Annotated in this window: 62 protein-coding genes and 4 tRNA genes (2 of these 66 running past the window's edge); 35 read left to right on the forward strand and 31 right to left on the reverse strand. The window is 65.1% G+C overall.

What is annotated here, in order from left to right; translation table 11 throughout:
- From AC1DMS_RS20110 to AC1DMS_RS20140, 7 genes are all read right to left on the reverse strand, one after another.
- A protein-coding gene (locus AC1DMS_RS20110) for a phage tail tape measure protein (RefSeq protein ID WP_478181672.1) crosses the window boundary here: on the reverse strand, window positions 1-533 show its 5' end (the start). It extends 2188 nt beyond the left edge of the window; the window shows 533 of its 2721 coding nt (coding positions 1-533); its start codon is at window positions 531-533; its stop codon lies beyond the left edge, outside the window.
- A 113-nt stretch (window positions 534-646) separates the two neighbouring features.
- The gene (locus AC1DMS_RS20115; protein ID WP_478181673.1) at window positions 647-1435 is read right to left on the reverse strand and encodes a phage tail tube protein; all 789 of its coding nucleotides are present in this window, start codon (window positions 1433-1435) and stop codon (window positions 647-649) included.
- A 16-nt stretch (window positions 1436-1451) separates the two neighbouring features.
- Window positions 1452-1859 carry a hypothetical protein gene (locus tag AC1DMS_RS20120; protein ID WP_478181674.1) on the reverse strand — a complete coding sequence of 136 codons (408 nt, stop codon included), beginning with the start codon at window positions 1857-1859 and terminating at the stop codon, window positions 1452-1454.
- Between the two features lie 2 nt (window positions 1860-1861).
- The gene (locus tag AC1DMS_RS20125; protein ID WP_478181675.1) at window positions 1862-2146 is read right to left on the reverse strand and encodes a head-tail joining protein; all 285 of its coding nucleotides are present in this window, start codon (window positions 2144-2146) and stop codon (window positions 1862-1864) included.
- 4 nt (window positions 2147-2150) lie between these two features.
- Entirely contained in the window at window positions 2151-3911 is a 1761-nt protein-coding gene (locus tag AC1DMS_RS20130; protein WP_478181676.1) for a phage major capsid protein, read from the reverse strand.
- A 155-nt stretch (window positions 3912-4066) separates the two neighbouring features.
- On the reverse strand, window positions 4067-5602 hold the full coding sequence (locus AC1DMS_RS20135; protein ID WP_478181677.1) for a phage portal protein: 1536 nt from the start codon (window positions 5600-5602) through the stop codon (window positions 4067-4069).
- The gene (locus AC1DMS_RS20140; RefSeq protein WP_478181678.1) at window positions 5599-6144 is read right to left on the reverse strand and encodes a hypothetical protein; all 546 of its coding nucleotides are present in this window, start codon (window positions 6142-6144) and stop codon (window positions 5599-5601) included. Before AC1DMS_RS20140 ends, AC1DMS_RS20135 begins: the two co-directional genes overlap by 4 nt.
- 220 nt (window positions 6145-6364) lie before the next feature.
- Between AC1DMS_RS20140 and AC1DMS_RS20145 the strand changes: the two genes are divergently transcribed.
- Complete coding sequence (locus AC1DMS_RS20145; RefSeq protein ID WP_478181679.1) at window positions 6365-7615, forward strand: hypothetical protein; 1251 nt, start codon at window positions 6365-6367, stop codon at window positions 7613-7615.
- A gap of 22 nt (window positions 7616-7637) precedes the next feature.
- Here the strand turns inward: AC1DMS_RS20145 and AC1DMS_RS20150 are convergent, their stop codons facing one another.
- The 6 genes from AC1DMS_RS20150 to AC1DMS_RS20175 form a co-directional block, all read right to left on the reverse strand.
- Window positions 7638-7940: a Mor transcription activator family protein gene (locus tag AC1DMS_RS20150; RefSeq protein ID WP_478181680.1), complete on the reverse strand. Its 303-nt coding sequence runs from the start codon at window positions 7938-7940 to the stop codon at window positions 7638-7640.
- Window positions 7934-10060: a phage terminase large subunit family protein gene (locus tag AC1DMS_RS20155; RefSeq protein ID WP_478181681.1), complete on the reverse strand. Its 2127-nt coding sequence runs from the start codon at window positions 10058-10060 to the stop codon at window positions 7934-7936. The genes AC1DMS_RS20150 and AC1DMS_RS20155 overlap by 7 nt, the downstream gene beginning before the upstream one ends.
- Window positions 10057-10404, reverse strand: coding sequence for a hypothetical protein (locus AC1DMS_RS20160; RefSeq protein ID WP_478181682.1), 348 nt, complete (start codon window positions 10402-10404; stop codon window positions 10057-10059). Before AC1DMS_RS20160 ends, AC1DMS_RS20155 begins: the two co-directional genes overlap by 4 nt.
- Before the next feature lie 178 nt (window positions 10405-10582).
- Window positions 10583-11368 (reverse strand): hypothetical protein, encoded by a 786-nt coding sequence (locus tag AC1DMS_RS20165; RefSeq protein WP_478181683.1) that lies wholly within the window; start codon window positions 11366-11368, stop codon window positions 10583-10585.
- Window positions 11359-12354: a helix-turn-helix domain-containing protein gene (locus AC1DMS_RS20170; protein ID WP_478181684.1), complete on the reverse strand. Its 996-nt coding sequence runs from the start codon at window positions 12352-12354 to the stop codon at window positions 11359-11361. The genes AC1DMS_RS20165 and AC1DMS_RS20170 overlap by 10 nt, the downstream gene beginning before the upstream one ends.
- Before the next feature lie 40 nt (window positions 12355-12394).
- On the reverse strand, window positions 12395-12925 hold the full coding sequence (locus AC1DMS_RS20175) for a phage regulatory CII family protein (protein ID WP_478181685.1): 531 nt from the start codon (window positions 12923-12925) through the stop codon (window positions 12395-12397).
- On the opposite strand from AC1DMS_RS20175, the gene AC1DMS_RS20180 reads away from it, so the two are divergent.
- The 13 genes from AC1DMS_RS20180 to AC1DMS_RS20240 all read left to right on the forward strand — a co-directional run bounded on the left by AC1DMS_RS20180 (window position 12924) and on the right by AC1DMS_RS20240 (window position 18183).
- Entirely contained in the window at window positions 12924-13217 is a 294-nt protein-coding gene (locus AC1DMS_RS20180; RefSeq protein WP_478181686.1) for a hypothetical protein, read from the forward strand. The two genes, AC1DMS_RS20175 and AC1DMS_RS20180, sit on opposite strands and share 2 nt — an antisense overlap.
- A 327-nt stretch (window positions 13218-13544) precedes the next feature.
- Window positions 13545-14213: a S24 family peptidase gene (locus AC1DMS_RS20185; RefSeq protein ID WP_478181687.1), complete on the forward strand. Its 669-nt coding sequence runs from the start codon at window positions 13545-13547 to the stop codon at window positions 14211-14213.
- Window positions 14214-14298: 85 nt separating this feature from the next.
- A complete protein-coding gene (locus tag AC1DMS_RS20190; protein WP_478181688.1) occupies window positions 14299-14628 on the forward strand; it encodes a hypothetical protein in 330 nt (109 codons plus the stop codon).
- A 646-nt stretch (window positions 14629-15274) separates the two neighbouring features.
- Window positions 15275-15484 carry a hypothetical protein gene (locus tag AC1DMS_RS20195; RefSeq protein ID WP_478181689.1) on the forward strand — a complete coding sequence of 70 codons (210 nt, stop codon included), beginning with the start codon at window positions 15275-15277 and terminating at the stop codon, window positions 15482-15484.
- A 4-nt stretch (window positions 15485-15488) separates the two neighbouring features.
- Window positions 15489-15839: a hypothetical protein gene (locus AC1DMS_RS20200; RefSeq protein ID WP_478181690.1), complete on the forward strand. Its 351-nt coding sequence runs from the start codon at window positions 15489-15491 to the stop codon at window positions 15837-15839.
- A complete protein-coding gene (locus AC1DMS_RS20205) occupies window positions 15836-16036 on the forward strand; it encodes a hypothetical protein (protein WP_478181691.1) in 201 nt (66 codons plus the stop codon). The genes AC1DMS_RS20200 and AC1DMS_RS20205 overlap by 4 nt, the downstream gene beginning before the upstream one ends.
- Window positions 16036-16308 carry a hypothetical protein gene (locus AC1DMS_RS20210; protein ID WP_478181692.1) on the forward strand — a complete coding sequence of 91 codons (273 nt, stop codon included), beginning with the start codon at window positions 16036-16038 and terminating at the stop codon, window positions 16306-16308. Before AC1DMS_RS20205 ends, AC1DMS_RS20210 begins: the two co-directional genes overlap by 1 nt.
- A gap of 49 nt (window positions 16309-16357) precedes the next feature.
- Window positions 16358-16480 carry a hypothetical protein gene (locus AC1DMS_RS20215; protein WP_478181693.1) on the forward strand — a complete coding sequence of 41 codons (123 nt, stop codon included), beginning with the start codon at window positions 16358-16360 and terminating at the stop codon, window positions 16478-16480.
- A complete protein-coding gene (locus tag AC1DMS_RS20220) occupies window positions 16477-16644 on the forward strand; it encodes a hypothetical protein (protein WP_478181694.1) in 168 nt (55 codons plus the stop codon). The genes AC1DMS_RS20215 and AC1DMS_RS20220 overlap by 4 nt, the downstream gene beginning before the upstream one ends.
- Window positions 16641-16982 (forward strand): hypothetical protein, encoded by a 342-nt coding sequence (locus AC1DMS_RS20225; RefSeq protein WP_478181695.1) that lies wholly within the window; start codon window positions 16641-16643, stop codon window positions 16980-16982. Before AC1DMS_RS20220 ends, AC1DMS_RS20225 begins: the two co-directional genes overlap by 4 nt.
- A 30-nt stretch (window positions 16983-17012) precedes the next feature.
- Window positions 17013-17210: a hypothetical protein gene (locus AC1DMS_RS20230; protein WP_021008999.1), complete on the forward strand. Its 198-nt coding sequence runs from the start codon at window positions 17013-17015 to the stop codon at window positions 17208-17210.
- Window positions 17207-17923 carry a hypothetical protein gene (locus AC1DMS_RS20235; protein WP_478181696.1) on the forward strand — a complete coding sequence of 239 codons (717 nt, stop codon included), beginning with the start codon at window positions 17207-17209 and terminating at the stop codon, window positions 17921-17923. The genes AC1DMS_RS20230 and AC1DMS_RS20235 overlap by 4 nt, the downstream gene beginning before the upstream one ends.
- Window positions 17920-18183, forward strand: a complete 264-nt coding sequence (locus AC1DMS_RS20240; protein WP_478181697.1) for a helix-turn-helix transcriptional regulator — start codon at window positions 17920-17922, stop codon at window positions 18181-18183. The genes AC1DMS_RS20235 and AC1DMS_RS20240 overlap by 4 nt, the downstream gene beginning before the upstream one ends.
- Here AC1DMS_RS20240 and AC1DMS_RS20245 read toward each other — a convergent pair.
- The 8 genes from AC1DMS_RS20245 to AC1DMS_RS20280 all read right to left on the reverse strand — a co-directional run bounded on the left by AC1DMS_RS20245 (window position 18176) and on the right by AC1DMS_RS20280 (window position 25495).
- Entirely contained in the window at window positions 18176-19351 is a 1176-nt protein-coding gene (locus AC1DMS_RS20245; protein ID WP_478181698.1) for a hypothetical protein, read from the reverse strand. The genes AC1DMS_RS20240 and AC1DMS_RS20245 overlap by 8 nt on opposite strands.
- Window positions 19352-19472: 121 nt before the next feature.
- Window positions 19473-20621, reverse strand: a complete 1149-nt coding sequence (locus AC1DMS_RS20250) for a tyrosine-type recombinase/integrase (protein WP_478181699.1) — start codon at window positions 20619-20621, stop codon at window positions 19473-19475.
- A 159-nt stretch (window positions 20622-20780) separates the two neighbouring features.
- Window positions 20781-20868 (reverse strand) — tRNA-Ser (locus tag AC1DMS_RS20255).
- Between the two features lie 32 nt (window positions 20869-20900).
- Complete coding sequence (gene hemW / locus AC1DMS_RS20260; protein WP_062365556.1) at window positions 20901-22160, reverse strand: radical SAM family heme chaperone HemW; 1260 nt, start codon at window positions 22158-22160, stop codon at window positions 20901-20903.
- Window positions 22161-22163: 3 nt separating this feature from the next.
- Window positions 22164-22763, reverse strand: a complete 600-nt coding sequence (locus AC1DMS_RS20265) for a non-canonical purine NTP pyrophosphatase (protein ID WP_055802758.1) — start codon at window positions 22761-22763, stop codon at window positions 22164-22166.
- 17 nt (window positions 22764-22780) lie between these two features.
- The gene (rph, locus tag AC1DMS_RS20270) at window positions 22781-23512 is read right to left on the reverse strand and encodes a ribonuclease PH (RefSeq protein ID WP_018907218.1); all 732 of its coding nucleotides are present in this window, start codon (window positions 23510-23512) and stop codon (window positions 22781-22783) included.
- A gap of 64 nt (window positions 23513-23576) precedes the next feature.
- Window positions 23577-24491, reverse strand: coding sequence for a PP2C family protein-serine/threonine phosphatase (locus AC1DMS_RS20275; protein ID WP_062365555.1), 915 nt, complete (start codon window positions 24489-24491; stop codon window positions 23577-23579).
- On the reverse strand, window positions 24488-25495 hold the full coding sequence (locus AC1DMS_RS20280) for a serine/threonine protein kinase (protein WP_015867097.1): 1008 nt from the start codon (window positions 25493-25495) through the stop codon (window positions 24488-24490). Before AC1DMS_RS20280 ends, AC1DMS_RS20275 begins: the two co-directional genes overlap by 4 nt.
- Window positions 25496-25586: 91 nt before the next feature.
- Between AC1DMS_RS20280 and AC1DMS_RS20285 the strand changes: the two genes are divergently transcribed.
- From AC1DMS_RS20285 to AC1DMS_RS20300, 4 genes are all read left to right on the forward strand, one after another.
- The gene (locus tag AC1DMS_RS20285; protein ID WP_027730611.1) at window positions 25587-26501 is read left to right on the forward strand and encodes a YicC/YloC family endoribonuclease; all 915 of its coding nucleotides are present in this window, start codon (window positions 25587-25589) and stop codon (window positions 26499-26501) included.
- A gap of 8 nt (window positions 26502-26509) precedes the next feature.
- Window positions 26510-27130 carry a guanylate kinase gene (gmk, locus tag AC1DMS_RS20290; protein ID WP_015867099.1) on the forward strand — a complete coding sequence of 207 codons (621 nt, stop codon included), beginning with the start codon at window positions 26510-26512 and terminating at the stop codon, window positions 27128-27130.
- Between the two features lie 30 nt (window positions 27131-27160).
- Complete coding sequence (gene rpoZ / locus AC1DMS_RS20295; protein ID WP_015867100.1) at window positions 27161-27364, forward strand: DNA-directed RNA polymerase subunit omega; 204 nt, start codon at window positions 27161-27163, stop codon at window positions 27362-27364.
- A gap of 101 nt (window positions 27365-27465) precedes the next feature.
- On the forward strand, window positions 27466-29724 hold the full coding sequence (locus tag AC1DMS_RS20300; protein WP_018907216.1) for a RelA/SpoT family protein: 2259 nt from the start codon (window positions 27466-27468) through the stop codon (window positions 29722-29724).
- 16 nt (window positions 29725-29740) lie between these two features.
- Here the strand turns inward: AC1DMS_RS20300 and greB are convergent, their stop codons facing one another.
- The 6 genes from greB to hrcA all read right to left on the reverse strand — a co-directional run bounded on the left by greB (window position 29741) and on the right by hrcA (window position 33555).
- Window positions 29741-30313 carry a transcription elongation factor GreB gene (greB, locus tag AC1DMS_RS20305; protein WP_062365554.1) on the reverse strand — a complete coding sequence of 191 codons (573 nt, stop codon included), beginning with the start codon at window positions 30311-30313 and terminating at the stop codon, window positions 29741-29743.
- Between the two features lie 40 nt (window positions 30314-30353).
- Window positions 30354-31415 carry a hypothetical protein gene (locus tag AC1DMS_RS20310; protein ID WP_062365553.1) on the reverse strand — a complete coding sequence of 354 codons (1062 nt, stop codon included), beginning with the start codon at window positions 31413-31415 and terminating at the stop codon, window positions 30354-30356.
- Window positions 31412-32005, reverse strand: coding sequence for an adenylyl-sulfate kinase (cysC, locus tag AC1DMS_RS20315; protein ID WP_062365552.1), 594 nt, complete (start codon window positions 32003-32005; stop codon window positions 31412-31414). The genes AC1DMS_RS20310 and cysC overlap by 4 nt, the downstream gene beginning before the upstream one ends.
- A gap of 289 nt (window positions 32006-32294) precedes the next feature.
- Window positions 32295-32371: transfer RNA gene (locus tag AC1DMS_RS20320), tRNA-Arg, on the reverse strand.
- A gap of 64 nt (window positions 32372-32435) precedes the next feature.
- Window positions 32436-32512 (reverse strand) — tRNA-Ile (locus tag AC1DMS_RS20325).
- Window positions 32513-32544: 32 nt separating this feature from the next.
- The gene (hrcA, locus tag AC1DMS_RS20330; protein WP_015867105.1) at window positions 32545-33555 is read right to left on the reverse strand and encodes a heat-inducible transcriptional repressor HrcA; all 1011 of its coding nucleotides are present in this window, start codon (window positions 33553-33555) and stop codon (window positions 32545-32547) included.
- Window positions 33556-33583: 28 nt separating this feature from the next.
- Here hrcA and AC1DMS_RS20335 point away from each other — a divergent pair, with 28 nt between their 5' ends.
- Genes AC1DMS_RS20335 through rapZ form a run of 3 tightly spaced genes read left to right on the forward strand, consistent with a single transcriptional unit; the run spans window position 33584 to window position 37054 of the window.
- Window positions 33584-34495 (forward strand): NAD kinase, encoded by a 912-nt coding sequence (locus tag AC1DMS_RS20335; protein ID WP_018906749.1) that lies wholly within the window; start codon window positions 33584-33586, stop codon window positions 34493-34495.
- Between the two features lies 1 nt (window position 34496).
- Window positions 34497-36176, forward strand: a complete 1680-nt coding sequence (gene recN / locus AC1DMS_RS20340) for a DNA repair protein RecN (protein WP_027730950.1) — start codon at window positions 34497-34499, stop codon at window positions 36174-36176.
- On the forward strand, window positions 36176-37054 hold the full coding sequence (rapZ, locus tag AC1DMS_RS20345) for an RNase adapter RapZ (RefSeq protein WP_015867108.1): 879 nt from the start codon (window positions 36176-36178) through the stop codon (window positions 37052-37054). The genes recN and rapZ overlap by 1 nt, the downstream gene beginning before the upstream one ends.
- Window positions 37055-37069: 15 nt before the next feature.
- Here the strand turns inward: rapZ and mutY are convergent, their stop codons facing one another.
- From mutY to mutM, 3 genes are all read right to left on the reverse strand, one after another.
- Complete coding sequence (mutY, locus tag AC1DMS_RS20350) at window positions 37070-38134, reverse strand: A/G-specific adenine glycosylase (RefSeq protein WP_062365551.1); 1065 nt, start codon at window positions 38132-38134, stop codon at window positions 37070-37072.
- Between the two features lie 7 nt (window positions 38135-38141).
- Window positions 38142-40109: a dynamin family protein gene (locus AC1DMS_RS20355; protein ID WP_062365550.1), complete on the reverse strand. Its 1968-nt coding sequence runs from the start codon at window positions 40107-40109 to the stop codon at window positions 38142-38144.
- 89 nt (window positions 40110-40198) lie between these two features.
- Window positions 40199-41011 (reverse strand): bifunctional DNA-formamidopyrimidine glycosylase/DNA-(apurinic or apyrimidinic site) lyase, encoded by an 813-nt coding sequence (gene mutM / locus AC1DMS_RS20360; RefSeq protein WP_062365549.1) that lies wholly within the window; start codon window positions 41009-41011, stop codon window positions 40199-40201.
- A 71-nt stretch (window positions 41012-41082) separates the two neighbouring features.
- Between mutM and AC1DMS_RS20365 the strand changes: the two genes are divergently transcribed.
- The 8 genes from AC1DMS_RS20365 (at window position 41083) to AC1DMS_RS20400 (ending at window position 47618) form a co-directional block, all read left to right on the forward strand.
- Window positions 41083-42933: a tetratricopeptide repeat protein gene (locus tag AC1DMS_RS20365; protein WP_478181700.1), complete on the forward strand. Its 1851-nt coding sequence runs from the start codon at window positions 41083-41085 to the stop codon at window positions 42931-42933.
- Window positions 42930-43454 (forward strand): lipoprotein insertase outer membrane protein LolB, encoded by a 525-nt coding sequence (locus AC1DMS_RS20370; protein ID WP_062365547.1) that lies wholly within the window; start codon window positions 42930-42932, stop codon window positions 43452-43454. Before AC1DMS_RS20365 ends, AC1DMS_RS20370 begins: the two co-directional genes overlap by 4 nt.
- Complete coding sequence (gene ispE / locus AC1DMS_RS20375) at window positions 43451-44341, forward strand: 4-(cytidine 5'-diphospho)-2-C-methyl-D-erythritol kinase (protein ID WP_436311576.1); 891 nt, start codon at window positions 43451-43453, stop codon at window positions 44339-44341. Before AC1DMS_RS20370 ends, ispE begins: the two co-directional genes overlap by 4 nt.
- A gap of 66 nt (window positions 44342-44407) precedes the next feature.
- Window positions 44408-44484: transfer RNA gene (locus tag AC1DMS_RS20380), tRNA-Gln, on the forward strand.
- A 139-nt stretch (window positions 44485-44623) separates the two neighbouring features.
- Window positions 44624-45595 (forward strand): ribose-phosphate pyrophosphokinase, encoded by a 972-nt coding sequence (locus AC1DMS_RS20385; RefSeq protein ID WP_015867115.1) that lies wholly within the window; start codon window positions 44624-44626, stop codon window positions 45593-45595.
- Window positions 45596-45691: 96 nt separating this feature from the next.
- Window positions 45692-46366: a 50S ribosomal protein L25/general stress protein Ctc gene (locus AC1DMS_RS20390; protein ID WP_015867116.1), complete on the forward strand. Its 675-nt coding sequence runs from the start codon at window positions 45692-45694 to the stop codon at window positions 46364-46366.
- 73 nt (window positions 46367-46439) lie between these two features.
- On the forward strand, window positions 46440-47072 hold the full coding sequence (gene pth, locus AC1DMS_RS20395) for an aminoacyl-tRNA hydrolase (protein WP_015867117.1): 633 nt from the start codon (window positions 46440-46442) through the stop codon (window positions 47070-47072).
- A gap of 51 nt (window positions 47073-47123) precedes the next feature.
- Entirely contained in the window at window positions 47124-47618 is a 495-nt protein-coding gene (locus tag AC1DMS_RS20400) for a hypothetical protein (protein WP_026284248.1), read from the forward strand.
- Here AC1DMS_RS20400 and AC1DMS_RS20405 read toward each other — a convergent pair.
- The gene (locus AC1DMS_RS20405; protein ID WP_028256292.1) at window positions 47604-47900 is read right to left on the reverse strand and encodes a YfhL family 4Fe-4S dicluster ferredoxin; all 297 of its coding nucleotides are present in this window, start codon (window positions 47898-47900) and stop codon (window positions 47604-47606) included. The two genes, AC1DMS_RS20400 and AC1DMS_RS20405, sit on opposite strands and share 15 nt — an antisense overlap.
- Window positions 47901-47963: 63 nt before the next feature.
- On the opposite strand from AC1DMS_RS20405, the gene AC1DMS_RS20410 reads away from it, so the two are divergent.
- From AC1DMS_RS20410 to AC1DMS_RS20435, 6 genes are all read left to right on the forward strand, one after another.
- A complete protein-coding gene (locus AC1DMS_RS20410; RefSeq protein WP_015867120.1) occupies window positions 47964-48914 on the forward strand; it encodes an ABC transporter permease in 951 nt (316 codons plus the stop codon).
- The gene (locus AC1DMS_RS20415; RefSeq protein WP_062365545.1) at window positions 48911-49786 is read left to right on the forward strand and encodes an ABC transporter permease; all 876 of its coding nucleotides are present in this window, start codon (window positions 48911-48913) and stop codon (window positions 49784-49786) included. Before AC1DMS_RS20410 ends, AC1DMS_RS20415 begins: the two co-directional genes overlap by 4 nt.
- A 5-nt stretch (window positions 49787-49791) precedes the next feature.
- Window positions 49792-50781 (forward strand): ABC transporter ATP-binding protein, encoded by a 990-nt coding sequence (locus AC1DMS_RS20420; protein WP_062365544.1) that lies wholly within the window; start codon window positions 49792-49794, stop codon window positions 50779-50781.
- Window positions 50778-51608, forward strand: a complete 831-nt coding sequence (locus AC1DMS_RS20425) for an ATP-binding cassette domain-containing protein (RefSeq protein WP_062365543.1) — start codon at window positions 50778-50780, stop codon at window positions 51606-51608. Before AC1DMS_RS20420 ends, AC1DMS_RS20425 begins: the two co-directional genes overlap by 4 nt.
- A 109-nt stretch (window positions 51609-51717) precedes the next feature.
- Window positions 51718-53211 (forward strand): ABC transporter substrate-binding protein, encoded by a 1494-nt coding sequence (locus AC1DMS_RS20430; protein WP_062365542.1) that lies wholly within the window; start codon window positions 51718-51720, stop codon window positions 53209-53211.
- Between the two features lie 204 nt (window positions 53212-53415).
- Window positions 53416-53812, forward strand: partial view of an ABC transporter substrate-binding protein gene (locus AC1DMS_RS20435; protein WP_062365541.1) — the start only. It continues 1091 nt past the right edge of the window; the window shows 397 of its 1488 coding nt (coding positions 1-397); it begins with the start codon at window positions 53416-53418; its stop codon lies off the right edge, out of view.

Here is a 53812-nt window from a genome sequence, read left to right on the forward strand (position 1 = left end):
GCATAACTCAGCGCCTGCGCCAACCCCGCCACACGGGTGTTGGTGGCGTTCGCGCCGAGCGCGAGCACGTCGGCCACGCGGCCGGCGTCCGCAAAGGACAGGCCCAGGCCGTTGACGATCTTTGTCAGGTACTCGGCCGAGGTCGCCAGCTCGACATCGCCGGCGCGTGCGAGCTGCATGGCCGAGGGCAAGGTGGCAATGGCGTCGCGCACACTGAGGCCGGCCTTCGCGAGGTTCTCCAGCGCGCCGGCGGCTTCCAGTTCGGTGAAGCCATAGCGGGCATCAGCCGCGGCGTCTTGCGCCGCCTTGCGCAGCGCGCGCATCTCGGCTGCGGTCGCGCCGGTGGCCGCCTGCACGCGGCTCAGCGCCTGCTCGAAGTCCGCGCCGCCCTTCACCCACCCGGCGAACGCCTGAATGCCGAAGTAGCCGAGCACGACGGCCGCAAACGCGGCAAGGCGCGCCTGCAGCTTGTCGAAGACCTTGGACGCATCGTCCTTGGCATTGATAACGATCTGGATCGGCTTGAAGGCCAATGGGGAACCTTTGAGAGTGTGGTGAGGTGGAACTGCTACGGCGACGTGTGGCGCCTCCAGCGAAGCGCCAGGCGTCGCCGCCGCTCGGCGAGAGCGGCAGCGAGGCGAAGGGGTTAGATCTCGATGGGGCGGCCGTCCTCGAAGATCGCCACGCCGTTGGGCGGAGTCAGGACCTCGATGTCGAACTCCATCTGCACATAGGCGTCATCGCTGGTGATGAGCGACATGTCGCCGGTGGGCGCCAGCGTCACGAGCGGGCAATAGGTGTCGATCTGCTCGCCTTCGGCCACGTTGGACAGCACACGCAGCGCGCCGCGCAGCTCGGCCTTGTCGCCGGACTTGATGCGCAGCCAGGTGGTGGCTGGCTTCGAATAAGCGACCTTGATCTTTCCGGCGGGAATGCTCCCGGTCGCCAGGATCTGTAGGCGACCGAGGGCGGCATCGACCGTGTAGTCAGTGCCCAGCTCATAGGGCTCGCCGCCGGCATCGGGCGTCACCACCACCGCCGAAACCTTGCGCGCGCCGGACGGATTCGCGTCGGTGCGGCCGAGCTGGTAGAAGCGGCCCGGCGTGACGATGATCTCTTCGGCGGCAACATCGCCGGTCGCTTGCGTGACCGTGGACTTCTCGCCCGAGATGAACATGGCGCGGTTGTCCGCGCTCATGTTGTCGCAGGTGATCTTGCCGGTGCGGTCGATGCGCACGACGCGATTCGCGTCCTTGACGCCCGGTCCAGCTTCTGCGCTGTAGTGCGGCGCCTTTTCCGTCGCGATGTTGAGCGTGACGGTGGGGCAGTTGCCGAGGTGGCGCTCGCCCGTGAGCTGGTCGGCGGCATCGAGCACGTCAAAGAAGACGCGACCGCGCGGGATGATGTATTGAGACTTTTCGTAGATGTTTGCCATGCTGGCTCCGTTGGTTTCACGCTTGGCCGTGATAGCGGCCGGTGGTGGAGAAGAGAAGATCGATGCCGATGAGCCCGCTGTCCGGGAAGTCCGGCGCCGTGAAGCGCGCGAGCTTCAGCGCGCCCCAGTTCCGGCCACCGGCCGCGCCAGGCGCCCAGTTGTGAAGCCGCTCGATCACCGTGCCAATCGCCGTGTCGAGCAGCGCCGCAGCCGCGGGGCCGCGCTTGACCGAGAGCAGGACGCTCCAGCCGGGCGACAGGCCGACAGCGCCCTCCTTCACATCGGTCAAGGCGCCGGCGGCGAACATGACCGACACCAGCGCGCCGGCATCGCGGTTGCCCTTGCCGGTCGAGAAGCCCATGACTTCCCAGGCCGGCAGCACCTCGCGCAGCCGTTCGACGATGTTGGGTTCGAGCAGGAACATGGTCAGGCGCTCCGCAGGATGAGGTTGGTCACGCCGGTGCCGTCCGCCTCCGCGCGCACCACTTCGAATGGCTTGCCATCGACGGTGATCGCGTCATCGCGCTGCAGGCCGGCGAGGGCATCCGTCGTGCCTTGGCACGACGGTGCGTCCGCGTCCACCTGCACGCCGAAGGGCGCTGCATAGGGGCGGTCGAAGATGACGCGCGCGGTCTTCTTCACGCCTTCGACGGTGAACGAGGCGTTCACCGCGAAGTCGCTGAAGAAAGCGGACAGGTCTTCGGCGAACATGGGCTTACGCGGTTTCCGCGTCTTCCATCGTGGCGAAGCTCTCTTCGTTGCGCACGCCGACATCCACGTCCTGCAGCGCGGTCACGCGCACGGTGCCCGTGGTGCTGTGCGTGTACGGATCGACCATCAGATCGAGGCCGCCCCACATGCCGATCACGAGGTCTGCAAAGTTGCCGAAGATGAGCGCCGACAGGTTGGTGCCAGTGCCCTTGGTGATGTTGCTCGGCACCGCGTTCGTGACGGCGGCGCGGTAGCCATTCAACGGCTCGCTGCCCTTCTGCCACACGCGCTCGCCAGTGCCGGGACCATCGACAAAGGTCTTCTTCAGCTTGCCGCGCACCTTGGCGTTGGTCAGGTAGGCCAGCGTGCCCACGTCGGCATTGGCGACCGACACGGCCGTCTCCAGATCCACGACGTGATCCCAGGTCGGGGCACCGCCGTTGGCGCCACCAATCACGCTTGCGGCAATCTTGGCGAGGATGCCAGCCGGTTCGTTGGCGACGCTGCCGCCCGCAATGGCCGCGCGTTGGATCGCCAGGCCGAGCACCATCGCGAGGTCGGCCGAGACGAAGCTCTCCACATCGATGCTCGACTGCAGCAGCAGCTTGCGGCTGATGTCGGTGAAGGCACCGACCGTCTTCGGCGACATCGCCACCTGACCGATGGCTGCGGCGCTCTCGGCCGGCGCCTGGCCTTCGGCCACCCAGTAGGCGCTGCCGGACCCGGTTTGCTTCGGGATGGCGATGTTGCCGACCAGACCCGAGAGGAAGCGCACGCCCAGCGTGTTGAGCACCATCGCATCGCGCAGGATGGTGATGAAATCGCCCGACATCAGATCGGTCGCCACGAGATTGCCGCCGGCCGCAGGCGTCCCGATGTTCATGTCGCGCTTCTGCACTTCGAACGGAATCAGGATGCCTCGCGAAGCCTTGCCCAGCTTGGTTGCCACCGCGTTGGAGCATTCGAATTCGAAGGCTGCAGCACTGCGGGCCGCAGTGTCGCCAGGATTCGCCAGCGCATTGAGAGCGCGCACCATGCTGAAGCGACGCGTCTCCTTCGTGGTCAGGCCGATGTCGGCCGTGGGAACGGGCCGCGACGACAGCGAGCGGATCGCTTCGGCTTGGAACTGCTCAACCGTGTGACCGGCTTGAATCGAGCGCATCGCCAGGTCGGCACCGCCGGGCATGGCGGCGGCGATCTTGCTGATCTCAGCGGCGTGGTTGCGCTGCACGGGCGTTTCGATGGTGGGGGCCGGGGTGCCGGCAGGCTTGGTTTCGGGCGTCGTCATGGCGCGGTTCTCCGTAGAAGATGGGGAAATGGAAGGAAGGGAAGGAAGGGCCGGCGGCGCGGCGGCGAGACTGCGGCCGACACCGACAGTCGCGTCCGCTGGCACGCTGACCAGAGACAACTCGAAGGGCTCCCAGTCGGTCACGCGGTAGGTGTCGTAACCGTCCTTCGTGCCTTCCAGAATGGCTTCGTGGATGATGTAGCCCACCGAAACGTTGACGCGGATGCCGTCGATCACATCTCGGAAGACTTCCTCTGCGCGCACGCTTCGACCGAAGCGCACCACGGCACGGGCTACCTTGTCCGAACCGATTTCCACAGACTCGACGACCGCGACAACATCTCGTGTGTCGTGGTCGCAAAGGAGGTTGGCGCCGGCGGTGAGACGGCCGATGCGCATTGACTTGCGACTGAGGTCCAGCACCTCGATGAACCAGCCGCGATCCACCGGCGTCTCGCTCGCGAAGGCGAGCTTCACGGTGCGCGCTTCTTCGTCGATGGAAGAGCGGTCTACAACGAATGCGCGCTGCAGCTGGCCGGTGGGCAGATGTGCGCGAAGTGCTTGAGGAAGACTTGAAGTCATGCCGCTATTGCAACTTCGCGGCACTGACATTCATAAGGCGCGCGATGTCACTAGGCCGCGGTTTCTTCTTCCTCTTCGTCTTCCTCTTGGGCCTCGGCAGGCCGGCCCTTCGGCGCCGGTGCAGCGACCTTCGTCGCGTAGGCCGGCAGCACGATGCCGAGCTGCTTCGCGAGGTCTTGCGCTTCCTTGATCTTCACCATCGTGTCGTAGAAGTCGCGGCCCATCTGCGCGCTCAGATCCTGCGGCGCCACCAACCCCGCACCCACACCGGCAATGCGCGCGTTCATGTCCTTGAGCGGGTCCACCCATTCCCAGCGGCGACCGAGCCAGTCGTGCGCGGCGAACTTCGCGACCTTCGCCGCGGGCAGCGGACTGCCGTTCGGCATGGTGATGGCGTTGGACAGCAAGGACATCACCATCCACTCGGCACGCACGCGCCTGAGAAAGGAATCGATGAACCATTGCTGATCCGAGGCCCAGCGGTCGCGCTCGTCGAGCGTGCCGCTGCGGATGCTGGAGAAGTTGACGCCTTCGAGGTCATTGGCGAGCGCGTGATACGACACGCGCCAGCCGCTCGCCACGCGCTGCAGGGCGGTCTTTACGAACGGGCCAAAGACTTCGTTCGGGTACTTGCTCTCGTGCGGCTTGAAGTCGTAGCCAGGCGGCAGCGTGTCGTACACGCCAGGCTGGCTCGTGGTGATGGCGTCGCCGCCGTCGTCGCGCTCGCCGATGGGCAAGGTGCCCGGCGCGGCGTCCTGGTTCTGCGTAAAGAAGCCGAAGTGATTCGCGCCATGCTCGGCGGCCAGCACCGCGGCCAGCATGAAGCCGCCCAGGTGGTGCAGGCTCAGCATGCCGGGTGCCATCCATGGAATGCCGCGCACCTGCTCGGCACGCTCCACCTTGAAACTGTGAATGATGTCTTCCGCGGGCAGGCGCACGCGGCGCCGGGAGGTGCGCGGCCCATCGTTCGGATGCGCCTCAAAGATGTGGACCGCGACCGTCCGGCGGTACGCATCCACTTCCACGCCCATGATGACGGTGTTGCCTGTTGAGGGCTCAACGCCGTTGAAGGTGGTATCGATGCGGTCCACGTCGATGAGCTGCAGCGCAAAGTTGAATTCGTTGCGTGCATCGGCGCCGCGCACCAGCCGCACCAAAAACTCGCCATCGCTCGGCAGGCCGCCGACCAGCGTCTCGCACATGTCGCGCAAGGACTGCCGGCCCGTGACATCGCATACGGCCTGCCAGCGCACGAATGCCGCTTCGATGGCATTGTTCGCGAGCTTGTCGGCCTTGCCCGGCGCGTTCTCGACGCGCGCCTGCATGACGAAGCCGGCCGGCCCCACCATGTTGGTTTCGACCATGCCGCAGAACTTGCGCGCATAGTCGTTGTTGTTGCGCAGCTCGCGCCCACGCGCGCGCAGCCGGTCGAGGTCGCCGCGCAGCTCTTCGTTGATGCTCGAATAGGTCGCGATCCAGTCGGCCGAGAGGCGGTCGATGCGCGCGGCCTGGAAGCGGCGAACTTGGGTTTTCTTCGGCGCAGGGCCGCCGCGGAAGAGGCGTCGAAGGAATGCGGGCGCCTTCATTGGCCGAACCTCACCATGATGCGACCCGACACGCCCCGCGGACCGCTCTTGCCCTCTTCTGCCGCAACCTCGCGCTGGTACTTCGAGCGCATCGCGTGCAGCTCGTTGAGGGGGATGTACTTCAGGCGCCGGCCATTGATTTCGTACTCGGCTGTCGCACTGGTGGCCCGGCCTTCGAGCACCGCCTCGATGGCGTCGAGCGTTCGCCTTGCGTGGGAGCGAACATCGCCAGCCGCAGCGAACGAGGGCGCGACAGTCAGGCGGCCCGTGCCGACCGTGTAGACCTCATTGGCATTAGTGACGCGGGCCCGCCAGTCGTAGGAGCCAGGCGCGTAGCCGTCCGTGGTCTGCGCGGAGATGACGACGCGATGCGCGTCGCCGTCAGCAACTGCCGCGATCAGGTAGCGATGCTGTGCGTTGAGAAGTTCGTAACTCAGCGCCCAGCCGGCAGAGGCCGGAAAGTCCGAAAGCGACCGCGACCATTTGACGGTGTCGCCGGGAATGATGGAGATGGGTTCGGTGTTGGAAGTGTCGATAGCCACGGTCGGACCTTTGGTAAGCGTCTGACCGGACTATCAAAGGGAGGCACTGACATCTACAAGGCGGGCCATGTCACGTGAGCAAGGAGCTCTTCGACCCTGACTATGTGATATTCGCCGAGCACCTTCGCCTCTAAATTTCTTCCATCAGGTGCTAGCGGCGCATCATGCTTCGAGACTGCCGCATCTACAGACCCGTCGAACTCCGCCAATCAATTCGCTCATGACCACCACAAAACCCATTTTTGCGTCCGAGAATGAAATGCAAGTTTGGTTATCCGAGGAGCTTGAAAAATGCGATGGAATAGGTGACCTAATTTGCAATATAGAAATATTAGACAACATAAAGCCAAAAAATCTTGCGGAGCAAAAACTGTGGGAATCTTACCGAACATGTAGAAGTTCGCTATACCTAACGGAAAAATTCTCAGAAAACGAAAACATATCACTTTCTGCTGGCGAAGGCCTTAAGCCGGACTTCGTTTTGTACGCGCCGGAAACTGAAAGCATCGTTATTGTCGAGTTAAAAAACATAAGCGGACCAACGCGACAAGCCGGCACTGAGTTAGGGGCTTACGCGGGTGAGTTAAGAACGTGGCTGCCGTTTTGCGCCACAGGCGATATAGTATTCGTCGTCATTTCGGTTGAATGGCCGACACTATTAAAACATTTCGTGAGGCATGAGGTGTTTTGGCATAGCCGTAACATTATTTGCCTCCAGCCCAAAGAAATTGGTGGCTGCATTAAATTAGAGATACTGTCGTTTGCCGAAATTTGCGAAGATATTTTTTCATTCAAGATGTCGGAACGACATATCGGCGGCTATCAACTTTGTCTGTATGACCATTCATTGTATGGCGAAAATCCCGATCGAACGAGATTGGACAATCACTTAGAGCAAATGAACGCTGCTTTGCAGTCAATGGCAGTTCAGGGGAATTCGCTAAACAGCCATGGATTTGCATTCCTATGGAGGGACAACTGGGAGCAAAGTCTTGCGCCCTACTCCATCACAATGGTTAACGCGGCCCCTTTTCAATCGATAGAGAGATTTTTTCATTTAGAGGAATTGCCTTCTTCCGAGATGCTCAATCGATTTCTTAAGATCATCGGGGAATACGACCCTCAGGGTCATAGCGATTCTTTAAGCAAAATCACCAAGGCCGGCCGCAGATTGCTAGACAGTTTTTGCGCGCCTCGCATGGAAGGTTTCACGGACTGGGGCACGTTGCGAGATATCATGCTTCCGCGAGGAGAATTGGTAGCGTTTATTGGCTGGGGCATATTCGGTGAAGTTTTCTATCGTGAACTCGCGAAGGAGTATCAATCCGGAAATATTAACTGCCCTCATAACTCTCCTCAACTTGGTCTAAAGGTGCTCTCGGAAATATTAGACCCGCACTATGAATTCATCGATCTAACCCATATGAATCTAAGCGGGGACGAAAACGGGGACGAAGATGAAGAGTTTTGATGATTGCAGGAAAATTGCTCGATCACCTTGATGGGCCTTTAACGATCCTCAAAACTTGTCTTTCGGACAATTCATAGCGGCGGGACAGCAGCTTCACGCGCTCCCCCGCCAAGTAATCGCGGAAGATGCGGCTGTTCCGGCTGCTATGACCATCACCACGGCGCTTCGCAATGAATACCCGGTCACCCCCCCAATCCGCCCGTATGTCAGCCTCTATGCCCTTCATGAGCTCGGGGGTCAGCTCGCCCTTGGCGGCGGCGAGTGCTTCCTGCAGTCGCCCAAGGATGTCGAGGACGATGTCGTTTCTGTTCGTGTTGTTCACCATGATCTAGCGGAATGGGATTGACGGGACGGGCGTTGGATGGCTCGGCGCGGCGGCGCCGGCTTCGGAGGCATGGCCGCTGGCGGTGTTGCTGCGGCAGGTGGAATCGGCGCGCTCGTCGGCGCATCGGTGGGCGTGACGCTCGCCTGCGCGGACGGTTCGTCCAATTGCGTTTCGCGTGGAACATCTGCCGGTGAATCCTCTTGCGGCTGCTCCACGCGAAACAGATCACCGTTCGGCGGCTGCACGATGGACTCCAGCCGCTCCCACATCTTTCCGGTGTAAAGGTGCAGACCGAGCATGTGCGTGCAGAAGATCGCGTAGACGGTGCAGTCCAACGCCTCGTTGCGCACGCCGGGCGACTTCATCCACTTGTAGGCTTCGCCGCCGGCCACGCGCTGCGGCACACGCGCTTCCGAGGTCAGTTGCGTATAGAACTCGCGCGGCAGATCTGCGCAGAAGTGGACGAACCCGGCGCCCCGCTTCTCCACGCACAGGCGTCCGTACAGCAAGTCCTTGGCGGTGTCGGTGCCGACATACCAGAGGCGAACGCCGCGCTTGATGATCTTGCCCCCCCAGTTCACGTCCTGCACGGTGGCCTTGCTCTTGACCATCTTGCTCGGCTGCGGGTCGCCGCGCACGGCGAACACCCGTTCGCGCTCGCGTTGGCGGCAGTAGTTGTAGGCCTGGTGCGTGAAGTGGCCGCCCGTGTCCACGGCCATGGCTTCGATCTTCATCGCCTGGCCGCTCTCGTGCTGGAAGATGGTCTTGCGGTAGGCATCGAGGTGCGACCAGTCGCGCTCGTCGGCCGGGTTCGCATAGATCACGCTGTAATCCACGCACCACATTTCCTCGCCGCGGCCGATGGCCCAGGTCACGACCTCAAAGCGGTTGTCCTGCACGTCCACGCCCGTGACCAGCACGAGGCCGCCATAGGGGACCGTGAAGCGGCGGTATTTCTCGGCGCGGCGCGACAGCGCGTGCTCGTCGGCGCGCTCGACCACAGCCTCCCAATACTGCGCCAGCGTTTCGTTCACGAAACCTTCGAGCGGCGCCGTGTCCCCGGCCTTCGCCTTGATCGTGGCTTCGAGGAATTCGCGCACGATGTCGGACCACGCACGCTGCGGGCTGTAGGCGCTCCACATCTCCACGAAAGCCACATGCCGCGGTGCGCGGATGACCACGCCTTGCGCATCGGTCCAGACGTGCAGATGGTGGTCATAGCGATACCGGCCGCATTCGCTGACCCACATCGCCCGGTCATCCCAGATCTTCAGGTAGTCGGCCTGGGTGATCGACTCGTGGCAGTGCGGACAGACATGCCGCACGGTGTTGTAGTCGTGGCCATCCCACTTGAAGCCATGCCGTACCTTTTTGCTGCCCCAGATGAGCGGATGCTCGGCATCGCAGTGCGGGCACACGATGTTGTAGCGCATGCGCGCGTCGGCGTTCTTCTCGCGCGTCTCGATGTGGTCGAAGTCCTTGATCCGCACGGTGCTGCCGGCGACCAGCTTCGGGAACGGCGCGCCTTCGAGCCGGCCGCGCGCCAGCGTGATCGGATCGGAGGACTTCTCGATCTTCTGGTCGAAGGCCGAGGCTTCGTCGAGCACCGCGACCGCCACCGTGATGCGGCGGTAGGCGCGTGCGGCCTTGCCGCCGAGCAGATGCAACACGGAGCCGAAGAAGCTCTTCAGCTTCATGGTGTCTTCCTTGCCCGGCACCATGACCGCCTTCAAGGCGTCCACGTCGCGCAGCATGGGCTCGATTTCCGACTTCACGAAGCTGTCACGGTCGTCGTCGGTCGGCATCCACAGTGCCTGCTTGCGCCGGCGATGCGCCGCGTTGTAGGCGATGAAGGCGAGCAGCGTCTTCGTGTAGCCGACGCGCTTCGCCTTGCGCACCGTCACTTCTTCGATGTCGTCATTGCTGAAGGCATCCATCCAGCCGCGCTGGAACGGGTAGGCTTTCCATTCGCCCTGCGTGTGGCTGGCCTCGGGCGACAGGTAAAAGTTGTCTTCGGCCCAGGTGCTCAGCGGCTGCGGGCGCTCCATCTTGAGCGGCACGAGGCCCTTCACCACGGCGCTGATGACCGCGCGCTGCGTTTCGTTCGGTGCCAGGCTCACAACGGCTCGCCCTCTTCTTCTTCGCCTTCCTCGGGCTGCACGATGGCCTCGGTCACCAGCCGAGCCGTCGCGCGCACCCACTGGTTGCGGGCATCGGCGATGGCCGACATCAGCTTGTCGCGCGCGGTGTCGGGCAGCTCCGGGCACACCTTGCGCAGCAGGCCAGGCAATTGCTCGAAGCGCTCGGACACGGATTGACTTGCGGTTGCGAGCACTTCGGCCAGGAGCGTGATGGGCGCGTACTCGCCGCGCGTCAGCACGCCCTCAGCCATGAGCTGGCTCACGCGCGCCTCGCTGATGCCGACCCACGCGCCGAACTCGGCCTGCGAAATGGCCTGCCTCATCGCTTCGACTGCCTTCACTTAACCCCCTTAGCAGCACCGCCGAACAGTCCGAAGTCGGGGTTCGAATTACCCGTAACGCACGCCTCTGCGGAAGGACCCGTGACGTTGTGGCCGGGCAACGCTCCGCCGCAGTGGTGGGCGGCGCCTGCGTGGATGCGCGACATGGCGACTGCTCGCGTCATTCGCCGACCATCTTTCGGATGCGGTAACGGATGCGACGCTCGATGTACTGCTCAAGGTCGGCACGCTCTGCCACCCGCTCGCGGCTGATCCGTGAGTCGTAGATGCCATCGCTCACGAACATCAGCACTGGCCGCACGATGAAACCGTCTTGGCCAGTCGCTGCCCATATGCCAGGCGCGAGGTGCCGCGTGGGGCCACTGCGGAGATGGCCGTATGCAATGAAGAAGCGAACGCCCTCGCGGTCCTTGGTCCCCCTGTGCAGGCGGGCCTTGCGCTTGTCGGTCATATTGGCCTTGTAGCCCTGCTCTCCCATCGCTTGGAAGTAGGACAGCAGGCGCACGAGGAAGCCACCGCGCACGTTGCCGCGCCCGTCATCGCTGCCGGGGAATGGCGTGGCAGGGATAGCGGTCTGGTAGCCAGCAGGCAGGATGCCGATGCGGCGCAATGCCGCCTCGCTGCGCTTGTCTCGACGTGTGCCCCCGAACTCTTGCGCCTGCAGGATCTTTTGCGGGTCCACGCCCTTGCCGCCGAAGTAGGTCGGCTCAATGTCCACGCTCAAGCGCTCGGGCGTGGCCTTGCGCACGTACACACTTTGGAGGATGTAGGACGTTGGACGGTCGAACTGCTCGCGCATCTCGCGCTGCCACTCACGCCGGGCACGAAAGCCACCGTCGCTCAACCCATCCGCATACGCCTGCTTGGCCTGCTTGCTCGACAGTTTGGAGAGCTGCGACTGCACGCTCGCAAGGCCAGCGCCATTGAAGCCCACGCTCACGCGCATGTGACCTCCCGTGCGTTGTCTTTGACGATGCGCTTCAGCTGCTCGTTGAATGCGGCATGCACCCGAGCGCTAAAGACCGGATACGGCTCGCCCCGTCCTAGCGAGAATGCCGCCTCATCCCACGGTTGGAGGCCCAGCTCGCGCGCCTTGGCATCGATGCCCGAGCGCGTCTCGTGCCACGCCATGCCCCCAGGAACAAGCGCACGAGGCACATCTCGCCAGCGCTCGTTACGAAGCCAGGTCGCGAACTCGGGCACGAACTCGCCATCGTCCTTTGTCCACCTCTTGCTAAGCCTTTGTGCCTCGATGGCCGCGCGCATCGCCTGCTGCAGCGCGGCGTTCGGCGCAAGCCGGAGGTATCGGCGTTCTGCCTTCGACCGGTTGTCGTGGTTCGGGTAGATCGCAAAAAGTTCGTCGAACCCGCTCGCCCCCCCGCCGGGGGGTAGGGGGGTATGGTTATTGATGGTTCCTGAAGATTCGGGTGTCATAGCTGTGTCACCCCTCGCGTCACCGGTGACACCCCTCGCGTCACGGGTGACACCCCTCGCGTCACGGGTGACACCCCTCGACCCCCTTTCATCGGGTGCCAATCTGTCACCCGTGTGGATAACTTCGGGTGTCTGGTGGGGTGTCAATCTGTCACCCGTGGAGTTTTCGGCCGCGTCCTCGACGGGTGTCAGATTGACACCCGTCGCAGGCAGCTCGTCGCCAGCAACCCACGCCGCGCACACGCGGTATTCATTTGTGAGGCCGCGCCGACCGGTGGCCGTGCGCACCTGCTCAAGCCAACCCGAGGCCACCATCTTGGCAATCTGCCGCTGCACCGTGCGGCGGCTCTGCCGCGTCTTGCGCGCCAGTTCATCGACGGAGGGCCAAATGCTCGTGCCGTCATCGCGCGCGTGATCGACCATCGCCAAGGCGAGCAGCATCTCGCTGCCGCCTTCGGGATAGCGGTCGAAGACCATCGTCATTAACCGGATGCTCATGGCGTCTCGCGCCCTCCCCGGCCAGGTCGAACCGCTGCCCTCATACCTTCGGCTCCTCCCGCATCAGGCCGCGCAGCATCGCGAGGGCATGCCCCACGCTGGCGACCATCTCGGCGGCGTGGTGCTCGGCCTTCCGCATCTGATTGCGGGACACGCCGCCGGCACGGTGCGTCAGCGCCTCGCCGAGCGACTGCACGTAGTCGGCGAAGTCCATCTGCAGCCGCATCAAGGTGTCGATCGGATCGCCCTCGGAATGTGCCGGTGTCGCGCGGATGCAGACGTGCTGCAGCTCGTCGGCCATCGCATGCAAGATCCGATAGTCCCGGCTCTGCCACTGCATTTCGATGGCGTCGCGCAGCGTGAGGTGATGGGTCGTGTTCCGCAGGTTGACCTTGTGCGTCAGCGTGTTGACGTTGTGGCCCATGCGCTTGGCAAGGGCATCAATGCCGCCTTCGTAGCCGTGCGCGGTGTCATACGCCGCTACGGCCGCATCGTGGCCACGCTGAATGGCGGGCACGGGCTCATCGGCGCCATAGCCGTGCGCCTCGTCAATTGAGATATTCGTTCTCATGCAGACCTCAGAGAAAAACAGCCAATGCCTCGCGAAAGCGAGTCCTGCTCCAACGTTGGCGGAGCGCATCGACGCCATCGAGCAATTCCTGCAGCAGCTCGTGCTACTGCTGGAAGTCGAACCAGACTTGAATCGCGAGAGCATCGCGGCGTGGATTGAGATAACGACGGCAAGCGCAGGCGGCCTAGGGCTGCAGGGCTTGCGTCAACGCGCAGCGATGGCACAACTGTGCGACCGCGTGCTTTCGCCCGCCGTAGACGTGCTACGGCCGTCGAGCGGATGGCTTTCGTAGTGCGGGCACCCGCTCGCTGCAGCCTAGGCATGCAAGTCCCCTACTTCGTGCGCTTCACCATCAGGTGCGCTTGCATCCCCGATCATTTCGGGCGGGAGGTACTTGCGCGCGAGTGCCGCAAGAACCCGGTCCTCGATACGCGGCGGCAACTCTTCGGGCCATTGAGAGATAGCGGCCGATGAAATGCGACCTATGGATTTAGCCGCAGCACCAACGGACCCGCCCAACAACTCAAGAGCGCGAGATTTCTTCATGCGTGCAATGTTAGCACGCTTACCAATTTAGCAATAGTTTGCTAACGGCTTCTTAAGCTGTAATCACACTTACATGAGCACCCTTCAAGAACGCATGCAGGAGCTGGTCCGCGAGACCGGGTGGACCGTGGGCGAAATCAGCGGGAAAGCCGGTGTCTCTCACTCTGCCGTATCCCAATGGCTTAGTGGGGAAACTCAAAGCCTGAAGATCGAGCCAGCCGTACTCTTGGAGCGCTACACGGGGTTCAGCGCACTTTGGCTCGCGAAGGGCAAAGGGCAAAAGAAGGTTGATGCTCCGGGATCGCATGACGATGCCGAGTTCGCAGGCCGGGCAAAGCAGGCCAGGTTCGTTCCCGTAGTCGGCACTGCCAAGATGGGGAACGACGGCTATTACGAGGAAATAAGCTCAGTTGTGGGCGCAGGAGATGGGCACATCGAGATAGCGACAGAAGATCCGAACGCCTACGGCCTGCGCGTCCGAGGGCAAAGTATGTTTCCCGCCATCCGGGACGGCTGGTACGTCCTGGTCGAGCCGAATGGCTCGCCACAAACCGGCGAATACGTCCTGTTGAAGCTCCGGGATGGCAGGAAGATGGTTAAAGAACTCCTGGTGCGCCGAAGCTCTTCGATAGAGGTTTTGAGCGTCAACACTCAAGAGCGTCTGACGTTCGACCTCGCGGAGATAGAGGCAATTCACGCCGTTGCTGCCGTGGTCAGCTCCAGCAAGTGGCGACCGGACTGAGGAGCCTAGTAATCGCCCCGAGGGCAGATGAAAAGCCGAGCCGCATACTCAGCGCCATTCATCTCTCCACACTCGGAAGGCCCTTATGCCACTCGGATTTGTTGCGCACACCCATCTGCCGTATTGCCTCGAAAAGACAGGCGACGGTAGTTGGCTCGTCCTCAATCGGAACTACAAACCGCTCGGCACGATGAGCAAAGAATGGGTGGACTATGACACCCATCCTGCCCGGCTAAAGCTTCACGCTAGAACAGTGGCAGCAATTGCCAAAGCTGCGGTAAATGTCATCACCGACAAAGCCGGCGCCCCCGAAGTCATTTACTTCTATGACGACGGATGCATGCCCACCGAGTCAGCCGCGGACTGGAGCGCGTACAACAAACAGCTATCTCGCGTGATGCACGCGAAGATATAGCTGGCGTGTGCGCCGGTCCCGGCTAGGTCGCCTATAGGCGTCTCACGCAAATTTTGGGCGAGCTTGGGCCTTGACTGTCAAAACGCTCCTTGGCGATGACAGCCTGGCTTCTAGATCAGGAAGTCAGACAGGTCACGCGGGCTTAGTTCGTGAGCTTTGCAATCAGGTCGGCCACGTTCTTGAGCACGGTGCTAACACCGGCCAAGAGCGGGACCCACCTTTTTGCCAGCTTGAAAAGCTTGCGCATGGTGTTGTCCAAAAAAAAAGCCCGCACGAAGGCGGGCTGTCGAAACCCGCTGAGAGCGGGCACAAAAAAGCCCGCTATTAGCGGGCTATCAAAAAATCAGGGCGAGCAGGACTTACGCGACTACTACGGCAACCCACAACAGGCTGCACGGCGTTCCTAGGGCATCGCCCATTGTGTCCTGCGCTCATAACGCAACTGGAGGAGGGCGCAACTCGGCCCACCGCCTCCTTTATAGCCCGAATTTCATAGCTCTGCCAGAACTTTGGCCAACGAGGCGTAACGCGCGAGGAAGCTTCGGCCGCACCGCTCCCCCCAGCGCACTAAATTTTAGTTAGCGCACTTGCCGTCAATCGTTAGCTTGCTTACACTAGGTCGTCAGCAAACTTACGAAAGACCAACTTGGAGCATCAAGCACCGTCCTCAAGCCGCACCACTCGGCGCTATCGCTGCAGCTACACGCCGCGTGACGCCCTCGGCCACCTGAACCCCTCAGACACCGGCGCGGCTCCGTTCGTGCAGTTCCGCGCGGCCAATGCGACCGCGGCGCTCGACATCGCTCGCCACATCACCGGATGCCCGGTGATCGAAGCGACACGCATCGAGGGCTGACGCTGTGGCCCGCGCTCAAATCAACCATGCCACGGACAGCCGTGCTGCATCGCGCCACGCGGCCACCAGCTCGGCGCGCGTAGACATCTGGATTCGCACGACCGGCACCCGACGCCAGGCGTTCTACCGCTGCCGGGCCGCAGGCGTGACGAACTGGCAAGCCATGGGCGTGCCGCTCGCCAACAAGGCGCTGAAGCTCGGCAGCATCAGCTCGCCGGGCATCGCCGATGCGACCGTCTCGGCATACAGCGAAGATGCTCCCGCGCACCCGATGGCCGCGGAGTTCGCCGAGCGCGCTCGCGCCCTGAATAGCGACATCGATTCGCTCAATCTCTCCGCGCGAGGCGGTGCGTGAAGACCGCGCGCGTCCGGCGCACACCTGCCGTGCAAGCCCTCATTCGCGCGATGAAGTCGAGCAAAGAGTGCGGGCATGCGAACTGGCACTACGTGGCGGGCTTTCTCTCGTCCGAGCACCCGTCGCTGTCGGAGGAAATCGAAGCCTTCGAACGCTCTCGCATAGACGCCTTGAAGGCAGCAGCGAGCGCCGCCTGATGGCATTCCTTTTCCGTTGCCCCGAATGCCGCACGCGGCGCCGCAGCTACGGCCTGTTCACGCAGCACCTGCGCCAAACCGGCCATCGCTTGTGCCGGTGCGGCGGATACCACTACGAGCACCGCCCTGGTTCGCCCTTTTGCGAGCGCAACCCAATGAGCGCGGCGCTGCTCGCGAGCCGACACGGCGCCTCTGACGAAGAGGTGTTCGACATCTCGCTCGAAATCGCCCTCACCTCACCGGGCCGTGCCGTCGCGGCCTGCCCATTCTGAAAGGCCGGCAATGCGCTCGACCTCGTTCCAAGAAACCGGCGCTGGCCTCATGAGGACATCGCCCGTCAAGCCCATCCCGGGCTTCCTCGCGACCGCTGCCGCACTGGCGGTCTTCATCGTCCTGCCCGTCGCGCTTGCCGCGATGTGCGTCTACGGCTGGAGCACACCATGATCGTGATCGTTTCCCCTCGCCCGCGGCGGCCCAAGCAGCCGCAGCAAACCGGCCCCATCGGCGGCCTCGCCGACAGCCGCTTTCACTACACGCCGAGTTTTGCGACCGACATCCGCAAGACTCTCAAGCGCATCCGCGCCGAGCAGCGGGGTGCGCGGCCATGACGACCACGACGACCGGCGTTTTCTTTGTCGGCAAGGACCGGCCAGGGCGTCCCGCCGTCAGCGAACACAAGTCCGATGCCGGCGAGTTCGTTCTGAAGATGCGAGTCGTCGACAACCAAGGGCCGCGCGCCGTCGAGGTCTACGTCGTGCGGTGGATCGGTCCTCCTGCCGTCGCATGGCGCGCGCAGCACCGCGACCTCAAGGCCGGCGACGCGCTGCGCCTCGAACTCACGAACCCGCGTTCGATGCCGGGCGCGCAAGCGCCGGAAATCCACGCGGCCATCAAGACGTGTGAGCTGCTGCCCGCACGCGTCCCCTCAATCGCCCAGCCCGCATAGCGCTGCGGCACCACTCACTCAAAGATCACCATGCCCTTTTCTGTTACCCCGCTCGCGACCATCGAGCGCGAAGCCAAGGCAGCAGCCGAGCGCGGCGAAACGCCGAACGAAGCTTGCCGATATCCCTTCGATGACCCGGCCGGACAGGCGTTCGTCCGCATCTACAACGAGCACCGCGACGCTTTGCGCGTGCGCGCATCGCAGCACACGTCGGAGCGCAGCGTATGACTTGGATGCTCACCAGCACAGGCGCTGAATACCACCTCGCCGGACCCGGCGCGCTTGCCGCAGGCGGCCGTCCAGTGGACATCTGCGACGTGGCTCATCACCTCGCCATCGTGAACCAGTTCAACGGTGCCACCACGCGCCCGTACAGCGTGGCCGAGCACAGCCTGTTGTGCTGCGACATCGCGCGACGCGCCGGCGCATCGGTGTTCGTGCAAATGGCCGCGCTGATGCACGACGCACACGAGGCATACACCAATGACCTGATCAGCCCAGCAAAGCTGGCTGTGAACGGCTTCAGCATGGGCGCCGGCGGTATCGCCGCATGGGCCCTCTTCGAGGCCGAGCATGCGAAGACGGTCCGCGAGCACTTCAAGCTGCTTTCGGTGTTCGCAGGCCACAAGACATTGCTGCGCTCCATCGACTCTCAGGCGCTCGCCACAGCGCGGCGCGACCTGACTCCGTTTGACCCAGCACGGCACCTGCCGTGGGCCGTATTGGGCGACAACACCGCGCAGCCAATGGCACCCGCGGACTGGATTCGCCTCGACACGCCTGAGCGCGAAGCAGCGACGTGGAAAGACTGGCGCGAGCGGTTCCGCAATCGCTTTCTCGAGTTGCAGGTGCAGCGAACCCTTGCGGGATTGGCGGCGACCAACGCTGACACCACCATTCGTCATTCACCGAAATTGCCCACGAGCGGGGAAACCTCATGAGCCCACCCGAATTCATCGCAACGAAGCCCTTCCCCGCGGTGCGCGCGCCGTGCATGCCAACCTCAATCAAGAATCAGGAAACTCAAATGAACGAAAAACTTCTCGTCCCCGCAGTTGAGGCCGCAAAGATGCTGTCCATGGGCCGCTCCACATTCTGGAACAAGGTCAAGTTGAATGAGCTCCCCCCGCCGATCAAAATTGCTGGCATTACCCGCTGGCGGGTTTCAGACCTTCGGAGCTTCGTTGCTGATGTCAAGTAAGAGGATTAGCGGCGCCCTTTATCTGAGATAAAAGTAAATCAAGCTTCAGCCTCGCTGATTTGCTGCGCTCTTTATATTCTTCGTGGCGCAAGGCTAGATTTTGAAGAAGCGTGCCGACCTCCGATCTGCCTTGAGCTTCAGCTTTATTTTTAGCCTTTAGCTTTTCCAGATATCTGGAAAATTCACTGCTGTCCGAGTTAATTTTTTCAATTAAATTCCCAGGGATGCGCCCAGCCTCGATGGTTCGACTAGATCGTTCAGCAGCGTACTCATGAGGAATTTTCTTGGCCTCATCCACCAGATCGGAACAAGCCACCAGCGCCGCATCGAGCTCGACAAAGTCGCTGTCCAGCTCATCAAAGAATCCGTCCATAACATCTTGTAAGCGCCTTCCTAAAGCTCGATGCTCAATTCGCCTCAGCGCTACTTCAGGCGAAATCGAACCAATTACCAACTCCGTTTCGAGCTCGTAAGTCCAATCGATCCCTGAATTTGTGCGCTGTCGTTCAAGTGCAGCTAGCACTAGCAGGTATAGGGCTACGAGCAAGATGAGTGCCTTCGCAAACTCCAGACTTACGGCAGGAAGCTTGGCTCGGATCAAAAAAATCTGCTCCGAAAACGCTAGACATATTATGAACAACATGACCAGATTCGTCCGCAGCCAACTCTCAGACGAAGGGCCAATATGCGGCTCGGGAAATTTACCCAGGGAGGCGCCCGGTTTTCTAAGAATTCGGAAAAAAGTTTCTAACCCAACGGACAGGGACAACACGCCCAACACAGATAAAATAATTCCCCCATAACTCCAACCAGCCCAAAAGAAGGAAGCAACGGGCGGCATTGACAGCAATGCACCCAAAATCACCCGATTAAATGCCGCATCAGTCTCCAGCCCTCCGAATCGATGGAATCGCACTTCATCCCTGTTTCGGTCATTTCCAGAAATAGAATAATTAATAAAATACAGGCACTGCGCGCAAACTAAAATCCGCCACGCCACTTCTGCATCGAACTTCATCTCCGCGCCCAACGCGCTCAAAAATTGCCAACATATGAGGGCAATGGCACCGAGTAGCACCCACAAATTAACCCCATTGATCTTTGATTCAATTTCAGCCGCCTTCTGGCGGTTTCTCAAATATTCAAGCACCTCTTTTTTTTCAGCCATTTCAGCCTTTATTAACTTTTTGAATCATGCTTCCCATCGTAAGCAGCTGCGAAAAAGGGCGATTCTGAGGCACAAGCGCTCAGGGTGTCACTAGCTTAAACACGGCAACAAAGCTTCGAACTTAGCTAGGTTTAGCGGACGCGTGTGCAGCATCAAGCCAGTCAGACCACCACTGCATAAGCTCCCGGCGCTGCGTCAAGTATTCGGCGCGGTTGTATGCCGCACGTACCGCATCGGATTCCTTGTGCGCGAGCTGACGCTCGATCACGTCATGAGGGAAGCCCGAACGCTCATTTAGCACAGTTGACGCCAAGGCCCGGAAGCCGTGGGCGGTCATTCGACCACGGTAGCCCAGCCGATACAGCGCGAACAGAAAGGTGTTCTCAGATAGCGGATGTCCCGGACGGATCGGCGAATCAAGCACGAGCGAGCCGTCGCCACTCATCTTTCGAAGAGTCGCAAGGATCGCCTGCGCTTGCCTCGACAACGGGACAACGTGGGGAATGCGGATCTTCATGCGCATCTCAGGCACCACCCAAACCGCCCCCTTCTCCTTCAGCTCTCCCCACTGCATGCCGCGCAGCTCGCCCACCCTGACAAACGTATGCGCCAGTAACTGCAGGCCGAGCCGAGTCACAGAGTCTTCGTAGCCGTCTATCGCTCGCATCAGCTCGCCAGCTTCTTCGGCTGGAATGCTTGCCATCGGCTTTTTTGTTTTACGGGCAATCAACACGCGCGTCAGTCCCGCGGCACCATGCTGCTGGAGCAAACCCGTGTCCTGCGCGAAATCGAAGACTGCCGAGATGCGGCTCGCAACGCGATGCCCGGTTTCAATCTTTCCGCCGCCTTGCGCAGCCCGCACAGCCGCAACCAACTCCGACCGGGAGATGGCATCGATAGGCCGCGAGCCGAGCAGCGGGAACGCGTACCGCTCCAATGTGTTCTGCACCTGAATCTGGTGCTTGCCGTTAGAGAGGGTCGGCAGCTTCGCTTTGAGCCAGTCGCGAGCCACTGTCTCAAAGGTCGGCGCCGCCGCTGCGGTCGGCGAGCCCTCGCGAGCCGCTGCGTGCGCTTTACGCGCTTCAGCCAGGCTCACCCCAGGGTAGAGGCCATAGGTCTTGGTCTTCTGCTTTCCGCCGGCGGTGTAATTGGCTCGCCAACTCTTTGCGCCCCTGGGCGAAACGAACAGATAGAGCCCTTGCGCATCGGCCAGCTTGTAGGCCTTCTCGCGTGGTTTAGCGGCGTCAACAGCTTTAACGGTGAGGGTCATGGTATTGGCTAGAAAATACCATGATTGATGCCATGTTGGGAGCTTGGCTAGAGGCAGTCTTCGACAGTCCCCAACAGACCCCAAAGGACGCGCCCCGCAATGAAAAAGTCCCGTCGCATGAACTGCGCGGGACTTTTGGAAACTTGCTCAGATTGATTCTGGCGGAGAGTGTGAGATTCGAACTCACGGACGCTTTCACGTCGGCAGTTTTCAAGACTGCTGGTTTAAACCACTCACCCAACTCTCCGGAACCGTCGATTTTATGCTGACGCCGGCCCGTTACTCGTCGGGCAGGAAGAGCGACTGCAGGTCGCTCAGGAAATCCAGCCCGCGCTCGGTGGGCCACACGCGATGCAGGTCGCGCGCGATGAGGCCCTTGCGCTCGGCTTCCTCCAGGCCCTTTTGAATGCTGGTCATGGCCAGCCCGGTGCGTTCGCTGAATTGGGGCAGCGTGAAGCCCTCCTTCAGGCGCAGCGCGTTGAGCATGAACTCGAACGGCAGGTCGGCCAGCGCCACTTCGTCGCTTTGCGCCACGGCGGCGCCGGTGCGGGCGTTGTTCATGTACAGGCGCGGCTCGCGAAAGCGTACCTGGCGCACGATGCGGTGCGCGAAGCTCAGCTTGCTGTGTGCGCCGGCGCCAATGCCCAGGTAGTCGCCGAACTGCCAGTAGTTGAGGTTGTGCGCGCAGGCGTGGCCGCTGCGCGCATAGGCCGACACTTCGTAGCGCGACATGCCGCTGGCGGCGGTTCGCTCGGTGATCCGGTCGAGCATGGCGTAGGCCAGGTCGTCTTCGGGCAGGGCCGGCGGAAACTTGGCGAACCAGGTGTTGGGTTCGATGGTGAGGTGGTACACCGAGATGTGCGGCGGCGCGAGCGCCAGCGCCTGGGTCAGGTCGGCGTCCAGCCCCTCGAGCGTCTGGCCCGGCAGCGCATACATCAGGTCGAGGTTGAAGGTGTCGAACGCGCTCGCGGCTTCTTCCACGGCGGCAATGGCCTGGGCGCGGTCGTGCACGCGGCCCAGCGCCTTCAGGTGCTCGTCGTTGAAGCTCTGCACGCCCACCGAAAGCCGCGTGACGCCCGCGCTGCGGTAGGCGCGGAAGCGGTTGCGCTCGAAGGTGCCGGGGTTGGCTTCGAGCGTGATCTCGCACTCGGGCGCCAGCTTGAGGCGGGCGCGCACGTCGCCGAGCAGGCGGTCGATGGCCTGGGGCGAAAAAAGGCTCGGCGTTCCGCCGCCGATGAAGATGGTGTGGACGGTGCGGCCCCAGATGAGCGGCAGCGCGGCGTCCAGGTCGGCAATGAGCGCGTCGAGATACGCTGACTCGGGAATGCCCTCAGCCTCGGCCTCGCTGGTGGCGCGCCACTCGTGCGAGTTGAAGTCGCAGTAAGGGCACTTGCGCAGGCACCACGGCAGATGGATGTAGAGCGAGAGCGGCGGCAGCGCCGCGAGCTGCAGCGGGCCGGGCCGCATCCAGTGCAGCACGTCGTTGGCCTGCGGTGCGCCCGTGGGCTGCACGGGCTGGATGGGAACGACAGAGGCCATCGCTCAGAACCAGCGTTCGCGCATCAGGGCCAGCATGGCCTTGGCCGCCTGGCCCCTGTGGCTGTTGGCGTTCTTCACCTCGGGCGGCAGCTGGGCAAAGGTCTTGCCGAAGCCGGGCAGGTACATGACGGGATCGAAGCCGAAGCCGTTGTCACCGATCGGCGCCTTGGTGATTTCGCCGACCACGCGGCCCACCGCGATGAGCGGCTCGGGATCGTCGTGCCCGCGCAGCGCGACCAACGTGCTGACGAGCGCGGCGCGCCGATTGACCACGCCGTCGAGCTGCTCGAGCAGCGCCTTGACGTTGTTGGCGTCGCCCTTGGCATAGCCGAACTGCGTGGCATAGAACGCGGTGTCCACGCCCGGCAGGCCGCCGAAGGCGTCGACGCAAAGGCCTGCGTCGTCGGCAATGGCCGGCAGGCCGGTTGCGGCGCTGGCATGGCGCGCCTTGGCCAGCGCGTTTTCGACGAAAGTGCGAAATGGCTCCTCGGCCTCGCCCACGCCCAACGCCGACTGGGGCACGAGCGTCACGGCCAGCTCCGCAAACAATTGCTGGAGTTCGGCAAGCTTGCCGGCGTTGTTGGAGGCCAGGACCAGTTTCATCGCCATCGACCGATCGATCACTTCGAAACGAGGGACTGCTGCTGCAGCACGATCAGTTCGCCAATGCCCTTTTCGGCCAGGCCGAGCAGCAGGTTCATCTCCTCGCGCGAGAAGGCCGCACCCTCGGCGGTGCCCTGCACTTCGACAAAGTGGCCGGCGCCGGTCATCACGACGTTCATGTCGGTATCGCAGGCGGAGTCTTCGGTGTATTCGAGGTCGAGCAGCGGCGTACCGGCAACGATGCCGACCGAAATGGCCGCGACATGGCCCTTGATGGGCGACGCGGGGATCGTGCCAGCGGCCAGCAGCTTGTTGACGGCGTCCTGCGCGGCGACAAAGGCGCCGGTGATGGCCGCCGTGCGGGTGCCGCCATCGGCCTGCAGCACGTCGCAGTCGAGGTGGATGGTGCGCTCGCCCAGCGCAGCCAGGTCGAACACGGCGCGCATCGAGCGGCCGATGAGGCGCTGGATTTCCTGCGTACGGCCGCTCTGCTTGCCGCGGGCGGCTTCGCGGTCGCTGCGCGTGTGGGTGGCGCGCGGCAGCATGCCGTATTCGGCCGTGACCCAGCCTTCACCGCTGCCACGCTTGTGCGGCGGCACGCGCTCTTCGACCGAGGCGGTGCACAGCACGCGCGTCTGGCCGAATTCGATGAGCACCGAACCCTCGGCGTGGATGGTGAAACCGCGGGTGATGCGCACCGGGCGCAGCTGGTCGGCGGCACGGCCGCCGCTTCGTGTGAAAGCAGTCATTTTTTTGTGAGAGGTATGTGGAACAAAAAGCGCAGACGGCCCGCAAGCCGGAGCAGCCGGGCGATCAGGTCTTCTTGGCTGCCGAACGGCGAATGGCTTCGTTGATTTCGGCAATCGAGCGCTCGATGGCGTCTTCGTCGAGGTCGTCGAGCGCGTCGAGTTCGCCGTCAGCGGGCATGCCGGCCTGGATGGTGGAAGCAAAGACGCCGTCGTCGATGGTCTCGGTGGAAACGCCGCGGTCTTCGCCCGTCGAATCGGGCATTTCCCATTCGAGGGCGATGAGCGTGACGTTGTCGCTGTGCGCGCCGCCCTTGCGCAGTGCCATTTCGGCCAGGTCGGGCGCGGCGTCGGACACCGGCTTGTCGGAGGACAGCGTGTGCACGATGACGGCGTCGTCGAGCACGCCCCAGACGCCGTCGGAGCACAGCATGATGCGGTCGCCGCGCTGCAGCTGCAGCGGGGCCGAAATATCGAACAGCGGCGTGGTCGGCGAGCCCAGGCAGGTGAGCAGCAGGTTGCGGTTGACCGGCATGTCCGCGCCATGCGGACGCGGGCGCTCGGCATGCGAATGGTCGCGCGTGCGGGTCAGCAGGCGGCCGTCGCGCACCACGTAGAGGCGCGAGTCGCCGCAGTGCATCCAGGTGGCCGTGGTGCCCTGGAGCAGCGCCGCGACGACGGTGGTGCGCGGCGTGTCGAGCATGGCCTTGTGGCTCGCGTACCGCATGATCTGCTGGTGCGCCGCCATGGCCGATTCGGCCAGGAAGGCCTTGACGTCCTTGACGGTGGGGCGCGCTTCGCGCTGGTAGAGGGCCGCGATGGTCTGCAGCGCCAGCTGGGCCGCAATCTCGCCCTCGGGGTGGCCGCCCATGCCGTCGGCCAGCACGAAAAGGCCCGACTCCCGCGTGTAGCAGTAGCCCATGCGGTCTTCGTTCTTGAGACGGCCGCCCTTGCGGCTGACCTGGAATACCGAGAATTTCATGCCGGGCGCGTGGTAGGTGCCGCCGCCCTGGGCAGGGCCTTCTTGTCGAAGGAGCGGATGTTGTCGAATGAAAGCCGCACCTTTTCGCCGACGGTGAGCTTGGTGTAGCGGCGCTCGCCTTCGCGGCTGAGCTCCTTTTGCAGCGCAAAGACCGACTGCGGGCGCGAGAGCGGATCGAGCGACATGCACCATTCGACCACCTCGATGAGGTTGTCGGAGTACACGCCGCGCAGGCGCGACAGCGACAGGCTGAGCCGGTCTTTCTCGATGCGGCGCGGCGCGTCGTTGGGCGGATAGCCCTGCATGCAGGCGTAGATGCAGGCGCCGATGGCGTAGATGTCGGTCCAGGGACCCATCGACGAGTCGCGCCGGTACATCTCGGGCGCGGCAAAGCCGGGGGTGTACATCGGCCGGATGAAGATGCCCTCCTTGCTGAGCACCTCGCGCGCGGCGCCGAAGTCGATCAGCACCGCCCGGTCGTCGTCGGTGACGAAGATGTTGGCGGGCTTGATGTCCAGGTGCAGCATCTTGTACTGGTGCACGATGCGAAGGCCGCGCAGGATCTCGTCGAACAGCGACCGGATGGTCGATTCACGGAAGACCTTGGGCCTTTTCAGGTCGCGCGCCGTCACCACGAAGTCCTGCAGGGTGGCGCCCTCCAGGTAGTTCATGACCATGTAGACGGTTTCGTTCTCGCGAAAGAAGTTGAGAACGCTGACCACCGAGGCGTGCGAAATCTGCGCGAGCGAGCGCCCTTCCTCGAAAAAGCTCTTGAGGCCGAGCCGGTAGAGCGAGAGCTTTTCGGGCGCCACTTCGGGCGTCAGCTCGCCCGGCCCGCGCGTTGCGAGCGAAGATGGCAGGTATTCCTTGATGGCAACCTGCTGTCCGCTGGGGTCTATGGCGAGGTAGACAACGCCAAAACCGCCTGCGGAAAGCCGGCGAACGATGCGGTAACCGCCAATGACCGTATCGGGCAGCAGGGGCGAAGGCTTGACCTTTGACATAATCCGGGAGTTTCGCCCGAAGGCGATGGTGCGGCAAGCGAACGCCATGCCGACGCCTCGGTGCTTGCAAGCAAAACCATAGTGAGGCGCAATGCCAGTTTACAGCATGACCGGCTATGCCAGTGGCCAGAACGGCCCCGCCGGCAGCCACTCCGAAGCCGAGGCACGGCCTGCCGCCGCGGGCCGTCTCGGGGTCGAAATCCGCTCGGTCAACAGCCGCTTCCTCGACCTCACCTTCAAGTTGCCGGAGGAACTGCGCCAGCATGAAACCGCGCTGCGCGAGCTGCTCACGGGCAAGCTCAAGCGCGGCAAGGTGGAGGTGCGCGCCGCCATCGAGAACACCGCCCAGGCGGGCGTCGTCGAGCCCTCCGTCAAGCTGCTGCAGCGGCTCAACGGCGTGCAGGACGGCATCAAGGCCTGGCTGCCGGGCGCCCGCGAACTGAGCGTGGCCGACGTGCTGCGCCTGGCCGGCGGCGACAGTGCCGCCCGCGGCGACTGGGGCGGCGACCTGCTCGAGGTGGCCGGCAAGGCGCTGGATGCGCTGATGTCGGCCCGCCAGCGCGAAGGCGCGCGGCTCGCCAAGATGCTGGAGGCCCACCTCGCCCAGCTGCGCGCGCTGGTCGAACAGGCCGGTCCGCTGATTCCGCAGCTGGTCGAGCAGCAGCGCGCTCGTTTCCTGGAGCGCTGGCAGGAAGCCATGGGCCTGACCGGCGGCACCCTGCCCGAGGCCGCCCAGGACCGCGCGCTGACCGAGGCCACCGCCTTTGCCATCCGGATCGACGTGGCGGAAGAGCTCACGCGGCTGAATTCGCACCTCGATGAGATCGAGCGGCTGCTCAAGAAGGGCGGCGAAATCGGCAAGCGGCTGGACTTCCTGATCCAGGAGCTGCATCGCGAGGCCAATACACTGGGCTCCAAGTCGGCCGCGCTGGAGCTCACCCGCATCGGCGTGGACATGAAGGTGCTGATCGAGCAGATGCGCGAACAGGTACAGAACATCGAATGAGCGAGCGAATGGACTATCCAGGCAACATCTTTGTCGTGGCGGCACCCAGCGGTGCCGGCAAATCGAGCCTGGTCAAGGCGCTCATGGAGCTGGACACAGCCGTCCAGCCCTCGGTTTCCCACACCACCCGGCCACCGCGCGGGCAGGAAAAGCACGGCCGGGAGTATTTCTTTACCTCGCCCTCCGAATTCGACGCCATGATCGCGGCGGATGGGTTCGTGGAGTGGGCCCACGTGCACGGGCACCGCTACGGCACCTCCAAGAAAGCCATCGAGGAGCGCATCGCCCAGGGGGCCGACGTCATCCTGGAAATCGACTTCCAGGGCGCCATCCAGATCCGCAAGACCTTCGCCAACGCGGTCATGATCTTCATCCTGCCGCCCAGTTGGGAAGAACTGCGCTCCCGGCTGGAGCGGCGCGGCGAAGACAGCGCGGCCGTCATCGAGCTGCGCCTCAAGAATGCCGCCGAAGAGATGGCCCGGGCAGGGGAATTCGACTTCGTTATAATCAACGAGTTATTTGAGCGCGCGCTTTTCGATCTCAAGGCGATCGTCCACGCTCAGCGGCTTCGGTATTCTGCACAGCGCCGCGCACGTGCCGACACATTCGCCGCCCTGAACATCCCCTGATTTCCTGCTCACCGACCGAAAGACTCCATCATGGCCCGCATCACCGTCGAAGATTGCCTGCTTCAGATCCCCAACCGCTTCCAGCTGGTCCTGGCCGCCACCTACCGTGCGCGCATGCTGAGCCAGGGCCATGCACCCAAGATCGAGAGCAAGAACAAGCCCGCCGTCACGGCCCTGCGCGAAATCGCCGAAGGCAAGATCGGCCTTGAAATGCTCAAGAAGGTGCCGGGCTGATCGTTGTTTCTGACGCAGCCCTGCAACGAAAAGGCACCGCAAAGCGGTGCTTTTTTTACGTCTGGACGCGTCCATAGAGCGGTCACGCTAAAGTGGTAGCCATGAGCGCGGTTGCCAAACATCAGTCCCATGCCCCCACGGGGGGCACGCCCAAGCCGAGCCCGGCGGCGCTGAATGCGGCTGCCGCGAGCTTTGCCGCGCTGACCGCCAGGCTCGACTACCTGAGCCCCGAAGACACCGAGCTGGTCCGCCGCGCCTACCGCTTCGCCGACGAAGCCCACCTGGGCCAGCTGCGCAACAGCGGCGAGCCCTACATCACCCACCCCATTGCCGTGGCGGCGCAATGCGCCGAATGGAAGCTCGACGCACAGGCGCTGATGGCCGCCCTGCTGCACGATGCCATCGAAGACTGCGGGGTCACCAAGCCCGAACTGATCGAGCGCTTCGGCGCGCCGGTGGCCGAGCTGGTCGACGGGCTCACCAAGCTGGACAAGCTGCAGTTCAACACCCGCGAGGAAAACCAGGCCGAGTCGTTCCGCAAGATGCTGCTGGCCATGGCGCGCGACGTGCGCGTGATCCTGGTCAAGCTGGCCGACCGCACGCACAACATGCGCACGCTCGACGATGCGCCGCGCGAGAAATGGGCCCGGATCTCACGCGAAACGCTCGAAATCTACGCGCCCATCGCGCACCGGCTGGGCCTGAACCAAACGTACCGCGAACTGCAGGAACTGTCGTTCCGCCATCTGAAACCGTGGCGCTATGCCACCCTGTCCAAGGCCGTGGCCAAGGCGCGCGGGCGCCGCCGCGACCTGATCCAGAAGGTGCAGCGCGAGGTCGAGACCGCCTTTGCCAACGCCAACATGACGCTGCGCATCGCGGGACGCGAGAAAACGCTCTATTCGATCTACCGCAAGATGGAGGAAAAGCACCTGAGCTTCGCCCAGGTGACCGACATCTACGGCTTTCGCCTGATCGTGCCGAACGTGATCGCCTGCTACACGGGCCTGGGCATCCTGCACCAGATGTACAAGCCGCTGCCGGGCAAGTTCAAGGACCACATCGCGATCGCCAAGCTCAACGGCTACCAGTCGCTGCACACCACGCTGGTGGGCCCGGCCGGCGTGAACGTGGAGTTCCAGCTGCGCACCGAGGCCATGCACGTGGTGGCCGAATCCGGCGTGGCGGCGCACTGGCTCTACAAGGCAGCCGAGCCGAACGCGGCCAGCAACGACCGGCTCGGCACCAAGTGGCTGCAGTCGCTGCTCGACATCCAGGACGAAACCCGCGACGCCGCCGAGTTCTGGGACCACGTCAAGGTCGACCTGTTCCCCGACGCGGTCTACGTCTTCACGCCGAAGAGCCAGATCCTCGCGCTGCCGCGCGGCGCCACGGTGGTCGACTTTGCCTATGCCATCCACAGCAACATCGGCGACCACACCTCCGCGGCACGCATCAACGGCGACCAAGTGCCGCTACGCACGGAGCTCAAGAACGGGGACGTGGTCGAGGTCATCACCGCACCCGTGTCCACGCCCAATCCCGCATGGCTCGGCTTCGTGCGAACCGGCCGGGCGCGCTCCAAGATCCGCCACTACCTGAAAACCCTGGCCCATGCCGAATCCGAAGGCCTGGGCGAGAAGCTGCTGGCTCAGGCACTGCGCGCCGAAGGCCTCAGCAAGCTGCCGGCCGAGGACGCCGAGCACCAGGCGCTGTGGGAAAAGCTGCTGCGCTTCACCGGCAACCGAACGCGCGCCGAATTGCTGACCGACATCGGCCTGGGCAAGCGGATTGCCAGCATCGTGGCAAAGCGGCTGGTGGCCATGCTGTCCGAACTCGGCGAGCGGCCCGATGCGCTGCTGCTGAGCCGCGAGCGCTTCATCTCGCACGAGACCATTTCCCAGGGCGCCGTCACGCTGGATGGCAGCGAGAACTCGTCGGTCCGCTTTGCGCTGTGCTGCCGGCCGATTCCGGGCGACGAGATCGTCGGCTACCTCGGCCATGGCGAAGGGCTGGTCGTGCACACCGAGTCCTGCGGCGTGGGCCAGCGCCTGCGCCACAAGGACAGCGAGCGTTTCTTCGCGGTCGAGTGGGCGGACGAGCCGACCCGCACCTTCGAAACCGGCGTGGTCATCACGGTGCGCAACGACAAGGGCGTGCTGGCGCGCGTGGCCGCGACCCTGGCGGACGCCGAAGCCGACATCACGCACGTCGAAATGGCCGACGAGACGCCGCAGGATTCGACCGACCTGCGCTTCGTGATTGCGGTGCGCGACCGCACCCACCTGGACAGCGTGCTGCGCGCCGCGCGGCGCACGGCCTCGGTGCTGACCGCCGCAAGGACGGTTCCCGCGCCCTGACCGGCGGGCAGGAAAGCTAGCGCGCCGTGCCCGGTGCCGGATAGCTGACCGACAGCAGCTCGACCTCATGGGCGCCGCCCGGCGTCACGAGCTTCACCACGTCGCCTTCGCGCGACTTGAGCAGCGCGCGGGCGATCGGGGAAATCCAGCTGACCTGCGACTGGGCGCTGTCCGCCTCGTCGATGCCTAGGATCGTCACGCTGCGCTCGTCGCCCGTTTCGTCCATGTAGCGCACCGTTGCGCCAAAGAACACCTGGTCGCTGCCGTGATGCACCGAAGGATCGGTCACTTCGGCAATTTCGAGCCGCTTGGTGAGAAAACGGATGCGCCGGTCGATTTCCCGCAGCCGCTTCTTGCCGTAGAGATAGTCGCCATTTTCGGAGCGGTCGCCGTTCTTGGCGGCCCAGTGCACCGCCTCGACGACCTTCGGGCGCTCTTCGTCCATCAGCTGAAGCAGTTCGTCGCGCAGTCGGGCATAGCCGGCCGGCGTCATGTAGTTCTTGCTGCCGCTCGGGAGCGCGGGGGCGGCGCTTTCGCCGCCGTCGTCGTCACCGTCGCTCTCGGTTTCCTTGGTGAATGCTTTGCTCAACTTGGTAGAACCTCTGGTCTCAAGGAAGGGAATGGGCTTTTCACCGTATTTTCAACATTCGCGACAGGGTGCGCAGCGGCGCCGTCACGCGCCACGAATTTGAGGCCCGAAGTGCCGTGCATTGCGCTTCCAGGTGCGAGGTGCGCGATCTCGCGCGCTCCAGGTCCTGCGCGAGAACGGCCTGGCTGCGCTGGCATTCGGCGAGTTCATGTTGGCGCGCATCGCGTTCGGCGATTGCCTCGCTCAAATGCTGCTGGCAGGCCGTGCGGCCGGCAATGGCCTCGTCCAGTTCGCGCTGCTGCTCAGCGCGGCAAGCCATTGCCTCGTCGAGTTTCCGCTGGAGCACCGCGCGCTCGGACACGGCCTTGTCCAGCTCACGCTTGATCGCCACGCGGTCCAGGGTGGCCTGGGAAGGAAATTCGATGCTGGCCGGCGCCTGCGCGGTGTGGGCAGCAAGCTCCCTGCCCACGCGGACCTTCGACGGCACCGCCGTCTCCCGATGGGCCGACAGCGCCCGCTCCCTGTCGAGCTTCGCACCCAGGACCGGATGCAGCTTGTCGTAGAGATACGCCGGGTCCTCCACGAGACGCGGGAAGTCGAGCATCACCAGCGGCACGTCGTGCTTGACCAGCGTGTGCATCAACTCATGAAAGCCCAGCGCAAGAAGGCGTGCTTCGTCGATCGGATTGAGCGAATAGACGATGCCGCCCGGCGTGGTCCCCCACGACTCCCAGAGCCGGCAATCGTCCGGCAGGCCCTCCATAGCGTACCGTGCGCGCAACTCGTTGACCACGCGGCTGGTGGAGGCTTCCACGATGCTGCGCATCGGAAAGATCACCGCATCGAGCGCGATGGACGGGTCCGCGAGCAGGCGCGTGGCATAGGCATGCAGCCAGGGCGACTTGATGACGTAGGGCAGATCGGGGTTGTCGAAGGGCAGGTCCTCGAGGCCCGCGTTGGCGTCCTCGTTGTAGGTGCTCGCGGCCGGATGCCTTGCAAGATGCGTGTCCAGCCCGCAAGCCGCCAGGTACTGGACGAGGAAGGTCGTGCCGGCGCGCCCCGTGCCGGCAATCATCAGGTGGTTTTTTCTTGCGGGCGTCATTGATGCAGCGTCCGGGTTGGCGCCGTTCCCTCCAGCGAAGCCATGATCTGCTGCACCGCAGCCGAGACATCGCAGCTGGAAGTGTCGACTGTGAGCGCGGGGTTTGCCGGGGCTTCGAAGATGTCGGACACGCCGGTGAAGCGCGCGATCGCGCCCTGCCGCGCTCGCGCATACATCCCCTTGGGGTCGCGCCGCTCGCAGACTTCCAGGGGCGCGTGCACGAAGACCTCGTGGTACGAAGGCCCGACGATCGAGCGTGCGAGATCCCGGAGCGCCTGCAGCGGTGAAACGACGGCAACGATTGCCACCATGCCCTGCTCGTTCAACAGCCGCGCGATGTGGGCAATGCGGCGGATGTTCTCGTGGCGGTCTTCCGCGCTGAAGCCGAGCCCGCGGTTCAGTCCCTTGCGGACCTCGTCGCCATCCAGCCGCACGGCACCCACGCCCCTGGCGCGCAGCAAGGGCTGCAAGGCGGCGGCGATGGTGGACTTTCCCGCGCCGGACAGCCCCGTGAGCCAAATGACGGGCGGCGGCCGCAGTGTTGTTGTCGAAGCAGGACGATCGTCTGGTTTCTGCAACTGTTCTGGCATCGAAAAACAGGTCTGGCCGGGCGCGGCGCCTCGAGGCAGCGGCTCACCCGGCGTGAAGGAAGACGAAGGTTCTCAAGCGGCTCGTTTTCTTCCGGCTCCTCCGGTGAACAACAAGAATGCCTCAACAGCACCCGAAGGTCGAGGGCGATCCGGTGCAGGATCGATCGCATCGAATGGAGCCCCGGAGCGGGAACATTGCCCGTGATCTCGTTGAACGGAAAAATATTCCGCAGAGAGCCGCGCAAAAGAAAAAGGGTTAGGACACGTAATGTCCTAACCCTTCAAAGAGTGGTGCGGCTGGCAGGAATTGAACCCACGACCCCTTGGTTCGTAGCCAAGTACTCTATCCAACTGAGCTACAGCCGCACAGCTATCGATTATAGCATCCATTTTTGGCCCCTGGCGGACCAAGCTCAGAAATGAATGCAATTGGTAGGCCGTGATGGGCTTGAACCATCGACCAACGGATTATGAGTCCGCTGCTCTAACCAACTGAGCTAACGGCCCACGAGAGGCCACGATTCTATTCGCGGCGTCGCTCACTTGCGGTGGCTCAGCGCATTGCTGACCAGCCGCGAGGTGATGTCCACGATCTGGATCATGCGCTCGTACGGCATGCGGGTCGGGCCGATCACGCCCAGCGTGCCCACCACCTGCCCGTCGACTTCATAGTTGGCGCTGACGATGGAAAGCTCCTCGATCGGCACCACCTGGCTTTCGCCGCCGATGAAGATGCGCACGCCCTCTGCCTTGCTCGACACGTCGAGCAGCCGCATCAGCTGCGCCTTCTGCTCGAAGAGCTCGAAGGCACGGCGCAGCTGCCCCATGTCGCTCGAAAAATCGGTGACGGAAAGCAGGTTGCGCTCGCCGGAGATCACCACGTCGTCTTCCTGCGCCTCGGTGAGCACCTCGGAACTGACCTTGACCGCCGCCTGCATCAGCGCGGCAATTTCGCCGCGCAGTTTTTCGACCTCGGACTGCAGGCGGTCGCGCACCTGCTCGATGGTCAGGCCCGCGTAGTGGGCATTGATGTAGTTCGATGCTTCCACCAGCTGCGACTGCGTGTAATCGGCTTCCGGAAAGATCACGCGGTTCTGCACGTCGCCGTCGGGCGAGACGATGATCACCAGCAGCCGCCGGTCCGAGAGCCGCAGGAACTCGATCTGCTTGAAGACCGAGGCGCGCCGCGGCGTCATGACCACGCCGACGAACTGCGACAGGTTGGACAGCAGGTTGGCCGCGTTGGCAATCACCTTCTGCGGCTGGTCAGGGGGCAGGTGGCTCGGCGCGTTCATGTGCTCGCGCTGGGCGGTGAGCATGGTGTCGACGAACAGCCGGTAGCCGCGCGCGGTGGGAATGCGTCCGGCCGAGGTGTGCGGGCTGGTGATCAGCCCCAAACCCTCGAGGTCTGACATGACGTTTCGGATGGTCGCGGGAGACAGGTCAAGGCCCGGGGCGCGCGACAAAGTCCGCGACCCGACCGGTTGGCCTTCGGCGATATAACGCTCGACCAGCGTCTTGAGGAGCAACTTGGCACGGTCGTCCAGCATTGCAAGATTTTAGTGTTGTAATTTGTAGATGACTTCCCGCTTTCGTCACGTCGCGCTGATCGGCAAATACCAGGCTTCAGGCGCCCGGGCGCAGGCCGATGCCCGCGACGGCGTGATGGAAGATATCGGCGCCTTCCTGGAATCGCAAGGGTGCGAGGTCTTTGTCGAAAAATCGGCGGCCGAGGAGGCCGATGCGGACGCCAGCGTCGGCGGCCGCTACCAGCCACTGAGCGTCGAGGAAATCGGCCAGCGCTGCGATCTGGGCCTGGTGGTGGGAGGCGACGGAACCATGCTGGGCATCGGCCGGCAGCTCGCCTGCTACGGCATTCCGCTGATCGGCATCAACCGCGGCCGGCTCGGTTTCATCACCGACATTCCGCTGGACAACTACCAGGCCACGCTGATTCCCATGCTGGCCGGCGAATACGAGGAAGACCACCGCAGCCTCATGCATGCGCAGGTCATGCGCGACGGCGCCTCGGTCTTCGACGCGCTGGCAATGAACGACGTGGTGGTCAACCGCGGCGCCACCTCGGGCATGGTCGAGCTGCGCGTTTCGGTGGGCCGGCATTTCGTGGCCAACCAGCGCGCCGACGGCCTGATCATCGCTTCGCCCACGGGTTCGACGGCCTATGCGCTCTCGGCCGGCGGGCCGCTGCTGCATCCGGCGGTGCCGGGCTGGGTGCTGGTGCCCATTGCGCCGCACACGCTGTCGAACCGCCCCGTGCTGCTGCCCGACGCCGACGAGATCGTGATCGAACTGGTGGCGGGGCGCGACGCCAGCGCCAATTTCGACATGCAGTCGCTGGCCTCGCTCGCGATCGGCGATCGCGTGGTGGTGCGCCGCTCCGACTTCCGCGTGCGCTTCCTGCACCCGCGCGGCTGGAGCTATTTCGACACGCTGCGCAAGAAACTTCACTGGAACGAAGGGGGCTCCTGAAATGGCGCTGCGACGCATCGCATTGCGCGACTTCGTGATCGTGCGATCACTCGAACTCGACCTGTCGGCAGGCTTCACGGTATTGACCGGCGAGACCGGCGCGGGCAAATCGATACTGATCGATGCGCTGCAGCTGGCGCTCGGCAACCGGGCCGACGCGGGCGCGGTGCGCGAAGGCGCCGAACGGCTCGACGTCAGCGCCGAATTCGATGCCGACCCGGCACTCGCGGCCTGGCTCGACGAGGGCGGCTTCGAAAACGGCGACGCCCTGCTGCTGCGCCGCACCGTCGACCTGCAGGGCCGCAGCCGCGGCTGGATCAACGGCAGCCCGGCCACCGCCACCCAGCTGCGCGAACTCGGCGACCGCCTGCTCGACATCCACGGCCAGCACGCATGGCAGAGCCTGACGCGCCCCGAGGCCGTGCGCGGCCTGCTCGACGCCTATGCCGGCGTGCGCACCGATGCGCTGGACGCAGCCTGGCAGAGCTGGCGCCAGGCGCTTTCCGCGCTCGACCACGCGCGCTCGGCACAAGATTCGCTGCTGCGCGAACGCGAGCGGCTGCAATGGCAGATCGCCGAGGTCATGAAGCTGGCGCCGGCCGAAGGCGAGTGGGAAGAGCTTTCCACCCAGCACGCGCGAGTCTCCAATGCGCAGGCACTCATCGATGCGGCGCAGGGCGCGAGCCAGGCGCTCGAAGACGACGACAGCGGCGCGCTCGCCGCGCTGTCGCGCGCCGTCGCGCTGCTGCAGAACTGCGAGCACATCGAGCCTGAATTCCGCGCCCTCGGCGAAGTGCTGGCCTCCAGCGTCGCCCAGGCTTCCGATGCCGCCCACACGCTGCACAGCTACCTGCGCGACGCCGAGGCCGATCCGAAGCAACTGGCCGAACTCGACGAGCGCATGGGGCTGTGGATGTCGCTCGCGCGCCGCTACAAGCGCACGCCGGACGACCTGCCGGCGCTCCTGGCCAGCTGGCAGGCCGAGCTGCAGGCGCTCGATGCGCAGAGCGATCTCGCAGGCCTGGAGCGCGCCGAGCAAGGCGCGCAGCAGGCCTACCTGAAGGAAGCCAAGGCGCTCGCCAAGGCCCGCAAGCTGGCCGCCCCGCGGCTGGCGGAGGCGGTCACGCAGGCGATGCAGGGGCTCGGCATGCAGGGCGGGCGCTTCGAGGTCGAGCTGCTGCCGCTGGCGCAGCCGGGCCGCGCGGGTCTCGAAGACGTGGCCTTTCTCGTGAGCGGCCATCCCGGAAGCACGCCGCGCCCCATCGGCAAGGTGGCTTCGGGCGGCGAGCTCTCGCGCATCGCACTGGCCATTGCGGTCACCACCAGCCAGCTCGGCGCCGCGCAGACGCTGATCTTCGACGAGGTCGATGCCGGCGTCGGCGGGGCCGTGGCCGAGACCGTGGGCCGGCTCATGAAGCAGCTCGGGCGCGATCGCCAGGTGCTGGCGGTCACCCACCTGCCGCAGGTTGCCGCCTGCGCCGACCACCACCTGGTGGTGGCCAAGCGCCAGACGGCGGCAGCCGGCCAGGACGGCCCGCGCACCGAAAGCGGCGTCTCGCGGCTCGACGACGACACCCGCGCCCGCGAAATCGCGCGCATGCTCGGCGGCGAGAAGCTTTCGCAGACCTCGCTGGCGCATGCCCGCGAAATGCTGGGCCACAAGACTTCGGCGGCGCTGTGATGGACCTCGACCTGGTGCTCATCACCGGCATGTCGGGTTCGGGCAAGTCGGTGGCGCTGCATGCGCTGGAAGACGCCGGCTACTACTGCGTCGACAACCTGCCGCCCGAACTGCTGACGGCCTTCATCGCGCTGCAGCACGAGCAGCAGGCCACGCGCGTGGCCATTGCGATGGACGTGCGCAGCGGCGTGTCGCTGCCAATCGTTCCGCAGCAGCTCGAAGCCCTGCGGCAGGACGGCGTTTCGCTGCGCTCGCTTTTCCTCGACGCGACCACCGACGCGCTGCTGCGGCGCTATTCGGAAACCCGCCGGCGCCATCCGCTGTCGCGCCAGGAGGGCCGCAACGACGTGCCCGAACAGGAGCGCGTGCTGGTGCAGGCCATCGAGCTCGAGCGCGAGCTGCTGGCCGACCTGCGCGACGGCGCCGACGTGATCGACACCAGCCTCATCCGGCCGGCCCAGCTGCAGAGCTACATCAAGGCGCTGATCTCGGCGCCCCAGAGCAGCGCATTGACGCTGGTGTTCGAATCCTTCGCCTTCAAGCGCGGCGTGCCGCTGGATGCCGACTACGTGTTCGATGTGCGCATGCTGCCCAATCCGCACTACGTGCCCGCGCTGCGGCCGCTCACGGGCCGCGATGCGCCGGTGGTCGAATGGCTGCGCGAGCACGACGACGTTGCGCGCATGTACGACGACATCGAGCAGTTCCTCTCGCGCTGGCTCGACGCGCTGGCGCGGGACCATCGCAGCTACGTGACCGTGGCCATCGGCTGCACGGGCGGCCAGCACCGCTCGGTGTTCCTGGTCGAGCAGCTCGCGCGCGCGTTCGGAACGCGCTGGGTCGCGCTCAAGCGGCACCGCGAGCTCGACGCAGGCTGAGTTCGCTCCGTCCGGCTAGCCCGCGCTGCTGCTCTCGAGCAGCTTGCGCATCGGCGCCGGCAATCCCAGCCGGCCCCACTCCTGCGCATCCACCCAGCGCGCCGCATCGCCTTTGGGCTGGCTGCCCTGGAGCAGCACCGGGTGCAGGTGCAGGTCCTTGTGGGTCAGCACATGCACGAAAGGCGGCAGGTCCTGTGCGCCGGCCAGCGCCGCCGGCGGCAGCGCGGCCAGCAACTCTTCTCGGCTATCGAACACGGGCAGGCAGTAGAGCCCGGCCCAGATGCCCTTGGCCGGCCGCTTCTCGAGCCAGACGCGGCCTTGCGCATCGCGCGCGAGCAGCGCCCAGAGCGACTGGGCGCTGCGCTTGAGCTTGCGCGTCTTGACCGGATAGCGCTCCGGCTGGCCTTCGCGCAGCCCCACGCATGCCTTGTTCAGCGGACAGATCATGCAGCTCGGCTTGCGCGGCAGGCAGACCGTGGCGCCCAGGTCCATCACGCCTTGCGTGTAGCTCGCGATGGCCTCCTTCTGCTCGGCCGGCGGCAGCAGCTGCGTGGCCCGGTCCCACAGTGCGCGTTCCTGCGCCGACGAGGACATGTCGCCGCCAAAGCCGAGCACGCGCGTCAGCACGCGCTTGACGTTGCCGTCGAGAATCGCGACCCGCTCTCCGAAGCAGAAGGCCGCGATCGCCGCGGAGGTGGAGCGGCCGATGCCAGGCAGGGTCTCGAGCTCGGCAGCCGTGCGCGGAAACTCGCCGCCGAAGCGCGCCACCACCTCCTGCGCGCAGCGGTGCATGTTGCGGGCGCGGCTGTAGTAGCCCAGGCCGCTCCAGAGCCCGAAGACCTCGTCCTCGGTGCCGTCGGCCAGCGCCCGCACGGTCGGAAAGCGTTCGAGAAAGCGCGCGAAGTACCCGAGCACGGTCGAGACCTGCGTCTGCTGGAGCATGACCTCCGACAGCCACACGCGGTAGGGATCCCGCGTGTTCTGCCACGGCAGCGCGCTGCGCCCGTGGCTGCGCTGCCAGGCCACGACGCGCTCGGCAAAATCGGCCGGCGCCTGCGGCTCCACGGCCGCAGCCGGCACCGGACGATCAGGCCGCCGCACGCAGCTCGCCGACGGCGGCAGCGGCTGCTGCCGGCCTTCCCTGTTGCGCGATGGCCGAGGTGAATTCATGGAGCCGAAGCTGCAGCTCGGCCAGGCTGCTCTCTTGCTGGGCCAGCTCGAGCAGGCGTTCGTCGAGGTTGCCTGCCGCATTCTGGATGCGCTCGATCGCTTCGATGCGCTTGCTGAAATTGCGGCGGCGCTCCTTCAGCTGCGCATCGATCTGGGCGCTGGCGCCCTTGCTCCAGCGCTCGACCTCGGTCATGGCCGCTTCGTTGACCAGCCGCAGGCGGCTTGCGAGCGCGCGCACCAGCTTGTCGCAGAAGTCCGCCTGTGCGAGCTTCAGCAGGTTGCCCACGCCCAGGTAGTGGATGTGGCTGCGCTCGATCTGGCTGAGCTCCTGCTCGAAGCTCGTCAGGTCGGGCTCGGCGGGCGCCTGCAAGGTGAAGCCCTGCTCCGCGTTGAGCTGGCGGAAGGTGGCGTGCAGCATCGACTGGATCTCGGCCGTCGTGGCCTGCACTTCGCGCAGGTTGTTGCGCAGCGAGTCGAAGGTTTCGCCGTACACCTTGCGCACGTTGAACTTGACGCCCGGGCGCTTGAGCGCGGCCGAAAGCCGCACCATGTCTTCCTTGAGCGCGGTGCGGCCGAGCACGGCATACACCTCGCGCAGCAGCTTGCCCTGCACCGAACGCAGCGCGAGGATGCGCGTGTTGCTGCCCTCGAACTCGGTCTGTTCCTGGTCGATGCGCGCGCGCATGTGCCGAATGACCGACACGTTCTTGCCGCGCAATCCCTGCAGCTCGAGCGCCTGCTCCGACAGGTCGCGCTGGCGCACTTTCAGGATGCGCTCGGCCTCGGTGCGCAACGCGACCATGCCGGCGTCCACCGCGAGCCGCAGCATGGTTTCGCGCTTGCCGAGCACGCCTTCGGCGAGCAGTGCCTCGAAAGCCGGCAGCCGGCTGGCGTCGAGCAGCCGCGCATCGCGCTGGATCTTTGCCTGCAGGCCCTTCTGCGCCGACACCGGCAGCACCTGCACCAGCGGCACCTCGAGGAACTTGGCCGCAACCTCGCGCTGGCGTTCGATCTGGAGCTCGATCTGCGCGGGCGTGCTCAGCGAGTCCCACATGGTGTCGATCTTGTTGAGCACCACGAAGCGCGTGTCGCTGCCTTCGCTTTCGGTGACCAGGTGCTCGCGCCAGATCGACAGATCTGAACGCGTCACGCCCGTTTCTGCGCCCAGGATGAAGACCACGGCATGCGCCTGCGGGATCAGGCTCACCGTGAGCTCGGGCTCGGCGCCGATGGCGTTCAGGCCCGGGGTATCGAGGATCACCAGCCCCTGCTCCAGCAGCGGATGCGGCATGTTCAGGATGGCATGGCGCCAGCGCGGAATCTCGACCCGGCCTTCGGCGTCCTGCACGGGGTTGTCGTCGGGCGTCTCCTCGTTCCAGAAGCCCAGCGCGTGCGCCTCGTCCTTGCTGACCCAGCGCACTTCGGCCACCTTGCTCATGGCCTGCGCCAGCTGGTCGGCATCGGCCACGTCGATCGCAATTTCGGTCCAGCGCCCGGCCTTTTCGCGCCAGTGCGTGAGCGAATGGGGTTCCAGGCGGGTCTCGATCGGCAGCAGCCGCAGCTTGGGCGACAGCGCGGCGTCGTAGCCCAGCTCGGTCGGGCACATCGTGGTGCGCCCGGCGCTGGCCGGCATGATGCGGCGACCGTAGGCGGCAAAGAAGATTGCGTTGATGAGCTCCGACTTGCCGCGCGAGAACTCCGCCACGAAGGCCACCATGACCTTGCTGGTGCGGATCTGCAGCTCGAGGCCGCGCAGGCGCTCGGCCACTGCCTGATCGAGCAGCTCGTTCTCGGTCAGCCAGCGGGACAGCCACTGCAGGCGGTGCGCGAAATTGCTCCGCCAGGCACCGTGCTGATCGAGTTGTTGATTGAAAGAGCGACTCAAGGGGAATATGTAAGAAAGAACTTACAAATATAGCATTGCAAACTGGGAAGCAGGCGATTGCAGGATATGCCAACCCGGCGGCTAAGACACTATTTTTGACAATTGGGGCAATAGTAAGTGGAACGCTGCCCTTGGCGCAGCAGCCGGATCGGCGTTGCGCAGACCCGACAGGGCTCGCCGGCCCGTCCGTAGACCGTGGCTTCGAGCTGGAAATAGCCGTTCTGCCCATCCACGTTGGAAAAGTCGCGCAGCGTGCTGCCGCCCTTCTCGACCGCCCGGGCCAGGATTTCGCGCACGGCCGCATGGAGCCGGGCTGCCCTCGGCCGGCTGATGCGCGCAGCCGAAAGCGTGGGCCGGATGCCGGCCAGGAACAAGGCCTCCGACGCATAGATGTTTCCAACGCCGACCACCACGTCGCCCGCGAGCAGCACCTGCTTCACCGCGGCCTTGCGCTTGCGAAGGCCGGCGTGGAACGCGTCCAGGTCGAAGCCGTCGCCCAGCGGCTCCATGCCGAGGCCGCCGAGCAGCTTGATGGCCCAGGGCGCGGCTTCGTCCTCCACGTAGACCACGGCGCCGAAGCGGCGCGGATCGTTCAGCCGCAGCGTGCCGAGTTCGGTCACCAGATCGAAGTGGTCGTGAACGCCCGGCGCGGGCAGCGCCGCATCGAAGCGCAGGCTGCCCGACATGCCCAGGTGCAGCAGCAGCAGGCCGCGGTCCAGGTCGATCAGCAGGTACTTTCCGCGCCGGCGTACCTGCAGCACGCGGCGACCGACCAGCGCCTCGGGCATCACCATGAGTGCCCAGCGCAAGGGTTTGCCGATGCGAACCGCATCGATGCGTGCACCGGCAATGCGTTCGGCAAAACCGCGCCGCGTCACTTCGACTTCGGGAAGCTCTGGCATGAAATAAAAACTCCGGGCTGCGACGAAGCCCCACGCGGTGCTCGCTCAAAAGCTTGGATTATTATGGTTCGATGATTCCATCGCTCCGCCGACACCGCCTTGCGGCGGCCGCGTCTTTCGTCGTGTTGCTGGCTTGCGCCGCGCATGCGCAAAGCTCCGATCCCGCCGCGCCCAGGAGCCCGGCACCCATCATCGAACGGCCGGCACCCTCCCGCCCCGGCACCAAGCCGGCGCCGGCCGCTGCCGCAGCCGCCGCGAAGCCGGCCGGCGACCCCGAGGCCCAGCGCTCCGCGCTGACGGCCGAGCTGTTCTACGAAATCCTGATGGGCGAGATGACCGCGCGCTCCGGCGATCCCGGATCGGGTTATGCGCTGGTGCTCGATGCAGCCCGGCGGCTGCGCGACGGCAAGCTGTTCCAGCGCGCGGTCGAGATCGCGCTGCAGTCGCGCTCCGGCGACGCGGCGCTCGCGGCCTCGCGCGCATGGCAGGAAACGCTGCCCAACTCGCGTGATGCACGGCGCATCGAGCTGCAGATACTGATCGCGCTCAACCGCATCGGCGAAACGGTGGAGCCGCTGCGGGTCGAGATCGCGGCCACGCCGCAGATCGAGAAGCCGCTGCTGATGGCGGTGATCGCGCGCAACTACTCGCGCGCCTCAGACAAGAAGCAGGCCGCCTCGGTGGTCGAGCAGGCGCTGGCCGACGAACTCAAGAGCCCGGCCACCGGCGCGCTGGCCTGGGCCACCATCGGCCGCATGCGCCTGAATGCCGGCGACACCTCGGGCGCACTGGACGCCGCGTTCAAGGGCCAGCAGATGGACCCCGCCTCCGATGCTCCGGCCGCACTTGCGCTCGAGATGATCGACCCCGGCCAGCCGCTCGCGGAGCCGATCGTCACGCGCTACCTGGCCAACAACCCGAAGGCGCCGCCCGACCTGCGCATCGCCTACGCGCGCGTGCTGGTCGAGAACCGCCGCTATGCGGATTCCACCGTGCAGCTGCAGGCGCTCACCGCGGCGCGCCCCGAACTGGCCGAGCCCTGGCTGCTGCTTGGCAGCCTGCAGGCGCAGGCCCGGCAGGACGCGGCAGCCGAAACCTCGCTCAAGCGCTACATCGACTTGGCGGCCAACCAGAAGGACCCGGACGACCGCCAGCGCGGCACCACCCAGGCCTACCTCGTGCTCTCGCAGCTGGCGGAGCGCCGCAAGGACTTCACGGCCGCGGAGCGCTGGCTCGCACGCGTCGACGGCACCGACGAGCTCGTGGTCGCGCAGACGCGCCGCGCGGGCCTGCTGGCGCGCCAGGGCAAGCTGCCGCAGGCGCGCGAACTCGTGCGCGGCCTGCCCGAGCGTGCGCCCGAGGACAAGAAGCAGAAATTCCTCGCCGAAGTGCAGCTGCTGCGCGATGCCAAGCAGTACCAGGCGGCCTACGACATGCTGGCGCAGGCCTCCGCCGCCGCCCCGAACGACAGCGACCTGGTCTACGACCAGGCCATGGTGGCCGAAAAGCTCAACCGCCTCGACGAGATGGAGCGGCTGCTGCGCAGGCTGATCGAGCTCAAGCCCGAGAACCAGAACGCCTACAACGCGCTCGGCTACTCCTTTGCCGATCGCAAGATCCGCCTCGACGAGGCCCGCACGCTGATCCAGAAGGCCGTGCAGCTGGCGCCGGAAGACCCCTTCATCGCGGACAGCCTGGGCTGGGTGGAATTCCGGCTGGGCAACACGACCGAGGCCATCCGCATCCTCGAGACGGCCTACAAGACCCGGCCCGATCCGGAGATCGGCGCGCATTTCGGCGAGGTGCTCTGGGCCACCGGCCAGAAGGACCGCGCGGTCACGATCTGGAAGGAAGCCCTGCTGAGCGACGCCGAGAACGAGACCCTGCAGGAAACGCTCAAGCGCCTGCGGGTCAAGCCGTGAGCGTGCCCGCCCCGCGGCTGGCCGATGGCGGCCGCCGCGCCCTGCTGCTCGCGGGCGCGGCCGCACTGCTCTCGATGGCCGGCTGCGCCCAGCTGGCGGGCGGCCCCTCCGCCCCCAGGAGCACGGACAGCTGGAGCGGCCGCATGTCGCTGCGCATCGACAGCCAGCCGGTGCAGACCTTCTCGGCATTGTTCGAATTGCGCGGTTCTCCCGAAGCGGGCGAGCTCTCGCTCACGAGCCCGATCGGCAGCACCCTGGCCCAGCTGCACTGGTCGCCCGGCCAGGCCCTGCTCAAGAACGGCAGCGAGGTGCGGCGCTTCGAATCTGTCGACGCACTGATCGAGGCCGCCACCGGCGCGGCCATACCGGTCGGCGCGCTGTTCGGCTGGCTCGCGGGCCGCAACGAGCCCGTACCCGGCTGGCGGCCCGACCTCGCGCAGGTCGCGAACGGCCGACTGCAGGCCACCCGCGAGTCTCCCGGCCCCACGGCGGACCTGCGCATCGTGTTCGAGCGGTCATGAAGGCGATCTACGACCTTCCCGCACCGGCCAAGCTCAACCTCTTCCTGCACATCACCGGCCGGCGCGACGACGGCTACCACCTGCTGCAGTCGGTCTTCATGCTGATCGACTGGTGCGACACGCTGCACGTCGAGCTGCGCAGCGACGGCCAGCTCAGCCGCGAAGACCTCACGACCGAACTGCCGCCCGACGACCTCGTGCTGCGCGCGGCACGGGCGCTGCAGGCACATGCGGCGCCCGGCCAGGGCGCCCACATCGGCATCGCCAAGCAAGTGCCGGCGCAGGCCGGCATGGGCGGCGGCTCCTCGGACGCCGCCACCTGCCTCCTGGCGCTGAACCGCCTGTGGGGGCTGGACCTGCCGCTCTCGCGCCTGGCCGAGATCGGCGTGAAACTCGGCGCCGACGTGCCGTTCTTCCTGGGCGGGCGCAATGCCTGGGTCGAGGGAATCGGCGAGAAAATCAGGCCCGTGGCCATCCCTTCCGCGCGGTTCGTGGTGGCCAAGCCACCCCAGGGACTCGATACCCGTTTAATTTTTTCTGCGCCCGACCTTCAACGCGCCACTCCTGTTGCTATAATCTCGGGCTTTGCTGCAGATAGCGAACAGCTTGAAGCCCCAAACCCCGAAAGCAGCGCTTTCAAGGTTTTCGACTTCGGCCACAACGACCTGCAGCCGGTTGCCCAGCGGCTTTGCCCCGCGGTCACCGACGCCATCGAATGGCTCGGCGCCCAAGGATTGAAAGCCCGGATGACCGGCTCCGGAAGTTCGGTTTTCGCGAAAATGCCGCAAGGGCCGCAGGAAGCGGAACTGGCAAAAGCCCCACCGGGCTGGCAGGTTCGCCAATGCAGCAACCTGGCCGTTCATCCACTTTGGGGATGGGCGACCTGAAGATAATCGGACCGTCATGGGTCCGATGCGACATATCGGTTTGTGGCGAAAGCCATCGACCCGTGTAGGGGAGTCGCCAAGCTGGTTAAGGCACTGGATTTTGATTCCAGCATGCAAAGGTTCGAATCCTTTCTCCCCTGCCAAATTTTCAAACTGCGGCCCACCGGCCGCAGTGCTTCTTTTGCAGCATGCCCGCTGCAATAATCGACAGCCCTCGGGCTGCCACGACTCGAACTCTTTGGCGGCTTCCTAAAAGCCAATTCGCACTGCCGGGACGCGCTCATGCAGGCTAATCACCCTGATTTCATGGTTTTCACCGGCAATGCCAATCCTGGCCTTGCCGCAGAAATCGCGCAGAACCTCGGGACCTCGCTGGGTGCCGCGCGCGTTGGACGCTTCTCCGACGGCGAAGTCACCGTCGAGATCAACCAGAACGTCCGGGCGCGCGATGTGTTCGTGGTGCAGTCGACCTGCGCACCGACCAACGAAAACCTGATGGAACTGCTGATCATGGTCGACGCGCTCAAGCGCGCCTCGGCCGAGCGGATCAGCGCGGTGATTCCCTACTACGGCTATGCCCGCCAGGACCGCCGCCCGCGTTCGAGCCGCGTGCCGATCTCGGCCAAGGTGGTGGCCAACCTGCTCGAAACCGTGGGCGTCGAGCGCGTGCTCACGATGGACCTGCACGCCGACCAGATCCAGGGCTTCTTCGACATTCCGGTCGACAACATCTATGCGTCGCCGGTGCTGCTGGGCGACCTGCGCCAGAAGAACTACGAAGACCTGATCGTGGTCTCGCCCGACGTCGGCGGCGTGGTGCGCGCCCGCGCACTGGCCAAGCAGCTGAACTGCGACCTCGCCATCATCGACAAGCGCCGCCCCAAGGCCAACGTGAGCGAGGTCATGAACGTGATCGGCGAAATCGACGGCCGCAACTGCGTGATCATGGACGACATGATCGACACCGCCGGCACGCTGGTGAAGGCGGCCGAAGTGCTCAAGGAGCGCGGTGCGAAAAGCGTCTACGCCTATTGCACGCACCCGATCTTCTCGGGCCCGGCCATCGAGCGCATCACCCACTCCGCGCTCGACGAAGTGGTCGTGACCAACACCATTCCCCTTTCCGACGGCGCCCTGGCGTGCGGAAAGGTCCGCCAGCTCTCCGTGGCACCGCTGATCGCCGAAACGATCCAGCGCATTGCCAAGGGCGAGTCGGTGATGAGTTTGTTCTCGGACCAGGACAACCTGTTCTGATCTGGGCAAAAAGCGGGCGCCACCTTCCCTTTCTGGAATGGCGCCCTTGTTGAACCGGAGTCGCACTGGTCGCGGTGGACTCTCACAGGAGTTGTTATGAAATTCGTCGCTTTTGAGCGCGCCAAGCAGGGCACGGGTGCGAGCCGCCGTCTCCGCATCTCGGGCAAGACGCCCGGTATCGTCTACGGTGGTGAAGGCAAGCCCCAGCTGATCGAGCTCGATCACAATGCGCTGTGGCACGCCCTCAAGAAGGAAGCCTTCCACTCGTCGATCCTCGAAATGGAACTCGGCGGCGCCACCAGCAAGGTGCTGCTGCGCGACGTGCAGTACCACCCGTTCCGCCAGCTGGTGCAGCACATCGACTTCCAGCGCGTGGACGCCAAGACCCGCATGCACATGAAGGTGCCGCTTCACTACAAGGGTGAAGAAGAGTCCGACGCCGTCAAGCTCGACCACAACCTCGTGACGCACGTCATGACCGAACTCGAAGTCAGCTGCCTGCCGGCCGACCTCCCCGAGTTCATCGAAGTGGACCTCTCGGGCCTCAAGAAGAACGCCACGCTGCACGTCAACGACATCAAGCTGCCCAAGGGCGTGAAGTTCGTGAGCCACGGCAAGCTGAACCCGGTCATCGTGTCGGCCGTGCCGCCGCTGGTCTCCGAAGAGCCGGCACCCGCCGCCGAAGGCGCAGCACCTGCCGAAGGCGCAGCAGCAGCAGCAGCCGGTGGCAAGCCTGCCGCCAAGACGGCAAAGCCCGCCGCGAAGAAGTAATTTCCCTCGCTTCCCTGCAGAAGGCCCGCCGCGTGCGGGCCTTCTGCTTTTTGGGCGGCGAGATAATTCCCTCATGATCAAGCTGTTTGTCGGCCTCGGGAATCCGGGGCCTGAATACGAAGCTACCCGGCACAACGCCGGCTTCTGGTGGATCGACGCCCTGGCGCGCGACTGGAAGCTCAACCTCGTGCCCGAGCGCAGCTACCACGGCCTTGCGGCACGCACGAACATCGGCGGGCAGAGCGTCTGGCTGCTGGAGCCGCAGACCTTCATGAACCTGTCGGGCAAGTCGGTGGGCGCGCTCGCGCGCTTCTTCAAGATCGCGCCCGAGGAAATCCTCGTGGTGCACGACGAGCTCGACGTGGTGCCCGGCCAGGCCAAGCTCAAGTTCGGCGGCAGCCACGCGGGCCACAACGGCCTGCGCGACATCCATGCGCAACTGGGCACCGGCGACTACTGGCGCCTGCGCCTGGGCATCGGACACCCCGGCGTGAAGTCGGAGGTCATCAACTGGGTGCTCAAGAAGCCACTCAAGGAGCAGCGCGAAGCCATCGAGGACGCCATCGTGCGCACGCTGCACGCGGCGCCCGCGCTGGTGGCGGGCGAAATGGAAAAGGCCACCTTGATCATCCACACGAGCAAACCGCCCCGGCCCAAACCGCCGCGGCGGGAGCCCGGCGACGGAGGCACGCCCGCCACCGCCTAGTCAGCCGGCCAAGAGAGCGCGGGAGAGAAGAGAAAAGGGAGAGAAAAAGAAATGAAAAATAGAACCAGGACCAGGAAAGCAGCGGCTGCCGCCTTGCTTCTGGCGGCCTGCGGCACTTTCTGGATGCCCGCTGCGGCACAGGGAAAGTCCGCGACCTACCGCTGCGGCAACACCTACACCGACCGCCCCTGCGAAGGCGGCAAGCAGCTCGCGCTGGACGACGCGCGCACCGAGGCGGACCGCCGCGCCGCAGAGGCCGCCACGCGCCGCGCCGAGCAGCGCGCCGACCAGCTCGAACGCATCCGCCTGTCGCAGGAAAAGGAGGCCTACGAGCGCAGCCGCCGCTCGGCGCACGACGCCCGGCAGGCCGCCATGGCCGAACGCCGGCTCGCGGCTTCCGAACAGCTCGCGCGGGCACGCGCCCAAAAACTCGGCGCCGAACCCCGCAAGTCGAGCCCGCGCTTCAGCGGTGCGGCCGACGACGGGCCCGCCGCCGCGCAAGGCGGAAGCCGCAGGAAAAAGCGCAACGGTTCAAGCGCCGGCTGAGGGCGCGGGCGGCTCGGCAGCCGCGGCCTTTGCCTTGGCCGCGGCGAGCCGCTCGAACTTCTGCCAGAGCGTCTCGCGGCTTTCCACGTGGGCCGGGTTGATCGGGATGCACGCCACCGGGCACACCTGCACGCACTGCGGCTCGTCGAAGTGGCCGACGCATTCGGTGCACTTGTGCGGGTCGATCTCGTAGAACTCCGCGCCCATGTAGATCGCATCGTTCGGGCACTCGGGCTCGCAGACATCGCAGTTGATGCATTCGTCGGTGATCATGAGAGCCATGCCCCGATTATCGCGAACAAGGCACGGTTGTTGCACGAGTCGGGTTATGCTGCGCCCCGCCCCATGAGTCTGTTCATTTTCAAGCGCCTCGCCACGCTGATCGCCACGTTGATCGGCGCCTCGGTCATCGTCTTCCTCGTTCTCGAGATCCTGCCCGGCAATGCCGCGCAGATGCTCATGGGGCCCGACGCCGCGCCCGAGGCGGTGGCCGCGCTGGCCACCAAGCTCGGCCTCGACCAGCCAGCCTGGACGCGCTACTGGCACTGGATCGCGGGCCTTCTGACCGGCAACCTGGGCGACAGCTACGCCTACAGCTCGCCGGTGCTCGACCTCATCCTCGAACGGCTGGCGCTCACTGTGCCGCTCGCGCTGCTCGCTATGGCCTTCACCACGGTGCTTGCGCTGCTGGTGGGCGTGACCGCCGCCGCGCGCCACAACAAGCTCGGCGACGTGGGCCTGATGGGTCTCACCCAGGTGGGCATCGCCATTCCCAATTTCTGGTTCGCGATCCTGCTGATCCTGGTGTTCTCGGTGCAGCTGCAGTGGTTCTCGGCCGGCGGCTTCGAGGGCTGGGGCGAAGGCATCTTCGCGGGCCTCAAGTCGCTGCTGCTGCCGGCCCTGTCGCTGGCGGTGGTGCAGGCCGCGATCCTCGCGCGCATCACGCGCTCGGCGGTGCTCGAGGTGATGCGCGAAGACTTCGTGCGCACCGCGCGCGCCAAGGGCGTTTCGCAGCGCGCGGTGCTCTGGACCCATGTGCTGCGCAACGCGATGATCCCGGTGGTCACCGTGATGGGCATGCAGTTTTCCGAGCTGCTGGCCGGCACCATCGTGGTGGAGAACGTGTTCTACCTGCCGGGCCTGGGCCGGCTGATCTTCCAGGCCATCAGCAACCGCGACCTGATCGTGGTGCGCAACTGCGTGATGCTGCTCGCGGCCCTGGTGGTCATCGTGAACTTCGTGGTCGACGTGCTCTATGCCGTGATCGATCCGCGCATCAAGGCGAGCGACATATGAGCACCACCACCATTCCGAGCGCGGCCGCGCTCAAGGTGCCCGGGTTCTGGCGCCGCGCGCTCCGGCACCGCAGCTTCGTGCTCGGCGGCGTGCTGACGCTGCTCCTGCTGCTGGCCGCCGCCCTCTCGCTGGTGTGGACGCCCTGGTCGCCCTACGAGATGGACATGGCCAGCAAGCTCAAGCCGCCCTCGGGCGCGCACTGGCTGGGCACCGACACCTTCGGGCGCGACGTGGCCTCGCTGCTGCTGGTGGGAGCGCGCGCCTCCATCCTGGTGGGCGTGATCGCGGTGGGCATCGGCCTTGTCGTGGGCACCGCGCTGGGCCTGCTCGCCGCGGCGCGGCGCGGCTGGGTCGAGGAAGCGATCATGCGGCTCACCGATTTCTCGCTCGCGTTTCCGGCCATCCTGTCGGCCATCATGATGACGGCGGTGTTCGGCGCCGGCATCGTCAACGCGATCGTCGCGATCGGCATCTACAACATCCCGACCTTTGCACGCATCACGCGCGCCTCGGCCAATGCCATCTGGTCGCGCGAATACGTGGCGGCCGCGCGGGCCTGCGGCAAGGGCTCGTTCGCCATCACGATGCAGCACGTGCTGCCCAACATCTCGGCCGTGCTGATCGTGCAGATCACGATCCGCTTCGCCATTGCCATCCTGGCCGAGGCCGCCCTTTCCTACCTTGGCCTGGGCACGCAGCCGCCGCAGCCCTCGTGGGGCCGCATGCTGAGCGAGGCGCAGACCATGATGTTCCAGTCGCCGCTGCTCGCGGTGTTTCCCGGCATGGCCATTGCCATGGCGGTGCTCGGCCTCAACCTGCTCGGCGACGGGCTGCGCGACCTGCTCGACCCGCGCCTTGCGCGCGCCCGCTAAGCGATATGCCACTGCTCGAAGTCAAAGACCTGCACGTCGAACTGCAAACGCAGCGCGGCCCCGCCGAGGCCGTGCGCGGCATCGGCTTCACGCTGGAGCGCGGCGAAACGCTGGGCGTCGTGGGCGAATCGGGCTGCGGCAAGTCGATCACGGTGATGTCGCTGATGGGCCTGTTGCCATCGACCGCCAAGGTCAGCGGCAGCATCCGCTTCGATGGCACCGAGCTCGTCGGCCTCGGCGAAAAGGCCATGTGCCAGATCCGCGGCAACCGCATCGGCATGATCTTCCAGGAGCCAATGACGGCGCTGAACCCGGTGCACACCATTGCGCGCCAGGTCGGCGAGCCGCTGCGGCTGCACCGCGGACTCACGGGCGCCGACGCGCGCAAGGAAGTGCTGGCGCTGCTCGATCGCGTGGGCATTCCCGATGCGGCTTCGCGGCTCGATGCCTATCCACACCAGTTCTCGGGCGGGCAGCGCCAGCGCATCGGCATTGCCATGGCACTGGCCTGCGGCCCCGACCTGCTGATTGCCGACGAGCCCACCACCGCGCTGGACGTCACCATCCAGAAGCAGATCCTCGAACTGATCCAGGGCCTGGTCGCGGAGCGCGGCATGGCGCTGATCCTGATCTCGCACGACCTGGGCGTGATCGCCCAGAGCGTCTCGAAGATGCTGGTGATGTACGGCGGCAGCGTGGTCGAGAGCGGCCCGACCGACACCGTGTTTGCCGAGCGCGCGCATCCCTACACGCAGGGCCTGTTTGCGGCGCGGCCGGCGCTTGGCGCGCCGCGCGGCATTCGCCTGGCCACCATCCGGGGCAGCGTGCCCGAACTGGTCGACCTGCCGCCGGGCTGCCCCTTTGCGGGCCGCTGCAAGTACACGGTCGATGCCTGCCACACGACGCGGCCGCCGCCCGCCGTGCTGCGGCACGCGCACGCGGTGCGCTGCATCCGGCTCGAGGAAATTGCGGCGGAAGGCGCGCTCGAATCATGAACCAACCCGCCAGCACGCAGCCCCTGCTCGAGGTGACGGACCTCGTGCGCCACTACGCGCTGCCGCGCGAAAAGCTCTTCGGGCCGCCGCCGCTGGTGAAGGCGCTCAACGGCGTGAGCTTCAGCGTCGCGGCCGGCCGCAGCCTGGGCATCGTCGGTGAATCGGGCTCGGGCAAGTCGACCATCGCGCGCCTGGTGATGGCGCTCGACACGCCCACCTCGGGCAGCGTGCGCATGCTGGGCCGCGACCTGCACCGGCTGCCCAAGGGCGAGCTGCGCGCGGCGCGGCGCGATTTCCAGATGGTGTTCCAGGACCCGTATGGCTCGCTCGATCCGCGCCAGACCGTGGCGCGCATCGTCGCCGAGCCGCTCGAAGCGCTGGCCGAAACCAGCCGCGCCGAACAGCGCGAGCGCGCCTCCGAGGCGCTGGCCGCCGTGGGCCTGCGCACCACCGACATGGACAAGTACCCGCACGAATTCTCGGGCGGGCAGCGCCAGCGCATCGCGATCGCGCGCGCGCTCATCACGCGGCCCAAGCTCATCGTGGCCGACGAGCCCGTGAGCGCGCTCGACGTGTCGGTGCAGGCGCAGGTGCTCAATCTCATGCAGGACCTGCAGCAGCAGTTCGGTGTCAGCTACCTGCTCATCAGCCACGACCTCGCGGTGGTGAACCATCTGTGCGACGAGGTCTGCGTGGTGTGGAAAGGCAAGATCGTCGAGCAGGGCTCGCCCGGCGAGCTCTTTCGCAATGCCCAGCATCCCTACACGCGCACGCTGCTCGACGCGGTGCCGCGCACGCCCGTCGGCGGCACGCTGCTGGCGGCCTGACATCGGAGCTTCGCGGACTGGTTCTAGGATCAGTGGGTCATAAGCATCTGGTTGCGCGGCCGCCTGCCTGCGCGCAAGATGCCTGCCCTTGTTCCGAGGACACCGCTTCATGCTCAAACGACGCACCCTGCTCGCCACCGGCGCCGCCGCCCTGGCTCCTCTCGCGCTGCCGGCGACCGCCTTCGCGCAGAGAAAGAAGGACGCGCTGGTGCTGGCGCTCACGCTCGAACCTACAGGGCTCGACCCCACGGCCAAGGCTGGCGCCGAGATTGCGGAGGTGGTGCTCTACAACGTCTTCGAGACGCTCACCAGGATCAATTCCGATGGCAGCGTTTCGCCCCTGCTGGCCGAGCGCTGGGAAATCTCGCCCGACCTCAGGACCTACACCTTCCAGCTGCGGCGCGGCGTGAAGTTCCACAACGGCGAGCCCTTCGACGCGAACACCGTCAAGTTCTCGTTCGACCGCGCCGCCGCGGCCAACAGCACCAACAAGGACAAGCGCACCTTCACCAACATCGCCGCGCAGGTGGTGGACGCGCACACGGTGGTGCTGATCAGCAAGGAGATCGAGCCCGAGCTGCTCTTCCTGCTGGGCCAGGCCTCGGCCATCATGGTCGAGCCCAGGACGGTGGAGACGAACGCCGTCAAGCCCGTGGGCACAGGCCCTTACCGGCTCGACAGCTGGGCCAAGGGATCGGCCATCGTGCTCGCCAAGTGGGAGGGCTGGCGCAACGCCGACGCGGTGCAGATCCGCAAGGCGAGCTTCCGCTTCATCTCCGAGCCGGCCGCGCAGACGACGGCGCTGCTCTCGGGCGATGTCGACCTGTTCCCGCACGCCTCGGTCTCGCGCAGCCTGCCGCAGTTCCAGAACGACAAGCGCTTCCAGGTGGTGTTCAACGCCTCGCGCGGCAAGACCATCCTGGCCATCAACAACAGGCGCAAGCCGCTCGATGACGTGCGCGTGCGCCGCGCGATTGCCGCGGCCATCGACCGCAAGGCAGTGATCGAGGCCGCCGCGGACGGCCGCGGCGTGCCCATCGGCAGCCACTACGTGCCGGGCGCGCCGGGCTATGTCGACACCACGGGCATCAACCCCTACAACGTCGAGAAGGCGAAGCAGCTGCTGGCCGAGGCGGGCGTGAAGACGCCGCTCGAACTCGACCTGGTGCTGCCGCCTCCGCCCTATGCGCGGCAGGGCGGCGAGCTCATTGCCGCGCAGCTGGCCAAGGTGGGCATCGTCGCCAAGGTCCAGAACGTCGAGTGGGCGCAGTGGATCAGCGGCACCTACGGCAACAGGAACTACGACCTCTCGCTGATCCTTCACGTGGAGCCCTTCGACCTCGTGAACTACACCAAGCCCGAGTACTACTGGGGCTACCAGTCGGCCAGGTTCAACGAGCTGTTCGACAAGGCGCGCAACAGCGCGCGCACCGCCGACCGGCTGCGCTACCTGGGCGATGCGCAGCGCCTGCTGGCCGAGGACGCGGCCAATGTCTTCCTCTACCAGCCGCAGTTCATCACAGTGGCGGCGCGCGGCTTGCGCGGGCTCTGGAAGGACACGCCGATCTTCGTCAACGACATCGCCGCGCTCTCCTGGAGCTGAGCCCGGCATCCGGGAACGTCCCGAGGAAATAGCGCCTGCGCGGACCAGCGCCGAAGCCTGCGCTGCGAGAGAATGGCTCGCTGCCCGCGCGTGGCATCTTTCGTGCTGCGTGTCCTTCCTTCGTGCCGCCGCGCCTCCATTCGGGGCGCGCCGCGCATGGGAAGCAGCCATTCGCATCCATCGTTTTTCCGGAGATCACAACGTATGTTGAACCGTCGCACCCTCCTTGCCACCGCCGGCGCCACCGTGGCGCTGGCCTCTCCCATCGCCGGCATGGCGCAGGGGCGGAAGGACGCCATCGTGATCGGCATGGCGCTCGAGCCGCCGGGCCTGGACCCGACCGCCGGCGCCGCGGCCGCCATCGCGGAGGTGGTGCACTACAACATCCTGGAGACGCTCACCAAGATCAACGCCGACGGCAGCGTCACGCCGCTCCTGGCCGAGAGCTGGGAAATCTCGCCCGACCTGAAGACCTACACCTTCAAGCTGCGGCGCGGCGTCAAGTACCAGAACGGCGAGCCCTTCAATGCCGCCGCGGTGAAATTCTCCTTCGACCGTGCCGGCGGCGAGAAGAGCACCAACAAGGACAAGCGCACCTTCG

The sequence above is a fragment of the Variovorax sp. 05T418 genome (genome assembly GCF_056396385.1).

What these genes read in the sequence shown, in the direction of transcription:
- AC1DMS_RS20115 (WP_478181673.1), bottom strand. Translation starts at nt 1,435, where the DNA reads ATGGCAAACATCTACGAAAAGTCTCAATACATCATCCCGCGCGGTCGC.
- AC1DMS_RS20120 (WP_478181674.1), bottom strand. Translation starts at nt 1,859, where the DNA reads ATGTTCCTGCTCGAACCCAACATCGTCGAACGGCTGCGCGAGGTGCTG.
- AC1DMS_RS20125 (WP_478181675.1), bottom strand. Translation starts at nt 2,146, where the DNA reads ATGTTCGCCGAAGACCTGTCCGCTTTCTTCAGCGACTTCGCGGTGAAC.
- AC1DMS_RS20135 (WP_478181677.1), bottom strand. Translation starts at nt 5,602, where the DNA reads ATGAAGGCGCCCGCATTCCTTCGACGCCTCTTCCGCGGCGGCCCTGCG.
- AC1DMS_RS20145 (WP_478181679.1), top strand. Translation starts at nt 6,365, where the DNA reads ATGACCACCACAAAACCCATTTTTGCGTCCGAGAATGAAATGCAAGTT.
- AC1DMS_RS20150 (WP_478181680.1), bottom strand. Translation starts at nt 7,940, where the DNA reads ATGGTGAACAACACGAACAGAAACGACATCGTCCTCGACATCCTTGGG.
- AC1DMS_RS20160 (WP_478181682.1), bottom strand. Translation starts at nt 10,404, where the DNA reads ATGAGGCAGGCCATTTCGCAGGCCGAGTTCGGCGCGTGGGTCGGCATC.
- AC1DMS_RS20165 (WP_478181683.1), bottom strand. Translation starts at nt 11,368, where the DNA reads ATGCGCGTGAGCGTGGGCTTCAATGGCGCTGGCCTTGCGAGCGTGCAG.
- AC1DMS_RS20170 (WP_478181684.1), bottom strand. Translation starts at nt 12,354, where the DNA reads ATGAGCATCCGGTTAATGACGATGGTCTTCGACCGCTATCCCGAAGGC.
- AC1DMS_RS20180 (WP_478181686.1), top strand. Translation starts at nt 12,924, where the DNA reads ATGCAGACCTCAGAGAAAAACAGCCAATGCCTCGCGAAAGCGAGTCCT.
- AC1DMS_RS20175 (WP_478181685.1), bottom strand. Translation starts at nt 12,925, where the DNA reads ATGAGAACGAATATCTCAATTGACGAGGCGCACGGCTATGGCGCCGAT.
- AC1DMS_RS20185 (WP_478181687.1), top strand. Translation starts at nt 13,545, where the DNA reads ATGAGCACCCTTCAAGAACGCATGCAGGAGCTGGTCCGCGAGACCGGG.
- AC1DMS_RS20190 (WP_478181688.1), top strand. Translation starts at nt 14,299, where the DNA reads ATGCCACTCGGATTTGTTGCGCACACCCATCTGCCGTATTGCCTCGAA.
- AC1DMS_RS20210 (WP_478181692.1), top strand. Translation starts at nt 16,036, where the DNA reads ATGGCATTCCTTTTCCGTTGCCCCGAATGCCGCACGCGGCGCCGCAGC.
- AC1DMS_RS20215 (WP_478181693.1), top strand. Translation starts at nt 16,358, where the DNA reads ATGAGGACATCGCCCGTCAAGCCCATCCCGGGCTTCCTCGCGACCGCT.
- AC1DMS_RS20220 (WP_478181694.1), top strand. Translation starts at nt 16,477, where the DNA reads ATGATCGTGATCGTTTCCCCTCGCCCGCGGCGGCCCAAGCAGCCGCAG.
- AC1DMS_RS20225 (WP_478181695.1), top strand. Translation starts at nt 16,641, where the DNA reads ATGACGACCACGACGACCGGCGTTTTCTTTGTCGGCAAGGACCGGCCA.
- AC1DMS_RS20230 (WP_021008999.1), top strand. Translation starts at nt 17,013, where the DNA reads ATGCCCTTTTCTGTTACCCCGCTCGCGACCATCGAGCGCGAAGCCAAG.
- AC1DMS_RS20235 (WP_478181696.1), top strand. Translation starts at nt 17,207, where the DNA reads ATGACTTGGATGCTCACCAGCACAGGCGCTGAATACCACCTCGCCGGA.
- AC1DMS_RS20240 (WP_478181697.1), top strand. Translation starts at nt 17,920, where the DNA reads ATGAGCCCACCCGAATTCATCGCAACGAAGCCCTTCCCCGCGGTGCGC.
- AC1DMS_RS20245 (WP_478181698.1), bottom strand. Translation starts at nt 19,351, where the DNA reads ATGGCTGAAAAAAAAGAGGTGCTTGAATATTTGAGAAACCGCCAGAAG.
- AC1DMS_RS20250 (WP_478181699.1), bottom strand. Translation starts at nt 20,621, where the DNA reads ATGACCCTCACCGTTAAAGCTGTTGACGCCGCTAAACCACGCGAGAAG.
- hemW (WP_062365556.1), bottom strand. Translation starts at nt 22,160, where the DNA reads ATGGCCTCTGTCGTTCCCATCCAGCCCGTGCAGCCCACGGGCGCACCG.
- AC1DMS_RS20265 (WP_055802758.1), bottom strand. Translation starts at nt 22,763, where the DNA reads ATGAAACTGGTCCTGGCCTCCAACAACGCCGGCAAGCTTGCCGAACTC.
- rph (WP_018907218.1), bottom strand. Translation starts at nt 23,512, where the DNA reads ATGACTGCTTTCACACGAAGCGGCGGCCGTGCCGCCGACCAGCTGCGC.
- AC1DMS_RS20275 (WP_062365555.1), bottom strand. Translation starts at nt 24,491, where the DNA reads ATGAAATTCTCGGTATTCCAGGTCAGCCGCAAGGGCGGCCGTCTCAAG.
- AC1DMS_RS20280 (WP_015867097.1), bottom strand. Translation starts at nt 25,495, where the DNA reads ATGTCAAAGGTCAAGCCTTCGCCCCTGCTGCCCGATACGGTCATTGGC.
- AC1DMS_RS20285 (WP_027730611.1), top strand. Translation starts at nt 25,587, where the DNA reads ATGCCAGTTTACAGCATGACCGGCTATGCCAGTGGCCAGAACGGCCCC.
- gmk (WP_015867099.1), top strand. Translation starts at nt 26,510, where the DNA reads ATGGACTATCCAGGCAACATCTTTGTCGTGGCGGCACCCAGCGGTGCC.
- rpoZ (WP_015867100.1), top strand. Translation starts at nt 27,161, where the DNA reads ATGGCCCGCATCACCGTCGAAGATTGCCTGCTTCAGATCCCCAACCGC.
- AC1DMS_RS20300 (WP_018907216.1), top strand. Translation starts at nt 27,466, where the DNA reads ATGAGCGCGGTTGCCAAACATCAGTCCCATGCCCCCACGGGGGGCACG.
- AC1DMS_RS20310 (WP_062365553.1), bottom strand. Translation starts at nt 31,415, where the DNA reads ATGACGCCCGCAAGAAAAAACCACCTGATGATTGCCGGCACGGGGCGC.
- cysC (WP_062365552.1), bottom strand. Translation starts at nt 32,005, where the DNA reads ATGCCAGAACAGTTGCAGAAACCAGACGATCGTCCTGCTTCGACAACA.
- hrcA (WP_015867105.1), bottom strand. Translation starts at nt 33,555, where the DNA reads ATGCTGGACGACCGTGCCAAGTTGCTCCTCAAGACGCTGGTCGAGCGT.
- AC1DMS_RS20335 (WP_018906749.1), top strand. Translation starts at nt 33,584, where the DNA reads ATGACTTCCCGCTTTCGTCACGTCGCGCTGATCGGCAAATACCAGGCT.
- recN (WP_027730950.1), top strand. Translation starts at nt 34,497, where the DNA reads ATGGCGCTGCGACGCATCGCATTGCGCGACTTCGTGATCGTGCGATCA.
- rapZ (WP_015867108.1), top strand. Translation starts at nt 36,176, where the DNA reads ATGGACCTCGACCTGGTGCTCATCACCGGCATGTCGGGTTCGGGCAAG.
- mutM (WP_062365549.1), bottom strand. Translation starts at nt 41,011, where the DNA reads ATGCCAGAGCTTCCCGAAGTCGAAGTGACGCGGCGCGGTTTTGCCGAA.
- AC1DMS_RS20365 (WP_478181700.1), top strand. Translation starts at nt 41,083, where the DNA reads ATGATTCCATCGCTCCGCCGACACCGCCTTGCGGCGGCCGCGTCTTTC.
- ispE (WP_436311576.1), top strand. Translation starts at nt 43,451, where the DNA reads ATGAAGGCGATCTACGACCTTCCCGCACCGGCCAAGCTCAACCTCTTC.
- AC1DMS_RS20385 (WP_015867115.1), top strand. Translation starts at nt 44,624, where the DNA reads ATGCAGGCTAATCACCCTGATTTCATGGTTTTCACCGGCAATGCCAAT.
- AC1DMS_RS20390 (WP_015867116.1), top strand. Translation starts at nt 45,692, where the DNA reads ATGAAATTCGTCGCTTTTGAGCGCGCCAAGCAGGGCACGGGTGCGAGC.
- pth (WP_015867117.1), top strand. Translation starts at nt 46,440, where the DNA reads ATGATCAAGCTGTTTGTCGGCCTCGGGAATCCGGGGCCTGAATACGAA.
- AC1DMS_RS20400 (WP_026284248.1), top strand. Translation starts at nt 47,124, where the DNA reads ATGAAAAATAGAACCAGGACCAGGAAAGCAGCGGCTGCCGCCTTGCTT.
- AC1DMS_RS20405 (WP_028256292.1), bottom strand. Translation starts at nt 47,900, where the DNA reads ATGGCTCTCATGATCACCGACGAATGCATCAACTGCGATGTCTGCGAG.
- AC1DMS_RS20410 (WP_015867120.1), top strand. Translation starts at nt 47,964, where the DNA reads ATGAGTCTGTTCATTTTCAAGCGCCTCGCCACGCTGATCGCCACGTTG.
- AC1DMS_RS20415 (WP_062365545.1), top strand. Translation starts at nt 48,911, where the DNA reads ATGAGCACCACCACCATTCCGAGCGCGGCCGCGCTCAAGGTGCCCGGG.
- AC1DMS_RS20420 (WP_062365544.1), top strand. Translation starts at nt 49,792, where the DNA reads ATGCCACTGCTCGAAGTCAAAGACCTGCACGTCGAACTGCAAACGCAG.
- AC1DMS_RS20425 (WP_062365543.1), top strand. Translation starts at nt 50,778, where the DNA reads ATGAACCAACCCGCCAGCACGCAGCCCCTGCTCGAGGTGACGGACCTC.
- AC1DMS_RS20430 (WP_062365542.1), top strand. Translation starts at nt 51,718, where the DNA reads ATGCTCAAACGACGCACCCTGCTCGCCACCGGCGCCGCCGCCCTGGCT.